Here is a 54,451-nt window from a genome sequence, read left to right as displayed (position 1 = left end):
ACGGCCTGCGGCACGCGGCCGTGTGCCGCGCGCCCAGCCACATGGAATGCCCGACATTCCGGCGCATCCTGCGCGCCGCGGGCACGGGCGCCATCGCGGCACCCGATCGCAAGGCGCCGCGCAAGCGCGCCGCTCAATCGAGCAGCAAGGAGGCCTCGTCGCGCCAGTAGGCGACCGCCGCGAGCCAGCCTTCCCAGACGCAGCCGTTGCAGCCGCGCCCGCAGCAGGTGGTGGGCTCGGGCGGCGGCGCGCGCATCGCCAGGCCGCGCGCCGCGAGCAGCGGCGCGATGCGCGCGATCAGGGCCTGGGCACTGGCGAGGTCGGTCGGCGTGGCGAGAAGGGCCGGGTCGGCGAAAGGCGAATCGGGCATGCGGTGCGGGACGGTCGAGGCGCGATTGTCGGTGCTTCAGCAGCCCTTCAGGCCGCGCGGGCGTTCGTCCGCAGAATCGCCGCGATGGTCCGCTCCGATGCCCTGCCCCGCCTGCCGCATGTCGACCTGCTGCGCGGCCTGCTGGTGGTCTTCGTGATCCTGCTGCATGCGAACCTGCGCCTGCCCTTCGGTCCGCCCGAGCTCGCGCAGGCGCTCGGGCCGCGCCTGCAGGGCCTCCTGTTCCGGAGCGGCTACTACGCGGTGATCGCGTTCTTCGTGGTGTCGGGCTACCTGATCGCGAGCGCCTCGCTGCGCCGCTGGGGCACGCTGTCGCGCGTGTCGCCAGGCGCCTTCTACCGCCTGCGCGCGGCGCGCATCCTGCCGAGCCTCGTGCTGCTGCTCGCGGTACTGAGCGTGCTGCATCTCGCGGGCAGCGCCTGGTTCGCGCTCGACACGACCAGGGTCTCGCTGCCGCGTGCGCTGCTCGCGGCGCTGGGCCTGCACCTCAACTGGCTCGAGGCGCAGGTCGGCTACCTGCCCGGCCCCTGGGGCGTGCTGTGGTCGCTCTCGGTCGAGGAGGCCTTCTACCTGGGCTTTCCGTGGCTGTGCCTGCTCGCGCGCGGCGAACGCCGCTTCGCGCTGCTGATGCTGGTGCCGATCGCGCTCGGGCCGCTGGCGCGCAGCGTGTGGAGCGACAACGAACTGTGGCAGGACCACGCCTACCTCTCGGGCATGGACGGCATCGCCTTCGGCTGCCTCGCGGCGCTGCTCGCGCACCGCGTACCCCGCGCGCCCTCGGCCACGGTGCATCGGCTGCTGCTGGCCGCGGGCGCGCTGCTGGTGGCGGGCGTGTTCTGCTTCCGGCGCGAGGTGTTCCAGCTCGGCCTCACGCGCTTCGGCCTGCAGGTCACGCTGCTCGAGCTGGGCCTCGCGCTGCTGCTGGTGGCGGCGCACTGGCGACCCTGGCGCTGGTGCGCGGGCGCGGCCGCGGCGCCGCTGCGCTGGTTCGGGCGGTACAGCTACGAGGTCTACCTGAGCCACATGTTCGTGGTGATTCCCGGTGCCTGGTGGTTCCAGCAATCGGGCCTGCCGGCGATGTGGATTCCGCTCGGCTATATCGTGCTGCTGGCCGTGTCGGGGCTGCTGGGGCAGGTGGTGGCACGAGGCTTCTCCGAGCCCTGCAACCGCTGGCTGCGCCAGGCCTGATCAGGTCGCGAGGTTCAGCTCCAGCCGCATCCGCGCGCCGCCCGTGTCGTTGCTGCCGATGGTGAGCCGCCCGCGGTGCAGATGCGCCACCTCGGCCACGAGGTGCAGCCCGAGCCCGGCGCCACGCCCGCGCGGCACCAGCCGGTGGAAGGGCTCGACCACGCGCTCGCGCTCCGACTCGGGGATGCCAGGGCCCGAGTCGAGCACCTCGATGCAGAAGGGCTCGCACAGCCGCACCTGGATGTCGCAGCCCTGCCCGCCGTGCTCGATCGCGTTCTGGATCAGGTTGGTCAGCGCGCGCTCGAGCGAGGGCGCATCGCCGCCGACCACGATCGCCTGCGGCGCATCGACCGACAGGGTGCAGCGGTTCATGATCGCGAGCGGCGCGAGGTCGGCCGCCACGCGCTCGCACAGCGCCTTCAGGTCCACCTGCTGCGCCTGCACCACCACGCCGTCGAGCCGCTGCAGGTCGAGCAGCTGCTCGGCCAGCGTGGCCAGGCGCGCCGAGGCCTGCATCAGCTTGACCTTGAGCGGATCGTTGGGCAGCCCCTCGAGGCGGATCTGCAGGATGGTGATCGGCGTGCGCAGCTCGTGCGCCGCGTCGGCCAGGAAGCGCTCCTGCCGGTCGTAGCCCTCGTTGAGGCGGTCGAAGGCACGGTTGACGGCATTCACCAGCGGGCGGATCTCGCTCGCCACGCCATCGAGCGGCAGCCGCGTGGTGCGCTCGTGCACGTCGATGCTCTCGGCATGCGCGGCGGTGGCGATCAGCCCCTTGAGGCCGCGCTTGACCACGAAGGGCGTCGCGAGGATCACGCCGAGACAGGTGACCAGCGCCATCGGCGCCACCAGGAACAGGAAGGCCACGCCGGTGCCGCGCAGCGTGCTCTTCATCGACAGCGGGCTGCCGGTCTGAACCATCATCGCGACCGGGCCGGCGCGCGTCTCGACGCGCTCGAAGCGCGCCTTCGGCTGGCCGTTGCTCGTGGCGAGGTCGATCCACACGCGGTCGATGCCGTCGAAGCGTCCGGCCAGACCGAGGTAGCGCTCGGGCACCTCGCCCTGCACGAGCTGGTGGCCCTGCGCATCGCGCACGATGAACCACAGGCCCGCGCCGGCGTTGCCGCGCAGCTGTTCGAACTCGGGCGTGGGCGCAAGCGCGAGCACGCCGTCGTCCGCGCGGACGACCGCATCGCGGATCACGCGCACCGTCTCCTCGCCGGTCTCGTCGACCACCCGCCCCAGCACCCAGGCCAGGCCGATGAAGCCGCCCATCACCAGCAGCCCCACCACCACCTGCAGCAGGATCAGGCTCCAGATCAGCTGCCAGCGCAGCGACAGCAGCTTCATGCGGCGCCCGGCGCCGCGCACAGCAGGTAGCCCACGCCGCGGATGGCGTGGATCTCGACCTGGGCGCCCGACTTGTCGAGCTTGGAGCGCAAGCGCGAGACATGGGTGTCGAGCGCGTTCGAATGGATGTCGCCCTCCTGCCCGTAGACGCGGTCGTGCAGCGACTCGCGCAGCACGGTGCGCCCGCGCTGCTCGAGCAGGGCCTCGAGCACCAGCAGCTCGCGCCGCGTGAGCAGCAGGCTCTGCGCATCGACATGCGCCTGCCGCTGCAGGTGGTCGAAGCGCAGCCGCGCCAGTGCGGTGACGGGGTTCGCGCGCAGCGCGGGACGGCGCGCGAGCGCGCGCACGCGCGCCATCAGCTCGTCCATCGAGAAGGGCTTGGCGAGGTAGTCGTCGGCGCCGCCGTCGAGGCTCAGCACGCGCTCGGAGATGTCGGCCATCGCGGTGAGCACCAGCACCGCGGCCGCGATCCCGCTGGCGCGCAGGAACTCGATCAGGCTCAGGCCGTCGCCGTCGGGCAGGCCGCGATCGAGCACGATCACCTCGTGCTGGCCCGCGAGCACCGCGTCCTGCGCCTCGCGCAGCGAGCCGGCCACGTCGACCACCGCCTGGTTCTGGCGCAGGGCCGCCGCCAGCGCCTGCGCGAGTTCGGCTTCGTCTTCGACCAGCAGGATTCTCATATCGGGCGGGAATTCTAGAGGGCGGCCCCCGTAATGTTCACGCAATGCCCTCGCCTACCCTGGCCGGTTCATCCATCCAGGGAGCCCAGGTGACACCCCTCTCGTCCCGCCTCGCCGGCACGCCATGGCACGCGGCGTTGCTGCGGCGCATCGCCACGCTCTGGGTCACCAAGATGCTCGGCACCACGCTCGGCATCTCCGGCTTCTTCGTGCTGTATTTCTGGGTCATGCACCACCCGCTCGGCCTGCCGCTCACGATGCCGCTCACGGCCATCGACCACTGGGTGCCGCTGAGCGAGGACGCGCTGCCGCTCTACGGCTCGCTGTGGCTCTACGTCGGCCTCGCGCCGGCCTTCGCGAAGGACCGCGCCGAGCTGCTGCTGCATGCGCAGGCGGCGGCGCTGATGGCGGCCATCGGGCTCGTGGTGTTCTGGCTCTTTCCGACCACCGTGCCGGCCTTCCCGGTCGACTGGGCGCAGTACCCCTCGCTGCAGTTCCTCAAGAGCACCGACGCGGGCGGCAATGCCTTTCCCTCGCTGCACGTGTCGTTCGCGGTGTTCACGGCCGTGCTGATGACGCGCCAGCTGCGCAGCGTGGACGCGCCCGGCTGGGTGCTGGCGCTCAACTGGCTGTGGGCCGCGGGGATCGTCTATTCCACGCTGGCCACGCGCCAGCACGTGCTGCTCGACGTGCTCGGCGGCACGGCGCTGGCGGGCTTCATGAGCTGGATCACCGGCCCGGCGCGGCGCCGGCTGATCCTGGTGGGCGCCTGAGGCGGCGCCCGGCCCTTCGTTACCAGAAGATCCAGAGCGCGAGGCCGCCGAAGATCGCCCACTTCACGAGGTAGTACACGCGCTTGTCCCAGGCCTTCAGGCGCTTGCCGATCACGCGGATCTGGTAGATGTACTTGAAGGCGCGGTTGATGCCGCCGGTCTTGTCGCCGGCATCGTTGGGCGAGCTGGCCGCGGCCAGCAGGTTTTTCGCGAACCAGCGGTTGACGGCGCTGGCCCAGCGGTACTTGAGCGGACGCTCGATGTCGCAGAACAGGATCACGCGGTCGTGGTCGGTGGTGTTCTCGGCATAGTGGATGTAGGTCTCGTCGAACACCACCGATTCGCCGTCGCGCCAGTGGTAGCGCTGGCCGTCGACGTCGATGTAGCAGCCCTCCACGCCCGGCGTCCACAGGCCCAGGTGGTAGCGCAGCGAACCCGCGAAGGGGTCGCGATGGCGCACCAGCCGGCTGCCGGGCGGCAGCTCGGCGAACATCGCGGCCTTGATGGTGCCGATGCCGCGCAGCAGCTCGGTCGTGCGCGGGCACAGCACCGCGGCCGAGGGATGGGCCTCGTCGTACCACTTGAGGTAGAAGCGCTTCCAGCCGCTCTTGAAGAAGGAGTTGAAGCCCACGTCGTTGAACTGGCTCGAGGCCTTGATGCTGCCGCCGTTGCGCATCGCGAGCGCCTCCTCGCGGATGACCTCCCAGTTCTCCTCGAGCACGCGCATCTCGGGGAATTCCTTGGGCGACAGGTAGGGTGTGCTCGGCACCTTCGAGAACATGTACATGAACACGTTGAGCGGCGCGAGGAAGGTCGAGTGGTCCGACAGCTGGCGGAAGAATCGGTGGCGCACCTGGCCGCGGAAGTGCACGTAGAGCGCGCTGAGCGCGAAGATGGCGAGAATGACCCACTTCATGGGGGAGTGTCCTGTTCGGGAGGGGTGCCGGAGAGCACCCGGCATTTTAAATCTTCACACTTCGGCGGGGCTGAGCGGGGTCTTGGTGCCCTCAGCCGCGCCCCTCGAGCATCGGCTGCGCCTGCCCGTCGACCGCCAGCGGCAGCCGCACCACCGCCAGCAGCCCGCGGCCGCCGGCGCCGGTCTCCAGCACCACGCTGCCGCCATGCTTGTCGACCACCGACTTGACGATCGCGAGGCCCAGCCCGCTGCCGCTCTGGGCCTGGCCCGGGCTGCGGAAGAAGCGGTCGAACACCCGCTCGCGCAGGCCCGGCGGAATGCCCGGTCCCTGGTCGGCCACGCGCAGCACCGCCTGGTCCTGCTCGCGCGCCACCTGCACCTTGACGACCGTGCGGCGCGGGCTGTACTTGATGGCGTTGTCCACCAGGTTGTCGACCATCGACACCAGGCTCTCGCGCTCGCCGAGCACCGGCACCTCGCCCTCGCAGGCCAGTTCGAGCTCGACGCCGCGCGCATGCGCCACGGCCTCGATCATCGCGAGCCGGTCCTGCACCAGCGCGTCGAGCGACAGCGCCACCGGCAGCGCGGCATCGGACACCGCGTCGCTGCGCATGAGCTGCAGCAGCTGGCCCACCAGCCGGGTCGCGCGGTCGTTGCTGCGCAGCAGGTTGGCCATCAGCTCGCGCTGCCCCGAATCGATGCTCTGCGCCTTCAGCGCCTCCACGTTCACGCGCATCGCGGCCAGCGGCGTGCGCAGCTCGTGGGCCGCGTCGGCGATCAGGCTGCGCTCGCGCGTGGTGCTGTCGCGCACCCGCTGCAGCAGCGTGTTGATGCTCTGCACCAGCGGCTGCAGCTCGCGGTGCGGCGGCCGGTACGACAGCGGCGTGAGATCGGCCGGCCCGCGCTCCGAGGTCTCGCGGCTCACGCGGCGCCAGGGCCGCAGCGCGAGCCGCACCGTGAGCCAGGCCGGCACCACCAGGAAGGGCAGGCTCACCAGCAGCGGCAGCAGGTAGTAGCCGCGGTAGGTGATGTTGACCACCAGCCGCCAGATGCCGGGCTCGGCGATCATCACGCGGGTGTCGAGCTGGGGCGAGTGCAGCGTGCGCGCGCGCCATTCGCGCCCGCCCGCGTGCACCGTCTCGATGACGTCGGGCGCGCTGTTGACGATCTCGGGCACGCTGTCGGTGGTGCGGTAGATCAGCTTGCCGCGCTGCCACACCTGCAGCATCGGCGAGGTGTCGGATTCGGCGTTGCCGTCGCTCGCGGTCTCCATCAGCGCGAGGTCGAAGGCATGCAGGGTGTCGTACTGGCGCTTCGGGTCGTCGGCCAGGTTGATGGCGATCGCCGCCACGCTCTCGTAGATCTTGCCGAAGCGCAGCAGCTCCGGGTCCTTGTAGGAATCGTAGAACAGCAGCCCGACGATCAAGGTCCACAGCGCCGCCACCACCGCCATCTGCGCCAGCACCAGCCGGCGCATCAGCGAGGGCTGGATCACCCGCCCGATGAAGCGCAGCGCGCCACGGATCATGCGCGCGGGCTGCCGGCGCGCGCCAGCGACTGGGCGTCGACCACGTAGCCGATGCCGCGCACGGTGCGGATGTAGCCCTGGCCGATCTTGCGGCGCAGGTTCGAGATGTGCACCTCGAGCGAGTTGCTGCCGATGCCCGGGCCGCCCGGCAGCACCTGTTCCTCCATCACGCGGCGCGTGACCACGCGACCGGTGCGCTTGAGCAGCAGCGCGAGCAGGTCGAACTCGCAGCGCGAGAGCTCCACCTGCTGGCCGTCGACCAGCACGCCGCGCGTGGGCTCGTGCAGCGCCAGGCCGCGCATGCGGATGGTCTCGTCGTCGAAGCCGTAGCTGCGGCGCGCGAGCGCGCGCACGCGCGACAGCAGCTCGGCCAGCGCGAAGGGCTTGACCAGGTAGTCGTCGGCGCCGTCGTCGAGGCTGCGCAGCCGGTCGTTGAGCGCGTCGCGCGCGCTGAGCACGAGCACCGGCAGGATCTGGCGCTCGCGGCGCAGGCGCAGCAGCAGTTCGATGCCGTCGCCGTCGGGCAGGCCGAGGTCGAGCAGCACCATGTCGAAGGCACCGCTGTCGAGGGTGCGGATGGCATCGTCGAGACGGCGCACCCAGACCACGTCCATGCCCTGGTTGGCGAGCGCGATGCGCACGCCGTTGCCGAGTTCGAGGTCGTCCTCCACGAGCAAAAGATTCATGACAGTCTCCGTGCGGTGCGCCGCCCGGCACCTGGGGAGCCGGAAGTATCTGCCAAGCGGCCTTCGAAGACTTCAGGATTCCTTCATGAAGGCCACAGCCGCGCTTCAGGTCGGTTGCCCACACTGCGCGCCATGCCCCGGTTCCACCCCCTCTTCTTTCCGCCGCGGCGCGCCTTCCTGCGCGCCGCGCTGGCCTGGCCCTCGGCCGTCTCGCTCTCGGGCCTCGGCGGCCTCGTCACCCTCGGCGGCTGCGGCGGCAGCAGCCATCCGGTCGCCCCGCAGGCCAGTGCGCCCGCCGGCCCGATCGTGGTGTCGGTGACCGACCGGCGCGTGAAGGTGGCGCACGATGTCTCGCTGCATGTGCGCGACTGGCAATGCGACAACTGCCGCGGCCCGGCCATCGTGCTGCTGCCGGGGCTGGGCGCCAATGCCTACGTCTTCGACGGCCTGGCCCATGCGCTCGCGCCGCGCTCGCGCGTGATCGCGGTGAGCCGCCGCGGCTACGGCCAGTCGGACAAGCCGCTGCCGGTGCGCACCGCCACCGAGCACTACGAGGTCGACACTCTGGTGGCCGACCTGCATGCGCTGCTCGACGGCCTCGGGCTCGACCGCGTGGTGCTCGCGGGCCATTCGATCGCGGGCAACGAGCTCACGCGCTTCGCGGGCCGGCATCCGCAGCGCGTGCGCGGGCTGGTCTACCTCGATGCCACCTTCGACCACACGCGCAACCCCGGCACCGGCGGCCTGCCCGTGCCAGACAACCGGCTGTTTCGCGAACCGGTGCCGAACGAGGAGGACGGCGCCTCTATGGAGGCGGCGATCGCCTATGCGCGGCGCACGGTGCGCCACTGGTCGGCGCCGCTGGAGGCCAACCTGCGCGACCAGCTCGACCCACGGCCCGACGGCAGCGTGCGCCTCAACACGCCCGCCGCCGTGGCCGACGCGATGGACACCGCCAGCCATTCCTTCTCGCCCGACTACGCGCCGGTGCGAGCGCCCGCTCTCGTCGTGACCGCCATGCCGGGGGACATCCGCGACATCTTCCCCGCGCTGCCCGAGACGCTGGACGATGCCACGCAAAAGGACGCGGCCGCCTACCTGCGCGCGATCCGCTACGTGCGCGTCGACGACGCGGCCCGCCTGATGGCGGCGCTGAAGACTCGCCACCAGCTCGTGCTCGAGGACGCCTGCCACGGCGACTTCTTCATCGAGCGCGAGGCCGAGCTGGTGCGCGCCATCGAGGCGATGCGCTGGGCCTGAGGGCCGGCCGGCGATGTCAGGCCGGCGCGCGCAGCAGCTTGATCAGCGCCGCCAGTTCCTCGCCGCCGAGCCCCGCGGCATCGGCGCGCTGAAACAGGCCGGCCGCGAAGGCCGGGAACTCGCTGTTGATGCCGCTCTCGCGCGCCGTCTGCAGGATGCGCTGCGTGGCCTCGACCGAGATCCGCATCGGGCTCTGCGAGATCTTGAAGTCGCCCGACTGGATGACCGCGCCCTCGTGCTGCAGGAAGCTCGCGAAGGTCGGCATGATGCCCGCGACGATGCGTCCGAACTCGGCCACGTCGAAGCCCTCCGACTCGGCCACGCGCGCGCCGTGCAGGAAGCCCAGCATCGTGCCGTAGATGGTCGAGAGCGTCGCGAGGTCCATGGCCGCGGCGTTGCTGATCTTCTCGCCGAGGTAGACGATGCCGCCGCCGAGCACCGCGAGCAGCGGCTCGACGGCACGGAACACCTGCTCGTCGCCCGACATCAGGATCGGCGTGTCGCCCTTGCCCATCTGCTCGGGCGCGGCCTGGATCGCGCCCTCGAGGAAGGTGGCGCCGTGGCGCTGCGCCCAGGCCTGCGCATCGCGCGCATCGCGCGGGCTGCCGGTCGTGAGCTGCACCAGCAGGCGGCCGTCCATCGCGGCCGCCCCCCCCGCGGCGCCGAGGATCGCGTCGGCCGCGCGGTAGTCGTAGACGCACATCAGCACCACGCGGCTCGCGCGCACCGCGGCGGCGGCGCTGTCGGCCAGCACCGCGCCCTGGGCGACCAGCGGCGCGGCCTTGTCGGCGCTGCGGTTCCATATCGTGACTTCGTGGCCCTGTTCGAGGTAGAGGCGCGCGATGGTGGCGCCCATCGCGCCGAGGCCGATGACGGTGATCTTCTGCTTGCTGCTCATGGGGTGTTTCCGAAAAGGATTGACGATGGCCGCATGGTAGAAATCGCACCTCCCGATGGTCAAGTACCTACGATAAAGTGCGGTACTTACCAAAATGTCAGTATTGGAGAAGGCATGGCAGCGAAGAAGCCCTACGTCTGCGGCATCGGCCCCGCGTTCGAAGTCATCGGCGGGAAATGGAAAGCGCTGATCCTCTGGGAGCTGCACCTGCAGCCGCGCCGCTTCGGCGAGCTGCGGCGCATGCTGCCGGGCATCAGCGAGAAGATGCTGATCCAGCAGCTGCGCGAGCTCGAGACCGACGGCGTGGTCGCGCGCGAGGTGTTCCACGAGGTGCCGCCGCGCGTCGAGTATTCGGAGACCAAACTGGGTGCCACGCTCAACGCGGCGCTCGGCCCGCTCGCCGATTGGGGCGACCGCTACGCCAAGCGCGTGGAGGCGGCGCGCAAGCAGTCGGAAGCGGCCAGGCAGGGCTGATGGAGATCGGATGACAACGACGCTGAACGACCCGGCGCGCCGCAACGCGCTGGCCACGATGATCGCGATGGCCCTGCCATGGGGCAGCGCGCGCGCCGACGAGGGCTGCTCGGTCCGCGCCGCCTATGCCGGCCCGCCGCGGCGCTCCGCGCCCGATGCGGTCTGGCAGCGCGACTTCGGCCGCGCGATCGACGGCGAGCTGCCCGCCGACCTGCAGAAGAGCCTCGGCGATGCGCTCGACAAAATGCTGCAGCACGTGCCGGCCGCGAGCGTGGCGGTCGCGCTCCCCGGCGAAGGCAGCTGGCGGGCAACCCGCGGCCTGGCGCGCACCGAGCCGCGCGAGCCGGTCCGGCCCGATCAGGGCTTCCAGGTCGCGAGCACCGCCAAGACGCTGACCGCCGCGATCGTGCTGCAGCTCGTGGAGGAACGCCGGCTCGCGCTCGGCGACAGCATCGAGCGCTGGTTCCCCGAGGCGCCCAACGCCGGGTTCGTCACCATCGAGCACCTGCTGCGCCACACCAGCGGCCTCGTGAGCTTCAATGCGCTGCCCGACTTCGGCACGAAGTACCGGCCACCCGCGGAGATCATCGCCATGGGCCTCGCGCAGAAACCGCAGTTCTGCCCCGGCACGAACTGGAGCTACAGCAACACCGGCTACGCGATGCTCGGCGCCATCGTCGAACGGCTCGAGGGCGCATCCTTCGAGCAGGTGCTGGCGAAGCGGCTGGTCGGCCCGCTCGCGCTCACGCACACCACGATGCGCCGACCCGGCGTCGAACTGCCCGTGGTCAGCGGCCACGCGGGCGGCCGACCGGTCGAGGCGCCCGACCAGTACGCCACGCCCTATGCCGCGGGCGCGCTGGCCTCGACCGCGGGCGACCTCGTGCGCTTCTGGCATGCGCTGCTCGGCGGCCGGGTGCTGCCGCCGGCCACGGTGCGGCGCATGTTCGGCGACATGCCCGCGATGCTCGGCCCCTACAGCGGCGGCAATGCCTCGTACGGCATGGGCGTGCAGCTCTACGACGTGCCCGACGGGCCGGGCCTGATGCTGGGCCACAGCGGCGGCATCGAGGGCTTCACGAGCGTGGTCGCCTACGTGCCGGCCGACGACCTCTACGTCGCCGTGTCCTTCAACGAGAAGAAGGTGCCGGCCGAGGCCGGCCTGTGGTCGCTGCTGCGCGCGGTGCGGGCCTGGCGCGTGCTGCGCTGACCGCCCCCGGGTTCAGGCCGCCCAGTTCGTCTGGATCTCGGTCTTCACCTCGGTCATGAGCTTGTGCACCGGGCACTTGCCCGCCACGCGCAGCAGCTCGTCGCGCTGTGCGTCGGTGAGGTTGCCGCTCACGCGCAACGTCGAGTCGAGCCGGTAGATGCCCTTGCGCTCCTCGCTGTCGTCGCGGTCGACCACGACCTCGATGTCCTCGACCGGGATGCCCTTGCGGCGCGCGTAGATCAGCACGGTGAGCGCCTTGCAGGCGGCCAGCGAGGCGTCGTAGAGGTCGTGCGGCTCGGGGCCCTCGTCGTTGCCGCCGCCAGCGGGCGAGGCATCGACCGCGATCTCGTGGTTGCGGATCTTGAGGATGTGGCGCGTGCCGGTGGTGCCGTCGCGGCGGATCGAGATGCTCATGGCGGTGTCCTTGGGGTGGAGTAGAGGTTCAGGAAAGCAGCGGCTTCACGTAGAGGATGGTCGTGAAGCCGCTGTGCCATTCGAGGTCGGGATAGCGGTCGGCCTCGCGATAGCCGAGCGCGAGGTAGAAGCCCTGGCTCGCGGTGTTGAAGGTGTCGGTCTCGAGCCGCGCGCGCTCGATGCCGTCGGCGCGCATGCCGGCTTCGGCGAAGGCCATGAGGGCGCGCGCGATGCCCTTGCGCCGATGCGCCGCGGGCACGTGCAGCGCCTGCACGAAGTCGTGCTGCCAATGGACCATGCCGACCACCTCGCCGCCGATCTCGGCGACGAAGAACTCGGGCCCCATCTCGTCGATGTAGCCCACGGGCTCGCCGCTCTCGCAGTAGCCGCGCGCGGCCTCGGGCGTGAGCTGCGGCAGCCAGGTGCTCGCGAAGGTGTCGTCGAGGATGGCCTTGACGGCGTCGAAGTCGTCGAGGCGCCAGGGGCGGATGGTGATCGGGTCTGGGGACATGGGCGCGCGATGGTAGCCGTGCCTTCAGCGGTCGGTGGCGAGCATCAGGGTTTCCTTGATCTCCTCCATGACCACGTAGCTGTGCGACTCGGCCGCCACCGGCAGCTTCTTGAGGATGTCGCCGAGCAGGTGGCGGTATTCGCTCATGCCGCTCAGGCGCGCCTTCACGAGGTAGTCGAAGCTGCCCGACACGAGGTGGCATTCGAGCACCTCGGGCATGTGCAGCAGCTCCTGCCTGACCTTGTCGAACACGTCGCCCGACTTGGCCGAGAGCTTGATCTCGACGAACACCAAGAGCGTCTTGCCCAGCGCCTCGGGCGACACGCGCGCGTGGTAGCCGCTGATGACGCCGTCGCGCTCCATGCGCTTGACGCGCTCGGCGCAGGGCGAGGCCGAGAGGCCGATGCGCTCGGCCAGTTCGGTCATGGAAATGCGGCCCTGGCGCTGCAGCAGGTCGAGGATCTTGCGGTCGATTCGGTCGAGCTCGGGCACTTTCACTCCGCGCGGCGCATAGGAAGGTTCTACACAGGGGATTCCGCTGCCGAACGCTTGAAAACAGTGGAATCCACTTCATTCTGACGCATAAATTCTCATCATTCCATTCGAATCAGCGGATACACCATGAAAGTCATCGTTCTGGGCGGCGGCGTGATCGGCACCACCACGGCCTACTACCTCGCGCGCTCGGGCGCCGACGTCACCCTGCTCGACCGGCAGGCCGGTCCGGCCGAGGAAACCAGCTTCGGCAACGCGGGCCAGGTGTCGCCCGGCTACTCCACGCCCTGGGCCGCGCCCGGCATTCCGCTGAAGGCGATCAAGTGGATGTTCCAGAAGCATGCGCCGCTGTCGATCCGCCCCGACGGCACGCTGTTCCAGCTGCGCTGGATGGCGCAGATGCTGCGCAACTGCTCGCCCGAGCGCTATGCGATCAACAAGGAACGCATGATGCGGGTGGCCGAGTACAGCCGCGGCTGCCTGCAGGCGCTGCGCGCCGAGACCGGCCTGCAGTACGAGCACCGCACCGGCGGCACCTTGCAGCTGTTCCGCACGCAGGCGCAGCTCGACGCGGTGCAGCGCGACATCGCGGTGCTCGAGGAATGCGGCGTGCCCTACGAACTGCTCGACCGCGATGCGCTGGCACGCGTCGAACCCGCGCTGGCCGGCGCGCGCGACCGCCTCGCGGGCGGCCTGCGGCTACCGAACGACGAGACCGGCGACTGCCACCTGTTCACGCGCGGCCTGGCCGAGATCGCGCGCGGCCTGGGCGTGGACTTCCGCTTCGGCCAAAGCATCGAGGCGCTCGAGACCGAGGGCGGCCGCATCAGCGGCGTGCGCACCACGGCCGGCAAGGTGCTCACGGCCGACCGCTACGTGATGGCCTTCGGCAGCTACTCGCGCGCGGCCATCGCCTCGCTGGGCCTCGACATTCCCGTCTACCCGGTCAAGGGCTATTCGCTCACGGTGCCGCTGATCGACGAATCGCTGGCGCCGCAATCGACCGTGCTCGACGAGACCTACAAGGTGGCCGTCACGCGCTTCGACAACCGCATCCGCGTGGGCGGCATGGCCGAGCTCTCGGGCTTCGACCTGCGCCTGAACCCGCAGCGCCGCGCCACGCTCGAGAAGGTGGTGAGCGACCTGTTCCCGGGCGGCGACCTGCCGCGCGCGAGCTTCTGGACCGGCCTGCGCCCGATGACGCCCGACAGCACCCCGATCGTCGGCGCCACGCGCTACCCTAACCTGTTCCTCAACACCGGCCACGGCACCCTGGGCTGGACCATGGCCTGCGGCTCGGGCAAGCTGATCTCCGACATCGTGACCGGCCAGCGGCCCGAGATCCGCACCGACGGGCTCGCGATGGACCGCTACGAGCAGGGGTCGCAGCGTATGCCTCAACCGCGCCCGGCCTCTGCGACGGCCTGAGAAAGCGGACTTCCGGACGCAGAGGACGCGAAGGTTTCGCGAAGGGCGCAAAACAATTCAATAAAAAATTGGTTTTCCTTTCGCGTCCTCTGCGAAACCTTCGCGTCCTCTGCGTCCGGCTGCCCGATCCCGTTTTTCAGGCGGCCTTCGCAACCGTCACGCCGCTGTCCATCCCCCGGTACACCTCGGCCTCGCCATGCCGCGCGAGCAGCTGCATCAGGTGCTTGCGGATCAGCATGCCCGGGCGATCCGACTCCATCGAGTACTCGACGCCGCGCCGGCGCGTGTCGACCAGCGCATCGGGATCGGTCGACTCGAGGATGTCCTTGTCCTCGCGCGTGATCTCCTCGTCGAAGGCGATCAGCATCGAGGCCGGGCAGTCGGCCTCGGTGTCGTTGCGGAACAGCCATTGGCACAGCTGCATGCGGTGGTCGTCGATCGGCGTGAAGCAGTTGATGATGATGTGGCGGATGCCGCTCGGGTACTCGATGTCGAGGCGGCGCGAGAACGGCAGGAAATAGGCATTGCGCATGTGGCGCGTGGTGATGGGATCGCTCACGCCGCTGATCGCATGGAATTTCGCGGGATTGGTCGCCTCGATGACGGTCTCCGCGTGGAAGCCCGCCTCGTTCTCCACCAGCTCGTACCGGCTCGGCTTCGGGCTCGCGGCCACGCCGAAGGTGGCGCGGTGCACGAAGCTGAAGTGCGAGTTGTCGAAGGAGTTCTCGAGCGCGCGCAGCGGACTGGTCCGCCACTCCTCGTGGAACTGGAAGATGGTGCGGTAGCCCGGATCGTCGAACTCGGGAATGGCCGGGATGTCGGCGATCGGCTCCTCGAGCGCGACCCAGGCATAGCCATGGCGCGCGGTGCAGCGGTAGGCCGTGGTGCGGTAGTCGGGCGGAATCGGCCGCTCGGGGTCGTACTGCGGGATGCGGATGACCTGGCCGCCGCGGTCGTAGGTCCAGCCGTGGTAGCCGCACTGGATCGCGCCCTGAGCGCACGCCTGGCCCGCGCCGTCGACGCACCAGCCCTTGGAGAGCTTCGCGGTGCGGTGGCAGCAGCGGTCGCGCAGCGCGGCCGGCTGGCCCTCGGCGTCGAGGAAGAGAACGATGTCCTCGCCGAGCAGCCGGAAGGGCCTGGGCCCCTGGGCCAGGTCGGCGAGCGGCATGACGGCATGCCAGAACTTGCGGAAGACGGGTTGACGGGTGACGAGCATGCGTGGGACTCCTTCTGCGTTGCATGTCCGCGCACGACCAGCGATGCGCGGGGACGAACCGAAGAGCAATTTCCCGTCGCGGCCGGCTTCGCCAGGGGGTGGGACGAAGGCCGGTGGACTGAACGCTTCTACTCTGCGCCTTGCCCGATGCAAGTTGCGCGCCCGCATTGTGTCGCGCGGGCGATCCACCGTGCGCAATGCCCGAGCGCGCCGCCTTGGCATGCGGCATGCATTCCACGCCGCCGAGAGTAGAAGCGTTCAGCGGCAGATGCACCATCGAAGTGCGCCGCCCGGAAATTGCTCTTGCAGCGCCCGCGCCATGGCCCGCCGTTCAGGCGGTCATGATGCGGTCACCAGGACATCCGATCCGAGACAAACGAAACTGCCGCCCCGCCGCGGCGAACGCACGCCCTCTTTCCACGCATGAACTTCAGCGACACCCCATCCCCCTCCTTCCCCGCCGAAACCGCGCTCGACGAACGCGACGGCCGCTACCTGCGCAAGGCCATCGTCTGGTCGCACCTCGCGCGCCGGCGCGGCAACCGGCCCTTCGGTTCCGTCATCGTCTCGGCCGCGGGCGAGGTGATCGCCGAGGCCTACAACAACACCGGCGAGACCGGCGACTGCACCGGCCATGCCGAGACCAACGCGATCCGCGCGCTCGCGGGCTGCGGCATCTCGCGCGAGGAACTGGCCGGCGCCACGCTCTATGCCTCGGGCGAGCCCTGCGTGATGTGCGCGGGCGCGATCTTCTGGTCGAACATCGGCCGCGTGGTGTTCGGCATCGACGCCGAGCGGCTGCGCGTGTTCCGCGGCGAGCGGCAGGACCAGCGCGATGCCGAGCTGTCGTGCCGCGACGTGTTCCGCGTCTCGCCGCACCCGATCGAATGCATCGGCCCGGCGCTGGTCGACGAGGCCAGCGCCGCGCACGACGGCGCCTGGAAGAGCTGACGCGGCACATAGACTCCCCGCATGCCCTGGCACGCCCGCCTCCATCTTTCCTACCGCCACGAAGCCGACCGCACCGTCGCCCGCTTCCGCCACGACGGCCCGCTGCGCATCCTGCAGAGCCTCTACCCCGAGGGCGGTGCCGTCTGCCACAACGTGCTGGTGCATCCGCCGGGCGGGCTGGTGGGCGGCGACACGCTCGAGATCGAGGTCGAGGCCGCCGCCGGCAGCCATGGCCTGGTGACCACGCCCGGCGCCTCGCGCTTCTACCGCAGCGAGGGCGAGCGCGCGGTGCAGCGCACCCGGCTGCGGCTGGCGGCCGGCGCGCGGCTCGAATGGCTGCCGCTCGAGGCCATCTGCTACAGCGGCTGCGTGGCCGAGAACCGCATCGCCATCGAGGCCGAACCCGGCGCCGAGATGGTCGGCTGGGACGTGGCGGCGCTGGGCCTGCCGCATGCGCACCAGCCCTTCGAGCGCGGCAGCCTGCTGCAGCACATCGAGGCGCCCGGCGTGTGGCTCGAGCGCGGCCGCATCGACGCGGCCGACCAGAGGCTGCTGCAAAGCCCGCTGGGCCTGGGCGGCCACCGCTGCCTGGCCTCGCTGTTCTACGTGGCGGGGACGCCGGCCGCGCGCGCCCGGCGCGAGGCACTGCTCGCGCTCGCACGCGAACGCATCGAGGCCCAGGGCCTGGCCGGCAGCGCCGGCGCCACCAGCCCGCATGCCGAGGTGGTGGTGCTGCGCGTGCTCGCGCCGGTGGTCGAACCCGCGATGCGGCTGCTGCGCCAGGTGTGGCAGGACTGGCGCGCCGAGCTCTGGTCGCTGCCGGCCGCCACGCCGCGCATCTGGTCGACCTGAAGACCCCCGCCGCGGCGGCGGCGCTAAGGCTTTCGGCTACAGTCCCGCACCTCCCGCCTCACGACCCGCCGCCAGAGTGACCCTCCGAAAATCCGCTCGCAGCCTGGTCGTGCGCCTCCTCGTGATGGGGCTGGTGATGGCGATCATCGGCACCGCCGCCAGCTACATCCAGCTCAGCCGCTTCCTGCGCGAGGACCTGACGCAGTCGGTGGCCTCGCAGCAGACCGCGCTGGCCGCCTACGTGGCGCGCGACGTCGACAACTACCTGGTGGAGCGCCTTGCCTTCCTCGAGCGGCTGGCGCAGGCCGTGCCGCCCGAGCTGCTGGCGCAGCCCACGCCGCTGCACGCCTGGCTCGCGGAGCGCGGCGCGCTGAACCCGCTGTTCCCGCTCGGCCTGGCGCTCGCCACGCCCGACGGCAGGCGGCTCGACCAGGACGGGCAGTTTTCGACCGAGGCGCTGGAATTCGCCGCCGCGCGCGCCGGCCGGCGCGCGGTGGGCCGGGCGCAGGCGACGGCGGCGCATCACGCGGCCCTGCCCATGGCCGTGCCGCTGCGCGACGGCCGTGGCGAAGTGGTGGCCGTGCTGCTCGGCACCGCCGACCTCACGGCCGACGGCCTGCTCGACCACCTGCTGGAAGGCCGCGTGGGCCAGGCCGGCGGCATCCTCGTGATCTCGCCGCGCGACCGGCTCTTCGTCGCCTCGACCGACGCGACGATGATGCTGACCCCCACGCCGCCCGACGGCGTGAACCCGCTGCACGACCGCGCAATGGCGGGCTACCGCGGCAGCGGCACGACGCGCAACGCCCGCGGCATCGACGAGATCTCGGCCATCGCCTCGGTGCCGACGGCCGGCTGGTTCGTGGTCGCGCGGCTGCCGGTGGCGGAGGCGCTCGCGCCGGTGGCGCGCATGCAGGCCTTCATCCTGCGGCAGCGCGCGCCGGCCGTGACGATGGTGCTGATCGTGATCGGCCTGATCATGGCCTGGCTGCTGCGCCCGCTGCTGCGTGCCGCCGACCAGGCCGACCGCATGACGCGCGGCGAGCTGCCGCTGGCGCCGCTGCGCGTGGTGCGCGACGACGAGATCGGCCACCTGACGCAGGCCTTCAACCGGCTGCTGGCCAAGCTGGTCGACAACCAGCAGGCGCTGGCACGGCTGGCCCACCACGACACGCTGACCGGCCTGCCCAACCGCAAGCTGCTCGACGAGCGGTTGCAGCAGGCGCTGGCCCATGCCGCGCGCCACGGGCAGCCGGTGGCGGTGCTCTACCTCGATCTCGACGGCTTCAAGCAGCTCAACGACACCCTGGGCCACGAGGCCGGCGACCTCGCGCTGCGCGAGATCGCGCGCCGGCTGCAGGCGCTGGTGCGGCAGACGGACACCGTGGCGCGCATCGGCGGCGACGAGTTCGTGCTGCTCGCCACCGGCCTCGTGGAGCCCGCGGAACAGGGCGCGCAGGTGTTGGCGCAGCGCTGCATCGCGGCGATCGCCGAGCCGCTGCAGCTGGCACGCGCGCGCACGCTGATCGGCGTGTCGGTGGGCATCGCGCTGGGCCGTGGCGGCGAGACGCCGCGCGACCTGCTCGCGGCCGCCGACCAGGCGATGTACCGCGCCAAGCAGGACGGCCACGCCGTACCCGCGGCGCGCTGAACGCGCCCGCGCCGCTCAGCCCCGGGTTCAGCCCGCCGCGTCGGTGCGCGGCAGCCGCAGGTGCTTCTTCAGGTGCTCGAACACCTGCCGCGTGACCGGGTTCACCACGTGGCTGCGCACGTAGAGGTGGTAGGCCAGGTCGGGCAGCCGCGGCATGCCGTCGCCCACGCCGAGCACGCGCAGGCCCGCGTCGAGCTGCTCCACGCCGCGCGCCGTCACGCCGAGTCCCGCGCGCAGCGCCGCCTTGATGCCGATCAGGCTCGAGGAGGTGTAGCGCGGCGTCCAGGGCACGCCGGCCGCGTCGAGCGCCTCGTGGCCGATGCGCCGGAAGATGCTGGGCCCGTCGGCCATGATCAGCGGCACCGGCTTCGCCGGGTCGTGCACGTAGCCCGCGGCGCACAGCCACACGGTCGGCGAGTTGCGCAGCACCACGCCCTCGAACTGGGTGTCGATGCGGTTCGAGATGATCATGTCGACCTCGCCGCGCTTGAGCGAGGTCATGAGGTAGGGGCTGCGCGCCACGTGGATGTCGAGCTGCAGCAGCGGCGAGGTGCGCGCCACCTCGGTCAGCAGCAGCGGCAGCATGGTCTCGGCCACGTCGTGCGGCGCGCCGATGCGCAGGTTGCCCTCGAGCTGGCCCTCGCGCAGGCTGCGCAGCGCCTCGTCGTTGAGCGCCAGCAGGTGGTGCGCATAGTTGAGCAGGCGCTGGCCGTGCTCGGTCAGCCGCTTCTGCCGGCCCTGCCTGGCGAACAGCGGATGGCCGATCTGCTCCTCGAGCCGCTGCATCTGCTGCGTGACCGCGGACTGCGTGCGGTCCAGGTGCACCGCCGCGGCGGCGAAGCTGCGATGGGTGACGACGGCGGCGAGCGTGCGCAGCAGTTCGAGGTCGAGCGTGGGCATTCATTAATTTTATTGATGTGTTTTGCGCCCGTGCTGGATTGTTCGGCGCCGCCGGGCTCACTACAGTGGCTGCACAGAAATCGGGCAGCCCCACAGGAGAAACCGCATGAGCACCGCATCCGTTCCACGCCGCGAAGCCGTCGAGACGGCCATCGCCAGCATGAAGACATCCATCGCCAACGGTGAACCGACGCGCGAGAAGCTGGCCGAGGTGCTCGAAGCGCTGCAGGGCCTGGCCGCCCGCACCGACTACTGGCAGGCCGGCGACTACCCGCCGCCCGAGCCCGGCGAGCACCAGGCGCGCTACCTGATCGCCGAGGACGCCGACCAGAGCTACGCGCTCTATCTCAACGTGATGCGCCCGGGCAAGCGCATCGTGCCGCACAACCACACGACCTGGGCCTGCATCGCCGCGGTGGAAGGCACCGAGCACAACCGCGTCTACCGGCGGCTGGACGACGGCTCGGTGCCCGGCGTGGGCCGGCTCGAGGAGACCGCGCTGGTGGTGGTCGCGCCCGGCGCCGGCATCGCGCTGATGCCCGAGGACATCCACTCGGTGGAGATCCAGGGCGAGCAGACCATCCGCCACCTGCACATGTACGGCCGCGCGCTCGAGACGCTGGACCGCCGCACCGCCTACGACCTCGCGGCCGGCACCTGCCAGACCATGGGCATCGGCGTGCAGACGCGGCGCTGAACCGGCTCCCCCGCTTTCTTCCTTTTCGCTTTCCCCATGACCTCCATCGACCCGAAGACCCTCAAGCGCTGGCTGCACGACGGCGGCGAGATCGCGCTGCTCGACGTGCGCGAGCACGGCCAGTACGGCGAGTCGCACCTGTTCCTCGGCGTGCCGCTGCCCTTCAGCCGGCTCGAGCTCGATGCGCCGCGCCTGCTGCCGCGCCGCGGCGTGCGCGTCGTGACCTATGACGGGGGCGACGAGGAGAGCCGGGGCGTCGCTCATCGCGCGGCCGAACGCCTGCGGGCGCTCGGCTACGGCGACGTGCACGTGCTCGAAGGCGGCACGCGCGCCTGGCAGGCCGCGGGCCATGTGCTGTTCGCGGGCGTGAACCTGCCCTCGAAGACCTTCGGCGAACTGGCCGAGGAGGCCTATCACACGCCGCGCATCGGCGCCGACGAACTCGCCGCCATGCTCGCGCGCCGCGACGACGTGGTGGTGCTCGACGGCCGGCCCGTGAGCGAGTTCTTCAAGATGAACATCCCGGGCGCGACCTGCTGCCCCAACGGCGAGCTCGCCTACCGCGTGCGCCGGCTCGTGCCCGATGAGCGCACGACCATCGTCGTCAACTGCGCGGGCCGCACGCGCAGCATCATCGGCGCGCAGACGCTGATCAACCTCGGCGTTCCGAACCCGGTCTATGCGCTGGAGAACGGCACGCAGGGCTGGTACCTGGCCGACCATGCGCTCGCGCACGGCGGCACCGAGCGCTATGCCGACGACAGCGGCAACAACGAGCTGCGCGGCGCCGCGCAGGCGCTGGCCGCGCGCTTCGGCGCGCCCACGGTCGACGCGCGCACGGTCCGCGACTGGGCCGGCGACGCGGGCCGCAGCCTGTTCCTGTGCGACGTGCGCACGCCCGAGGAATTCGCGGCCGGCAGCCTGCCCGGCGCGCAGCACACGCCGGGCGGGCAACTGCTGCAGGCGGCCGACCAGTACCTGGGCGTGCGCGGCGCGCGGCTGGTGCTGTTCGACAGCGACGGCGTGCGCGCGCCCACGGTCGCGAGCTGGCTGCGCCAGATGGGCCACGACGCGAGCGTGCTCGAGGGCGGGCTCGCGAGCGGGCTGGCGCTCGAGGCAGTGACCGCACCCGCGCCGAAGCCGCTCGTCACGATCGATGCGCACGCGCTGTCGGCGCGCATCGAGAGCGGCGAGGTCGCGCTGGTCGACCTGCGCCCGGGCATGGCGTTCCGCGCCGGCCACATCGCGGGCGCGCGCTGGTCGATCCGGCCGCGGCTGGCCGACGACCTGCGCGGCGAAACGCGCCAGTTGGTGCTGGTGGCCGACGATCCGGCGCTCGCCGCCTGGGCCGTCGCCTCCGAACTCGCGGACCACGCGGCGCCGCTGCTGCTCGAGGGCGGCATGGCCGCATGGCGCGCCGCCGGGCTGCCGCTCGAGGCCACGCCCGCGCTGCCCAGCGATGCCGACTGCATCGACTACCTGTTCTTCGTGCACGACCGCCACGACGGCAACAAGGAGGCCGCGCGCCGCTACCTCGCCTGGGAGACCGGCCTGGTCGCACAGCTCGACGCGCAGGAGCGCGCCGCCTTCCGATTGCCGGGCGCGCCGCACGCGTAGCCCTCGCCCCCGTTCCTCGCCAGTCCACGGACCGCGGCTTCGCGCCACGGTCCGGCCTTCGCTCGTCCTCGTTCGTTCCGTCCAGGAGTTCACCATGTCGACTGCATCCGGCCTTTCCCCGCACCGTCCGTCCCGCCTGCGCCGCGCGCGCTGGCTGCTCGCCGCGGCCTGGAGCGCCACGCTCGTGCTGCAGGGCGCGGCGGCCGACCCGCTGCCCGCGCGCAACGGCTACCCCACGCAGCCGATCCGCTTCGTCTCGCCGTTCCCGCCCGGCGGCGGCAACGACGCCACCGCGCGCCTGGTGACCACGCGCCTGGCCGAGATCACGGGCCAGCCGGCCGTGGTCGACAACCGCGGCGGCGCGGGCGGCAACATCGGCGCCAAGGCGGTGGCCGATGCCAGGGCCGACGGCTACACCGTGCTGACCTCGCAGGTCTCGATCATGGCGGTGAACCCCGCGCTGTACGCGGCGCCGGGCTTCGACCCGGTCAAGAACTTCGTGCCGATCACGCAGATCAACGCGGCGCCGCTCGCGCTGGTGGTGGAGGCGAACTCGCCGCTCAAGTCCTTCGCCGACCTGGCCGCGAAGGCCAAGGCCAGCCCCGGCAAGCTCACCTATGCCACGCCGGGCAACGGCACGCTCTCGCACCTGGTCGGCGTGGTGCTGCAGAAGGACAACGGCGTCGACATGACGCACGTGCCCTACAAGGGCGCCGGCCCCGCGCTCACCGACCTGCTCGGCGGCCAGGTCGACGTGCTCGTGACCTCCACTGCCTCGGTCGCGGGCATGGTGCAAAGCGGCAAGCTGCGCGTGCTGGCCGTGACCAGCCCGCGCCGCATCGGCGTGTTCGCGAAGGCGCCCACGCTCGAGGAACTCGGCTATGCCAATGCGCGCTTCGAGGACTGGTACGGCTTCTTCGCGCCGGCCGGCACGCCGCCCGAGCGCGTGGCCTATCTCAACGAGGCAATCGTGCGCACCCTGCACCTGCCCGAGGTGAACAGGCAGGTGACCGACGGCGGCAGCGAGGTGGTCGCGAACACACCCGAGGCCTTCGCGGCGCAGCTCAGGCAGGACATCGAACGCTGGTCGCGCATCGTGAAGCTGTCGGGCGCGCGCGCCGACTAGCATCGGCGAACGCCTCCACGACAGAGAAGAAGCCCATGCCCGCCTCGCCCACCGATCCCTCCGGCCTGTCCCTCGAAACCCGCATCGCCCACCTCGGCAAGCACCCCGCCCATGCGGGCGGCGCGCCGGTCAACCCGCCGCTGGTGCGCGCCAGCACGGTGGTGTTCGACAGCGTGGCCGCGATGCGCGACGCCCGCGCGCGGCGCGGCGAGGAGCGCGTCTTCAGCTACGGCGCGCGCGGCACGCCCACCACCTTCGCGCTCGAGGATGCGGTGAGCGAGCTCGAGGGCGGCTACCGCACGCGGCTCTTTCCCACCGGCCTCGCGGCCATCGGCATGGTGCTGCTGTCCTACCTCAAGCCGGGCGACCACGTGCTGATGTCCGACAGCGTCTACGAGCCGGCGCGCCAGCTGGTGCATTCCTTCCTCGATCCCTACGGCATCCGCTGCAGCTTCTTCGCGGCCGACGGCAGCGGCATCGAGGCGCTGTTCGAGCCCGCCACGCGGCTGGTCTACGCCGAGTGCCCGGGCTCGCTGGTCTACGAGATGTGCGACCTGCCGAAGCTGGCCGCGCTCGCGCATGCGCGCGGCGCGCTGCTGGCGGCCGACAACACCTGGGGCTCGGGCCTGCAGTACCGCCCGCTCGCGCTCGGCGCCGACATCTCGCTGATGGCCGCCACCAAGTACCTCTCGGGCCACTCCGACGTGATGATGGGCACGGTGGCGACCACGCGCGAGGCCTGGCGCGCGCTCAACGAGCGCTGCGACGCCTTCGGCATGACCGTGAGCCCCGACGACGCCTGGCTGGTGCTGCGCGGCATCCGCACGCTGTCGGCGCGGCTGCGCCTGCACGAGCAGCATGCGCTCGAGGTCGCGCGCTGGCTGCAGGCGCGACCCGAGGTCGCGACCGTGTTCTGCCCCGCGCTGCCCACGCACCCCGGGCACGATCTCTGGCGGCGCGACTGCAGCGGCACCAACGGGCTGCTGTCCTTCGAGCTGCGGCCGGAGATCGCGCCGGCCGCGGTCGAGCGGCTGGTCGACGCGCTCTCGCTGTTCGGGCGCGGCTCGTCCTGGGGCGGCTACGAGAGCCTCGTGGCCTGGGCCAACATGCGCGCGGCGCGCAGCGTGAGCGACTGGAGCGCGCGCGGCGCAGTGGTGCGGCTGCACGTCGGGCTCGAGGCGCCGGCCGACCTGGTGGCCGACCTCGGCCGCGGCTTCGCGGCCGCCGGGGCCGGCGAGGCCGGCTGAGGGCGCCGGGCCGCGTTCCCGCGCCCAGGCGGGCCGATCGGCTTTGTCAGCATCTGTTTCCTTTCCGCGGCTTCGGCGGCGCGGAACAGGGCCGCGAGAGCGCCGCCCGCACCCCGGCAGCCACCGCCGGTCACCAGGACGTGAAAAAAGCCCCTGCTCCGGGCAACAATTAGTGACCTTTTCTTAAGGCCAAAGGTTACATTCAGGCTCCAGCGCAGCGCACACCTGCCATGAACCGGATCGGCTTCTCCCCACGCACCCCTTTCCCGCCGGAAAGCACGCGCTCGCGCACGGCGAGCTTCATCCCCTGGCTGATCGCGGTCCAGCTCTTCGTGCTCGTGCCGATGCTGGCCTTCAGCGTCTACGTCACCACCCGCATGGGCGACCAGGCAGAGGCCCGCGAGCGCCAGTTGCTGCTCGACAAGGCCAACAGCACCGCCGCCGCGATGGCTCGCGAGGCCGACCGGCTGCGCGCCGACGTCCACCAGCTCGCCGCCGTGCCGCGCTCGGGCCAGCGCTTCGAGGTACAGGGCCCGGGCGAAGCCTCGCCCGCGCTCCATGCCGTCTACCGTCCCGATGGCACGCCGTGGCTGGCCGATGTACCGGCCGCGCTCGTCGGCCTGCGACCCGAGGGTTTCGGCGTGGTGCTGCGCGAACAGATCTGGCCCGAGGGCTGGGTTGCCTCGCTGGTCGACGCCAGCGGCAAGGTGGTCGCGCGCTCGCGCGACGAGGACCGCTATCTCGGCCACCACGCCACGCCCCAGCTGCGGCAGAAGATCGCCGGCGCCGACCGCAGCGTCAGCAGCACCCTCACGCTCGACGGCCTGAAGGTGCTCTCCACCATCGCGCCGGTGCCCGGCACGGCCTGGTGGGTCGCGGTCGGCGTGCCCGAGGACACCCTGACCCGCAGTGCCCGCAACCCGCTGGCCTCGCTGCTCGGCATGGGCAGCTGCCTGGTCGTGCTCGGCCTGGCGGCCTCGGCGCTGATCGCGCGCCGGCTCAACCGCGAATTCCGGCCCGCCTCGATGGACGTGCCCGATGTGGTGGTGCCCACCGCCACCGCGCGCGCGCTCACCGTGCCCGGCCCCGCGGCCGAGGCCATGCCGAAGACCGGCGTGGCCGCCGAAATGGCGCCCGCGCCCGACGACATGGCGCGCGACGACATCACCGGCCTGCCGCTGCCCGAGGTCTTCCTCGCCCAGGTGCGGCAGGCCCGCACCGTGGCCGAGAACAGCCCCGGCTTCCTTTGGTGCGCGATCAGCGTCGAGCTCGGCGGCCTCGCCGCGGCACGCGACCGCCTCGGCGAGGAAGCGGCCGAACGGCTGCTGCAGGCCTTCGTCGGCCGCATGCGCCGCTCGGTGCGGCCCGGCGACGCCTGCGGGCGCATCGACGCCGACACCTTCGTCATCGTGCTGACCGGCCCCCGCGACGGGCTGGCGCAGGCCGCAGAGCGCGTCGGCTCCTCGCTGGTGCGCGGCGCGCGGGCGCTCGGCCACGGGCTGGACTGCAAGGTCGGCTTCGCCATCGGCGACCCGGCGCGACCGGTCACGGCGGTGCTCGAGCAGGCCGCCCATGCGCGGCAGGAAGCCCGCATCGACGGCGCCAGTGCCACGCGCTGGTTCAACGTCATCGCCTGAGCCTCCCGGCCTCCTACGGCCACCGCCGTCGCCTCGTGCGATCATGCCCCGCCGCGCACGGCGGCTTTTGATCCAGGAGGTATCCGGTTTTGGTTTCGACAGGCAGGAACTGGCGCATGCGCGCCGCACCGCTCGTGGCCCTGACGATGGCGCTGGCCATCGCGGGCTGTTCCACCCCATCCCCGGGCAGCGCGCCCGTCGAGAAGAGCGATGCGCGCGGTCCCGGCAACTACGTGGTGCAGCCGGGCGACACCCTGTACCGCATCGCCTCGAAGACCGGCCGCCGGATGCAGGACATCTCGCGCTGGAACGGCATCGACGACCCGGACAAGCTCGAGGTCGGCCAGGTGCTGCGCATCGTGCCGCCGGGCGGCGCGTCGGAGCCGCCGCGCACCGCGGGCGGTGAGCGCGAACCCTCGAAGCGGCCCGTGCCGCCGGCACCGCGCGAATCGGGCCCGCCGCCCTCGCGCGTCGGCACCGGCGACTGGGCCTGGCCCGCGCCGGGCCCGGTGATCGCGGGTTTCAACGGCGGCAGCAACAAGGGCGTCGACATCGCCGGCAAGCTCGGCGAGCCGGTGGTCGCCGCGGCCAGGGGCGTGGTCACGGTCAGCGAGACCCTGCGCGGCTACGGCAACGTGCTCATGATCGACCACGGCGGCTCGCGCATGTCGGTCTACACCCACCTGCGCAGCGCCCTGGTGAAGAAGGGCCAGACCGTGCAGAAGGGCCAGCAGATCGCCGAGATGGGCAATACCGACGCCGACCGGGTCAAGCTGCATTTCGAGGTCCGCGTGGGCGGGCGCGCGGTCGATCCGCGTTCATTCCTGGCCGACGGACGATAAATTCCGCCGCCGGAATAGGGTGGCGGGCTCGAATTGGGATTGCCGGTCGCGCACCGGACTTGGGCATCCGGGTATTCCAGTGCGAGTTCTTTGCGGTCGTCCAATTGCAGCCTCGACGGCCGGCGCCGAATCCCGCGCGATGCGGTGAAGTCGAATTCATTCACCGACCGGCACGGAAGCCTGCCAGCCCGAATCCCCAATTCCCAAAAAGGAATCCGGGATTCCGCTTCCCGATCAGATAAAGTCGGCGGGCCGGATTCGATGCCGGCACGGATTGGCGATGGGCCAAACCGGATGCCTTTTTTGTAGACCACCTGTCTGCGACTCGTCCTGATTTCGATCTTGCGACAATTGCTGACAACGAAAAATGCGTTCGCGGCCTAATCTCGCCAGCTCTCCTCTCCTCACTCAAATACAAAGCATCTCCATGGCCAAGACATTCCAACAGGTCCAGAAGCAAATCGAACAACTCCAGAAAGAAGCCGATCAGCTTCGCAAGAAGGAAGCCGACGGCGTCCTCGAGCGCATCCGCGAAGCCATCGAGGTGTATGGCTTCACGGCCGCCGAATTGGGTTTCGGCCGCTCGCCCGGCCGTCCCGCCGCCACGGCGAAACCCGCCGCGCGCCAGGGCCGCAAGGGTCGCAAGGCCGCCGGCAATGCGCCCAAGTTCAGGGACGACCAGGGCAATGTGTGGAGCGGCCGCGGTCCGCGTCCCGGCTGGTTCAAGGCCGCGCTCGAAGCCGGCAAGTCGCCCGACGAACTGCTCGCGAAATAAGGCGACGGACTTCGAGAGGCGCCGCTACCACCGGTGCGCCATCCCGAAACCCGCCTTTGGCGCTTTCGAATTGCACATGCGGCCCTCGAGGCCGCATGTCTTTTTGGGGCGGCCGAATTGCGCCGCCGGGCTATCGCCCCAGGGGCCGCAATCCCTCCACCAGCAGCACCACCGCATCCGCGCCGGCCTTGCGGTCGCGCGCAATCGCCGCATAGCCGGGATCGTTCTGGAATGCGCGCGCGGCCTCCTTGTCAGCGAATTGCATCACCACCACCTTGTCGCGCTGCCATCCGCCTTCGAGGATTTCGGGCGCTTCGTCGGCCACGAGCAATTGCGCGTCGAAGCGCGCGAACACGGCCGGGAATGCGCGTTGATAACGCCGGTAGGCCTCGAGGTCTTTGAAGGCGAGTTGCGCAATGATGTAGGCGGGCATCTTCGGAATGTCTCCTGTGTCGCTTCGGTCTTTGATGGGCGATGCGGCGACGATCGGATCCATTCGCGGTCGCCGGCCGCATCGCCTCCAGTATCCATTCGCGAAAAGCCGAAACGCGCGTCCCATTGCGTGCATCGGCAATAGGCCGAAAGGCGGACCACCGAGCGAAGAGTCCCGGCAGCGGGGAAGCGCTATGAAATGGCGCGCGGCGTCGCCGACGGCAGTTCGCCGAACAGCGCCTTGTAGCGCTGCGAGAAATGGCTCAATTGATGGAACCCCTGCGCCTCGGCCGCCTGCGACACGCTGCATTGCGCGGCCGAGGTGGCCAGCAGGCGGCCGCGCACCGCATTGAGCCGCAGGCTGCGCAGGTAATGCACCGGCGTCGTGTCGGCCATCTGCCGGAAGCCGTTCTGCAGGCTGCGCCGGCTGGTGCGCAGGCGCCGGCACAGCGCCTCGATGTCGGGCGGCGCGGCGCCGCTGGCGGCCACGATGCGATGGCACTCCGAGACGATGAAGCTCGCCGAGCTGCCCGCCACGCCCGGTGGGGCACCGGCCGCCCCCTCGAGCACGGCATGCAATGCCTCGAAGGCGATGCACGCAGCGGCTTCCTCGTGCGCGGTATCGCCGCCCTGCACCAGCCCCAGCAAGGCGTGCCGCAAGCGCGCCACGGCTTCGGCCGGCGCGCGCAGCACCGGCTGCGACAGCAGGCGCAGCGCCTGCGGCGGCAAGGGCCGCGCATCAAGCAGGCGGCGGAACTGCTCGGCCTCGAAGGTCACGGCCAGCAGTTCCATGTCGCGCGGACGCTGCAAGGTGAAGTCCTCGCCGGCGCGCAGCAGGAACAGGCTGTGGTCCTCGAGCGCGCGGCCCTGCACGCGCGGAATGCCCGCGCCCTGGCCATTGCCGACCGCGAAGCACAGCCGTCCCGCCGGCAGGCAGCCCTGCTGCACGACGCGCTCGCTCATCCACTTGCGGAACACGTGCACCCCGCCCGACACGGCTTCGGCCAGCGTGCTGCGCATCACGCCCTGCGACAGCTGCAGGTAGCGCTGCTGCCACTCGGGCGCGGAAGCACCATGCAGGTGGAAGTCGTCGTACAGGTCGAGGGTGATGGCCATGCGTCGGCAAGGGGCGGTGGGACGCCAGCGTACGCCGGCCCGCGCATTTTGCCGATTTGGGTTAACGAGCGTTCGGCCTCCCGCCGCACACTGCCGGCCTCTTCACACAGGGCAGCCCCATGACCGAGGAACAGACCCAACAAGCCCTTCTGGGCGACTGGACCAGCATCGCGACCGAAGTCCGGCCCAGCGCCGCGAAGAATGCCGACGGCACGCTCAAGCCCTTCTACCTGAAGCGCGCCTTCAAGGCCCTGCCCGACGACCGCTTCGAGCTCGCCATCGTCAACTCGGCCGACCCGAACGGCGCCGTGCCGCTCGCGCGCGTCCTCATCAAGGGCCACATGCTGTGGCGCGGCGCGCACCCGATCGCGGCCGGCGCGCAGAAGGTGGACTTCGTGGCCGACGAGGCCTACGAGGTCACGCCGCTGATCCAGGGCTTCGCCGACCTGCTGAACCAGGTGGCGAGCCAGGGCTATGCGAAGTGGGAGCTCAACGGCACGCAGAGCGTGTTCGGCAAGAGCTTCGCGCCCTTCGGCCTGGCGGCGGGCCGCCATTTCATGGAGTACGACCTCGTCCACCTGCGCGGCGACATGCTGTTCTGGGGCGCGCGCCACATCGACGGCCGCGGCTTCGACACCGAGCAGAACCGGCCGACCAACCTGCAGATCCCGCTGGTGCGCCCCTGATCAGCGCGCGAGCGTGGCCTCGATGAAGGCCACGGCGCGCGCCAGTCCCTGCTCGGCGCGCATGCGCTCGCCGAGTTCGCGCGCCCGCGAGCGCACCGCCTCGTCGTCGGTCCAGGCGATACCGCGCGCCAGGTCCTGCGCCGTGAGCCGCGTGCCGGCCACCGCCGCGGGCGCCACACCGGCACGCGCGAGCTGGTGGGCCCAGAAGAACTGGTCGCCCGCGAACGGCACCACCACCGAGGGCACGCCGGCACGCGCCGCCGAATGCGCGGTGCCCGAGCCGCCGTGGTGCACCACCGCCGCCATGCGCGCGAACAGCCAGTCGTGCGGCACGTCGCCCACCACGTGGAAGTTGGCCGGCAGCCCGTGCATCGCCATGCCGCTCCAGCCCGGGTTGAACACCGTGCGCCGGCCCGCCATCGCCTCGACCAGCATCGCGCGCATGCGCACCGCATCGAAGCCCGTCATGCTGCCGAAGCCCAGGTAGACCGGCGCCTCGCCCGCGTCCAGAAAAGCCTGCAGCGCCGCGGGCACCTGCCAAGCGCTGGCGGGCGGCATCCACTGCCCGAAGGCCACCGCGTTGCCGGGCCAGTCGGCAGGGCGCGGCAGCAGGCTCGGCGAGAAGCCGTAGAGCATCGCGTGCCCGTCCCACATCTTGCCGCGTGCCGGCAGGCCGCAGACCTCGGCGCGCGCCGCATTGATCGCCGGGCGGAAGGCGCGCCACAGCATCGCGTTGACGAAGCGATGGCTGGTGCGGTGCAGCCAGCGCGGCACCTTCGCGGGCGGCACGAAGGGCGTGGCGAAATCGCGCGTGGGCGTGAGCGGGAACATGCCCGCGCCGATCACCGGCACGCGCAGCGCGTCGCCGGCCGAGAGCCCGACGAAGGCCGCGAGCCCCGCCGACACGATGGCATCGCAATCGCGTGCCGCCTCGACGGTCTGCCGCAGCCAGGCCGCGGCATTGGCGTTGGCGATGGCCGCGAGCGCCTTCGCGGCCGCGCCCGGGTTGTGGCTCTGCGCGACCACGTTGGCGATCGCGCCGCTCGCGCCCAGCGCGCCCTGAATGTCGCCGGCGAGCGCCTGCGAACGCACGCCCAGGCGCTGCGCGGCGCCGAGCGTGGAGGCATCGGCCAGCAGCAAGGTCGAATGGCCGGCCGCGTCGAGCGCATGGCACAGCGCGGCTAGGGGACGCGCATCGCCCTCGGTGCCGTAGGTGACGACCGCGATCCTCATGCGCGCTTCCTCCTCGCGGCCTTGGCACCGGCGCGCGTGCCCTCGACGAAGACCTCGACGATCGCCGCGAACTCCTCGCCCAGTTCCAGGCCCGGCAGCGTGAGCCAGCGCATCAGCGCGCCGAAGTACAGGTGGTGCAGCAGTTGCGCGAGATGATCGGGCGCGAGGTCGGCGCGCAGGCTGCCCTCCTGCTGCGCATCGCGGATCAGCAGCGCGAACAGCCCGATCAGGTCGCGCGGCCGGCCCTCGGGATCGCCACCGCCGTCGATCTCGGACTCGATGTTGAGGAAGCGAAAGCGGAAGTAGTCGAGCAGGTAGGCGCGATGGCGCTGCGACCATGCGGCCGAAGCCTCGAGCAGCCGCGCGAGCCGCGCCTCGAAACCGCCGGGCGCGCCGACCAGTTCGGCCAGCCGCGCGGTATCGGCCGCGAGCTCCAGGTGGATCCAGTGCGCGAGCACTGCCTCCTTGGTCGCGAAATGGTTGTAGAGCGTGCCCTTGGCCACGTCGGCCCGCAGCGCGATCTGCTCCATCGTGGTGGCGTCGTAGCCCTGGGCCTCGAACAGTTGCATAGCGGTGGTCGCCACGTGGTCGAGCGTCTGGACGCGCCGCCGTTCGCGGCGGCCGGGGATCTCCGGGACTGGCAAGGCGAAACCTTCAAAGTTGAACGTCGTCCAAGTTTATACGACATCCAAAATCGAACGGCATTCAATTCCCGTCGAAACGAGGCGGCTGCGTGGCCGCCCTCCCCTCACCAGGCGTAGCCCGCCTGCACCCGCGTCGCGATGTGGCTGCCGCTGCCGCCGCTGGTGGCGGTGGACACGCCGAGCCCGAGGTTGAGGTTCTCGCTCACCTGGTAGCCGAAGGCGAAGCCGATCGCCGATGCGCCCGCGTAGTTGCCCACGGCCGCGCCCATCCACTTCTTGCCGGCGGCGAGCGCCGGCATCGCCGGCATCGCGAGCGAGGCCGCCACGCCGCGCGCGGCGAAGGCATTGGACTGCTGCACCGCGCCGCTCACGGCCTGCTGCAGCTGGTTGACGTTGACCGCGTCGGTGCCCAGCAGGCCCGGCGCCACGTTGGCGATCGCGCGCAGCTGGCCGGTGGCCGCGTTGCCCACCGACACCGTGTTGTCGCGATCGGCGACCGAGCCCTGGCCAAGTGCCACCGAGTTGCTGCCCGAGGCCAGCGTGTTGGCGCCGAGCGCGACCGCGTTGTTGCCCGTCGCCACCGCGTTGTTGCCGACCGCGGTGGTGGGGTCGGCCAGCGCCCGCGCGCCCGCGCCGATCGCCACCGAACCCTTGTGCTCGGCGCGCGCACCGTTGCCGATGGCGGTCGTGTCTTCGCCGATCGCCTGCGCGTTCGTGCCCATCGAGGTGCTGCCGGCGCCGCTGGACACCGAGCCGCTGCCGCAGGCCACCGCGCCCGAGGCGTTCATCGAGCACACGCCGCTGGCCAGCGCCTGGTTCATCAGCGCCTGCAGCGCCGTGACCTGCTGCACCGTGAAGTTGTTCGCCGAGCTGACCGCGCTCTGCTGCGCCTGCTGCACCTGGCCCACATTGGCCGCGTCGGTCGCGTTCTGCCCCGCCGCGACGTTGGCGATGGTGGTGCCCGCGCCGCCATTGGCATTGAGCTGCAGCGAGGTGCCGCCCGCGCCGTACTGCGCCGAGTTCTGCGCCAGGCCCAGTGCCGAATTGGCGGTGCCCTGCGCGGCCGTCGCGGTGCCCTGTGCCGCGTTGGCGGTGGTCTGCGCGGTGGCGGCCGCGCCCTGGGCGGCCGTGGCGGTCGTCTGCGCGGCATTGGCCGTGGTCTGTGCCGCGGCGGCGGCGGCCTGCGCGGCCGTGCCCGTGGCCTGCGCGGCGGCAGCGGCCGTCTGTGCTGCCGTGGCCGTGCCTTGCGCCGTATTCGCCGCTGTCGACGCAGCATTGGCCGTGGTCTGCGCGGCAGCGGCCGCCGTCTGCGCTGCCGTGGCCGTGCCCTGCGCCGTGGTCGCCGCCGTCGATGCGGCATTGGCCGTGGTTTGCGCGGCAGCGGCCGCCGTCTGCGCTGCCGTGGCCGTGCCTTGCGCCGTGCCCGCCGCCGTCGACGCGGCATCCGCCGTGGTCTGCGCGGCGGCAGCGGCCGTCTGCGCCGCCGTCGCGGTGCCCTGCGCGGCGCTGGCCGCCGCCGACGCACTGTTCGCCGTCTGCTGCACGCCGTGGAGCTGGCTGCCGTTGACCGCATCGGTGCTGGTGGCCGTCACCGCGCCCGCGCTCACGTTGACCAGCCCGCGCGTCTGGCCGGCCGATCCGAACGAGACCGTGTTGGCATCGGTCGCGACCGAGTTCGCGCCGATCGCCACGCTGCCGTTCGCGCCGCTCGCCACCTGGCTGCCGCTGCCCAGCGCCACGCTGCCCGCGGCCTGGGCCGAGGCACCGGCCGATCCATTGCCCGCGCCGCCGATCGCGGTACTCGCGGCGCCCGATGCGACCGCGCCCGAGCGCGTGCCGTCGGCGCTGCCGAGTGCGATCGCGCCCGTGGCGGAGGCCTGCGCGCCATTGCCGCCCGATGGCGCGGTACCGCCGCAGCACCCTTCGGCACCATTGCCCCCCGCACCCAATGCGATCGCCCCGCTGCCGGCTGCCGTGGCGCCGCCACCGCCCGCGCCACCGTGGCCCCCGGCCACGCCCAGGCCGCCGTTGCCGCCGCCGCCGATGGCCATGGCGCCTTGACCGCCCGTTGCCGTGGCACCGCTACCGCCTGTGCCACCGGTTCCCCCTGAATTGGCCTCGCCACCATGGCCGCCGCCGCCAATGGCCATGGTTCCTTGGCCGCCAGCCGCCGAGGCTCCTCTGCCGCCCGCGCCACCGGTTCCCCCTGCGGACTCGCCGCCGTTGCCGCCGCCGCCTATGGCCGTGGCGCCCTGGTCACCAGCCAAGGCCCCTTGGCCGCCCGCTCCACCGGCTCCCCCGGCGGCCTGGCCGCCATTGCCGCCGCCGCCCACGGCCGTGGCGCCGCCCCCGGTCACGCTCGCGCCCGAACCGCCCACGCCACCTGTTCCGCCAGCGAAGGCATCGCCGCCACGCCCGCCCGCGCCCATCGCGGAGCCGCCGGCGGCGGTCGTGCTCGCGCCCGAGCCACCGGAGCCGCCCGTGCCGGTCGAATTCGCATTGCCGCCGCTCCCTCCCGCGCCGATCGCGGAGCCTCCCGCGACGGTGGTGCTCGCGCCCGAACCGCCAGCGCCGCCGGTCGCGCCCGAACTCGCATTGCCGCCGTTGCCGCCCCCGCCGATCGCCGTTGCACCGCCGGCGGCCTGCGCCGCCGCCCCGCCGCCGCCGCCCGAGCCGCCCGAATCGCTGGTGCCGCCATTGCCGACACCGCCGCCGCTGAAGCCCGCGGCAAAGCTGCCGCCAGCCATGAGCAGCGCCGCGAGCGGCACCGCGCGCAGCAGGCGCCGCATGGAGGATGGGCCACTCGGAATGGAGCGAGGAATGGTGCGCACGGCGCGAAGGGGTGCTTGCATGGTGTCTCTGACGCGTTGAAAAAAACGCAACGGAGTGTGTCCTCACGGTCCTCGTGCAGCCATCCCCGAAAACAAGTAAATCGCTCCTAGAATCGGCGCCGGCGTCTTCCACGCCTCCCGTCCGCGGAAAGGGCTGCGCCCAGGTTTCATCCCCCATCGCATGCCCATGCGACTCCCGGCCAGACAGCGGACACGGCCGACACTGGAGTTCGTATGTCCAACGCCCCTCGCGACACCCATCGCGCCTCGGCCCGCAGCGGCCACATCAACCTCGAGCAGCAGCGCAAGCGCGCCAAGGAATTGCTCGCGCGGCTCACCGATGGCAGCGCCGCCGCGCCACCGTCCCTTCTCTCGCGCCGGAGCGCTTCGGCACCACGGCTGGCCGACGCCCAATGGCTGATCGCGCGCGAACTCGGCTTCGCGAGCTGGCCCAGGCTCAAGGCCCATGTCGACGCGGTCGACTTCGCCGCGGCGCATCCGGGCTTCGTGGCCGACGACGAGGCCGGCACCCGGCACTTGCGTTGCGGCAACGACATCGCCCACACCCTGCAACTGGCCGGCTTCCGCGGCGCCTTCCACATGTTCGCGGACCCGCTGTGCATGGGCCCGGTGCCCGAGCAGCCCGAAGCCGCCTTCATCGAGACGCGCAGCGCCTTCGTCGCCCGGACCTTCGGCCTGCCGCCCGACGACGCACGCGGCCGCATGCGCGGCGAATACGAAGCGCTCGCGCGCCTGCCCGATGCCGGCCGCGCCGTGCTCTGGTGCGAGGCCGATGCCTACGACCAGCTGTTCCTGATCGCCGTGCTCGCGCGGCTCGAGCGCCTGCCCGCGAAGCTCGAGCTGATCGAGATCGATCGCGTGCCCGGCGTCGACCGCTTCATCGGCATCGGCCAGCTCGCACCCGCCGTGCTGGCCTGGCTGTGGCCGCGCCGCAGGCCCATCGATGCGCCCGCGCTCGAACTCGCGCGCAACGCATGGCGTGCCTACCGCGCGTCCTCGCCCGAAGCCTGGGCCGACATCGCGCACGGCGAGACGCCCGCCCTGCCCTTCCTCGCGCCCGCGTTGCGGCGGCAGTTGCAGGAGCTGCCCTCGCTGCGCGACGGCCTCTCGCTGACCGAGCGCCTGGTGCTCCAGACCATCGACGAGCACGACCGACCCGCGTTCGGCCAGGTCTATGCCGAACTCAACGAGCATCGCGAGCCGCTGCCCTTTCTCGGCGACCTGATGTTCCATGCGCTCGTGCGCCCCTTGATCGACGCAGCCGAGCCGCTGATCGTGGAATCCGAGGCACAGCGCGACTGGCCCCGGCGCCCGCTCGAACTCACGACACTGGGCCGGCGCGTGCTCGCGGGCGAGAGGTACTGGATCGACCATGCGAGCCACGAACGCTGGATCGGCGGCGTGCACATCGAGCCCCGCCAGGCGCACTGGGCGATCGACGATGCACTGCGCCCCGTGTGGCGCGGCGAGCCTCGCTGAGTCCGCGGCGCGCGAGGTGCTTTGCTACCCTGCGCGCTTCATCTCACCCGAGCGCCCCATGACCACGATCTCCGCCCGCCAGGCCGTGATGGCCGACCTCGATGCGCTGGCCGCGCTGTTCGACCAGTACCGCCAGTTCCAGGGCCAGCCCGGCGACCTGCCCGCCGCACGCGCCTTCCTGCGCGAGCGCCTCGACCATGGCGAATCGGTGGTCTTCCTCTGCCACGACGGCACCGTGCCCGTCGGCTTCGCGCAGCTCTACCCGATCTTCTCGTCGGTCTCGCTCACGCGCGTGTTCATCCTTAACGACCTGTTCGTCGCCGCGGCCGGGCGCCGCAAGGGCGTCGCCTCGCGCCTGCTCGCGGCTGTCGAGTCGTATGCATGGTCACTGGGTGCCGCGCGCATCTCGCTGAACGTCGCACGCGAGAACGTGTCGGCGCAGCAGCTCTATGAACGGCAAGGCTGGGAACAGGACGGCAAGTACTTCATGTACCACCGCTTTCCTGCAGCTTCGTAGTGCCGCGCCAGGGCGGCGATGCAGAGGTCCAGTCCAGTTGCAAGGCCCGGTGCCCTCACCCTAACCCTCTCCCAGAGGGAGAGGGAACAAGAGGCCGAGCGAAGCGATGGCCCGATCCACCCCCTCTGGCTGCGCCGAGGAGCGCAGCGTTTCGCGGATAAGGGCTCGCAGCTGTTTGAGCGAAGCGAGTTCTGCGAGACCCCGCGAAACGCGAGCACCGCAGGTTGCCCGTAGCGAAGCGGAGGGACGCAGACAGCGGGGTCGCCTTCTCTTTGGTTACTTTCTCTTGGCGAGACAAGAGAAAGTGACTCGCCCGCCGGGGCGAGACCCGGCCTGCAATCTCAAACCCCCTTCAACCCCTCCACCATCAACGGCAACAAGACTTCCGAAGCCCCTCTCAGCACGACACGCGCCCTGTCGTCCAGATGCGCAATAGGCTCCATGTTCAACGTGATCAACGCAGCCCCATGCGCCATCGCAGCCACAGGCAAATCCGCCGCCGGATAAACCACAGCCGTACTCCCAACCAGCACGAACAGATCGCAGTCCACCGAAGCCTCCTGCGCATCCATCAACACCCCCGGATTCAGCATCTCCCCAAACATCACCACATCGGGCCGCGCATGCCCCCCACACCGCAGGCAGCGATGAAAGGGCCAGGGCCCATGCCGATTGCCGCACCGATCGCACCGCCAGCGCCGCAGATTCCCATGCAGCTCCAGCACGTCCATGCATCCCGCCTGCGTCAGCAGCCCATCGACGTTCTGCGTGATCAGCCGCGTAGCCGGCCGCAAGCGCTGCAGCGCAGCCAGCGCCCGATGCCCCGCATTCGGCGCCGCCTCCTCGATCACGGCCAGACGCTGCCCCCAGAACTTCGTGAAGCCTGCGGGATCGCGCGCCAGGTCCTCCGCATGCGAGAACTGGATCGCGTTCTGCTGCATCCACAGCCCATCGGCGTCCCGGTAGGTCGGGATGCCCGAGGCGCGGGACAGCCCCGCGCCGGAAAAAACGACGACGCGCCGGCTCGCGTTCAGCAGGCCGATCGCCGTCTCCAACTCTTCTTGCATGAATGAAAAAACGCTTCCTTCGGAAGCGTGGTGATCGTCAGCGGACCATTCTCGCCCAGCTCAACAGCAGCGCCCCTTGCCCGCGCCGTAGCGCGCCTCGAGCCGCTCGCGGAAGAAGGCCTCGTAGCTCATCGGCGGCCGGTCGGGATGCGTGGCCGCCATGTGGCTCAGGTAGACGTCGTAGTCGGGCAACCCGACCATCAGCCGCAGCGACTGCCGGATCGAGCGCGCGATGTAGCGCCCGGTGTCCGCGAGGCCGCGGCCCGCGGCGGACGCTTCATCGACCTGCATCTCGCGCTCCGGCCTCAGTGCGCGCCGCGCGCCGCGACCGCGCCGCCCATCGGCTCGAACGGCGTCTCGTGCGCGGTCGGCCGGTTGGCCGCGCGCGCCGCGATGCAGGCCTTGATGCTGTAGACCAGCACGCTGAGCACCACGAACATGAAGAGCGCGCACAGCGCGGCATCGAGCCGGTCGTTGAAGACGATGCGCTCCATCGCCGCCGTGGTCTTGGCCGGTGCCACCAGCACGCCGTTGGCCAGGCCCTCGCTGTACTTGGCCGCATGCGACAGGAAGCCGATCTTCGGATCGCTCGAGAAGATCTTCTGCCAGCCCGCGGTCAGCGTGCAGGCCAAAAGCCACGCGGCCGGCGCCGCCGCCACCCAGGCATAGCGCTCGCGCTTCATGCGGAACAGCACCACCACGCCGAGCAGCAGCGCCACCGCGGCCAGCATCTGGTTCGAGATGCCGAACAGCGGCCACAGCGTGTTGATGCCGCCCAGCGGATCGACCACGCCCTGGTAGAGGAAGTAGCCCCAGGCCGCCACGCACAGCGCGGTCGCGACCAGGTTGGCCGGCAGCGAGTCGGTGCGTTTGAGCGCGGGCACGAAGCTGCCCAGCAGGTCCTGCAGCATGAAGCGGCCCGCGCGCGTGCCGGCATCGACCGCCGTGAGGATGAAGAGCGCCTCGAACAGGATCGCGAAGTGGTACCAGAAGGCCATCATGGCCTGGCCGCCGATCACCTGGTGCAGGATGTGCGCCATGCCGACCGCGAGCGTGGGCGCGCCGCCGGCGCGGCCCAGGATGGTGGTCTCGCCCACGTCCTTGGCGGTCTGCAGCAGCATCTCGGGCGTGACCACGAAGCCCCAGCCCGAGATGGTCTGCGCCGCCTGCTGCACCGTGGTGCCGATCAGGGCACCGGGGCTGTTCATCGCGAAGTAGATGCCGGGCTCGATGCACGAGGCCGCCACCAGCGCCATCACGGCGACGAAGGACTCGGCCAGCATGCCGCCGTAGCCGATGAAGCGCGCATGGCGCTCGTTGTCGAGCATCTTGGGCGTGGTGCCCGAGGAGATCAGCGCATGGAAGCCCGACACCGCGCCGCAGGCGATGGTGATGAACAGGAACGGGAACAGGTTGCCCGACCACACCGGGCCGTTGCCCTGCGCGAACTGCGTCACCGCGGGCATCTGCAGCGTGGGCGCCACGACCACGATGCCGATCGCCAGCGCGATGATGGTGCCGATCTTCAGGAAGGTCGACAGGTAGTCGCGCGGCGCGAGCAGCAGCCACACCGGCAGGCTCGCGGCGACGAAGCCGTAGCCCACGAGCATCCAGGTCAGCGCCTTGCCGTCGAAGGTGAAGGCCGGGCCCCAGACCGGGTCCTGGCTCACCCACTGGCCACCGAAGATCGCGAGCATCAGCAGCACGAAGCCGATGATCGACACCTCGCCGATGCGGCCCGGGCGGATGTAGCGCAGGTAGAGGCCCATGAAGACGGCGACCGGAATCGTCGCCGCCACCGTGAAGGTGCCCCACGGCGATTCGGCCAGCGCCTTCACCACGATCAGCGCCAGCACCGCGAGGATGATGATCATGATCATGAAGGTGCCGAACAGCGCGATCATGCCGGGCACCACGCCCATCTCCTGCTTGACCAGGTCGCCGAGCGAGCGGCCGTCGCGGCGCGTGGAGATGAACAGCACGATGAAGTCCTGCACCGCGCCCGCGAACACCACGCCCGCGAGCACCCACAGCAATCCGGGCAGGTAGCCCATCTGCGCCGCCAGCACCGGCCCCACCAGCGGGCCCGCGCCCGCGATGGCCGCGAAGTGGTGGCCGAACAGCACGTTCTTGTCGGTCGGCACGTAGTCCAGGCCGTCGTTGTGGCGGTGCGCCGGCGTCTTGCGGTTGCCGTCCAGGCCCAGCACCTTGTCGGCGATGAACAGGCTGTAGTAGCGGTAGGCGATCAGGTAGGTGCAGATCGCGGCGGCGACCACCCAGATCGCGTTGATCGTTTCCCCCCGGCTCAGGGCCACGGTGCCCAGCGCGAACGCGCCGAACACCGCGATGACGAGCCACACCAGGTGGCGGCGGATGCTCTGCATGCTTTGTCTCCTCGGATTTGTCGAACCCCGGGAGTCTTGCCGGACACGCGCGCGCTGCCATCCGTCGCACCGCGCAGGCGGGGCGCGTGGCTTTGCGTAATGGAAAACCCGAGGGCCTACCCGGGCCGGCGCACCTGCACCGGCTGGCGCGACCAGTAGATGCCGTCGAGCCGGTCGAGCCGGACCTCGCCGCCGGTCGAGGGTGCGTGCACGAAGCGGTTGGCGCCGACGTAGATGCCGGCATGCGTGGGCGTGCCCGCGCCGAAGATCACGAGGTCGCCGGTGCGCATCTCCGCGGTGGGCACGCTCTGGCCGAACGAGGCCATGCGCGCCACGGTGCGCGGCGCGGCCTGCCCCACGCTCTCGCGGTAGACATAGCCGATCAGGCCGCTGCAGTCGAAGCCGCCGGCGGGCGTGTTGCCGCCGTAGCGGTACGGCGTGCCGACCAGGCCGAGCGCGTGGATCGCGATGCTGTTCGACTGCTCGTCGCTCAGCGGCGAGCTGCGCACGGTCGGGGTCGAGGGCGAGGAGGGCGAAGTGGGCCGGCTCGCGCAGCCCGCGGCCAGGATCGCCACCGCGCAGGCCCCGGCGGCAAGGAAGCGATGCAGTTGCTTCGGGATGCGGTGGCCGGGGTGGTGCGCGCGTGCGTCTGGCATGTCGAGGGCGGGTCTTGTGGACGTGCGCGCACTCTAGCGCGAATGCGCGCGCGCCAAAAGCAAACCCTCCGCGCTCCACGCGCATCGGATGCGCGGGCCCGCGGAGGGCTGGGGGTGGGGCGCGCGCGCGGCGCGCCGCGGGGCACGGGATCAGGCCTGCGGTGCCGCGCCGTTCACCACGTCCTTCAGCGCCTTGCCGGCGGTGAACTTGGGGGCCTTGCTGGCCTTGATGGTCAGGGGTTCGCCGGTCGACGGGTTGCGGCCCGTGCGCTCGGGACGGCTGGTCACCGCGAAGGTGCCGAAGCCGATCAGTTGCACCGTGTCGCCGCCGGCGAGCGCGCGCGAGAGGTTGTCGAGGGCGGCGTCGAGGGCGCGCGCGGCGTCGGCCTTGCTCAGGCTGGTGTCGTTGGCGATGGCGGCAATGAGGTCGGTCTTGTTCAAAACGAGTGATTCCTTGTGGATTGAGATGACGGTTCGGTGACGCCCCCGCGCGGCGAAGCGGCGGGGGCGCACCGGCTCGAATTTAACGGGCGCTACGCCGGCCTCCGGCCGGCACGCACGCGAAAGCGAGGCAACGTGAACGATGCACGGGTCCGGAGCGATCCATCCCCGCGCGGCGAGGCTGCGGTTCTACCTCATGCGGGCGCGGGTTGTGCGGTCGGCGCGACGCCGGCGCTCATTCGTTTACGTCCGTTTCGTTCGGAAACTCCGAAGCTCGCGCCAAGTGCGTGCCAACGGGAACTTTTGCGGCGCATTCAGCGCCGCTCGAACTCCCTCGCATGCTCCACCGCATACTTGATCAGCTCGGCCTGCCCCTCGATCCCGAGCCGCCGCTTGATGCTCTGGCGGTGCGCCTCGACCGTGCGCACGCTCAGGCCGAGGTCGCGCGCGATCTGCTTGCTCGATTCGCCGCGGCCCAGCGCCGCGAGGATCTCGCTCTCGCGCGGCGTGAGCAGCGGGCGCGGGGTCTGGTTGCGGAACAGCTTCCTCGACACGGCCGGGCTCAGGAAGGTACCGCCCGCGGACACGGCCTCGATGGCCGCGACGATCTCAGACGCGGGCGCGTCCTTCAGCACATAGCCGTGCGCGCCGGCCTGCAGCGCGCGCTGCACGTACTCGGGGTTGTCGTACATGCTGAGCATCACGACGTGCGGCGCGGGCTCGCGCTCGAGCAGCAGCGCGGCCAGCTCGATGCCGTTCATGTCCTTCATGCCGATGTCGACCAGCAGCAGGTCGGGCCGCACGCTGTCCATCTGCGCGAGCGCCTCGGCCGCGCTGCCGGCCTCGCCCGCGATCTCCAGCCCGGGCAGCGCGCCGAGCCGCGCGCGCAGGCCGTCGCGCACCAGCGGATGGTCGTCCACCAGGAAGATGCGGATCGGAGCCGGGGTGCGGGCCTTGGCGGTCGTCATCGTCGGGGAGTTCGTCAGGTGGAGGGGGAAAGGGGTGGCACGGCCCGCGCGGCCGCGGCGGGCACGATCGCGACGATGCGCGTGCGCCCGCTGCCCGAGCGCACCACGAGCTGCCCGCCGATCGAGGCCACTCGCTCGCGCATGTTGCGCAGGCCGATGCCGCGCCGCGGATCGAGCTGCACGGCATCGACGTCGAAGCCGATGCCGTCGTCGCCGACCTCGAGCCGCACCTCGCGCTCGCCGAAGGCCAGCGCGATGTGCACCTCGTGCGCGAGCGCATGCTTGCGCACGTTGGTCAGCGCCTCCTGCGTGGTGCGGAACAGCGCGGTCTTCACTTCCTGCGAGAGTTCGAAGGGCTCGCCCTCGACCATCAGCGAGGCGGCGGTCGTCCCCTGGCCCTCCTCGCCGAATTCGTCGACCAGCCGCTCGAGCGCGGCCGGCAGGCCCAGCGTGTCGAGCAGCGCGGGACGCAGCCGGTGCGAGATGCGGCGCACCTCGGTCAGCGAATCGTTGAGCCGCTGCAGCGCCTTGCCCAGCGCGGGCGGCGCGGGATGCCGCGCGCGGTCGAGCGCATCGACGGCCGACTCGATCAGCAGTTTGGCCGACACCAGGGTCTGGCTGGTGCCGTCGTGCAGCTCGCGCGCGAGATGGCCGCGCTCCTCCTCCTGCGACTGCACCACGCGGCGCGCGAGCAGGCGCAGCTTGGCCTCGGCCACGCGGTGCTCGCTGAGGTTGAGCAGCAGGCCGCCGGCGCTGACCACGCCCAGGCACAGCGCGGCGATGCCGGCGATCCACAGCAGGGTGGTCGTGACGTTGGCGCTGATCTGGCGGTCGAGCGACTGCATGGTGGCTTCCATGTCGTCGAGGTACAGGCCGGTGCCCACCATCCAGTTCCAGCGCGGCAGCGCGACCACGTAGCCGAGCTTGGGCGCGCGCTGCGTGCTCGAGGGCTTGCGCCATTCGTACTCGACGTAGCCGCCGCCCTCCTTCGCGCGCGCGATCAGGTCCTGGATCGTGAAGCGGCCCTTCGAGTCCTTGAGCCCCCAGAGGTCCTGGCCCACGAGGTCGGGCTGGCGCGAATGCATCAGCGAGCGGCCCTGCAGGTCGTAGACGAAGAAGTAGCCGTCGTCGCCGTAGTCGAGCGCGGCCAGCCGGCGCAGTGCCTCGGCGCGCGTGGCCTCGTCGTCCTGGCCCGCGTCGTACAGCGGCTTGACGATGCTGATCGCGAGGTCGACGTAGCTGCGCAGCTCGTTGCGCCGCTGGGTCATGTAGCTCTGCTCGATCAGCGCGCGCTCGCGTTGCGCGAGGTCGTGCTCCTGGTGCCGCACGGCGAGCGCGACCAGCACCAGCGCCACCAGCAGCGGTGCGACGGCCAGGGCCACGATCTTGGTGCGCAGGTTCATGTCGGGCGCGAAGACTACCACCGCCCCGCCGGCAGGCGCGCAGGGCCCGGGCCTGGCTCAGTGCGGCGAGGTCGGCCGGCCCGAGGCCACCCAGGCATCGAGCCCGCCGGTCAGCGGCAGCGCGCGCCGCGCGCCACGTGCCAGCAGCACGCGCGCGGCCTGCGCGGCCGACACCTCGTTGGGGCAGTTGCAGTACAGCACCACGTCGCGCCCGGCCGCGGCCGACAGGTCGAGGCCGCGCTGCTGCAGCGCCTTGAGCGTGTACGACAGCGCACCCGGGATGCGGCGCGGATCGACCTGCCGGCCGGCCGCGCCGCGCACGTCGATCACCAGCGGCGGCTCGTCGCCCGCGAGCATCTCGTGCAGCTCGTCGACCGAGATGCGCGGCATGCCGGTCAGGCGCATGAAGGCGCGGCGGCGCCACCAGCGCACCACCAGGAACACGACCAGCAGCGCGCCCAGGGCCATGGTGGCGATGCCGCCGGCCTGCGCCATCACCGCGAGCACGTCCTGGATCTGGTTGCGAAAGCCCCAGCCCAGGCCGAGGAACAGGCCGGTCCAGATCAGCGCGGCGCCGATGTCGAAGCCGATGAAGCGCGGCACCGACATGCCGAGCGCGCCCGCCATCGGCGGCGCCACCACCGACACGCCCGGCACGAACTTGGCGGCCACCAGCGACAGGCCGCCCCAGTCGCCGATCAGCGCTTCGCCGCGGCGCACGCAGGAGTCGGGCGCCAGCGAGATCCGGCACAAGAGGCGCATGAAGCGGTAGCCGAAGCGCCGCCCGGCATAGAACCACGCGCCGTCGCCCAGCAGGTTGGCCGCCACCGCCGCGAGCACCACGCCGGCCAGCGAGATGTCGCCGGCCGCGAGCAGCGCGCCGGTGACCACCAGCACCGCGGCCGCCGGCACCGGCAGGCCCAGGCGGGCGGCGAAGCTGGCGGCGAACACCACCAGGATCGCGTTCTGCACCAGCAGCGACATCAGCTGTGCCATGGCAACGGCTCCGTGATGGCGAAAGAGGGTGCGGACGTGGTCATGGGCGGCATGGATTCTGCGGCATGGCGCAAGGGCCTGTCGCCGGGAGGCCATTGGCCATGCGGGTTGCGGCGCGTTCCGGGGGTCATGGCCGGCCCCCGCGCGACGGGTTCAGGCCGCCGGCCGGGCGACGCTGAATTCGAAGGTATTCACGCCGTCCGCGCTGGCCGCGGCGACCTGCCCGCCATGCATGCTGGCCACGGCCCGCACGATCGCCAGCCCGAGCCCGTGGCCATGGTGCTCGCCGCCGTCGTTGCGCGCGGCATCGACGCGGTAGAAACGGTCGAACAGGTGCTGCAGGTGCGCCTCGGCGATGGGCGCGCCGGGATTCGACACGCCGATCCAGGTTGCCGCGGGCGTCTCGCGCAGCCGCACCGCGATGCGCGCGCCCGGCGGCGAATGCTCGATCGCGTTCTGCAGCAGGTTCGACATGGCGCGGCGGAACAGCGCGGTCTCGAGCTGGGCCTGCGCCAGCACGTCGCCCTCGATCTCGACTTGCACGCCGCTCTCCTCGAGCACGAACTCGAAGAACTCGATGGTCTTGCGCACCTCCTGCGCCACCGGCGTCAGCACCAGGCCGGTGGCGACCTCGCCGCGGTCGGCGCGCGCGAGGAACAGCATGTCGTTGACGATCGAGCGCAGCCGCTCCAGGTCCTCGAGGTTGGCCTGCAGCACCTCCTCGAACTGCGGCGCGCTGCGCTGGCGCGAGAGCGCGACCTGGGTGCTGCCGATCAGATTGGCCAGCGGCGTGCGCAGCTCGTGCGCCACGTCGGCATTGAAGGCCTCGAGCTGGCCGTAGGCCTCCTCGAGCCGCGCGAGCGCGCCGTTGAAGGCCTCGGCCAGCCCCGACAGCTCGACCGGCAGCGCGCCCGAGCGCAGCCGCTGCGAGCGCATCTTGGGCCGCAGCGCCTGCGCCTCGCGCGAGAGCTGGTCGAGCGGGCGCAGGCCGACGCGCGCGATCCAGTAGCCGGCGGCCGCCACCACCAGCACCGCGCCCAGGCCCAGCGACACCAGCGCCGTGAGGAAGGTGCGGCGCGTGCGCGCATAGGGCTCGGTGTTCTTGCCCACGATCAGCCGCACGGCCGGGCGCTGCTCGAACGGCGGGATGTGGGCCGACAGCGTGCGGTAGGGCTTCTCCTCGCCGGGCAGCAGCAGGCTGCGGCCGGTCTCGCGCGTGAGGGCGTCGATCTCGGCCATGCCCTTGCCGTACTGGAAGCGCGGGTCGTCGCTGAGCACCCAGAAGCGGGTGCTGCCGTCCTCGGGCGTGAGCGCGTCCATGCGCGCCTGCACGCGCGGCCAGCGCTCGGGCGTGCCGATGGCCTGGATCCAGAACTGCAGGCTCTTGACCGTGGTGTCGAGCTCCTCGTACTGGTGGCGCTCGAGCTCGCGCAGCAGCACGCCCTGCAGCGCCGCGCCGATCAACGCGAAGGTGGCGAGCGCCGCCGCCGCGAACATCAGCACCAGCCGCGCGGCGATCGAGCGCTTCATGGCGTGGCGCCGTCCTCGCGCAGCTCCATCACGTAGCCCATGCCGCGGATGGTGTGCAGCAGCTTGGGCGAGAAAGGCACGTCGATCTTGTCGCGCAGCCGCTTGATCGCGACCTCGACCACGTTGGTGTTGCTGTCGAAGTTCATGTCCCACACCAGCTCGGCGATCGCGGTCTTCGAGAGGATCTCGCCCTGGCGCCGCGCCAGCACCGCGAGCAGCGCGAACTCCTTGGCCGTGAGGTCGATGCGGGTGGCGCCGCGGAAGGCCTTGCGCGCGAGCAGGTCGATCTGCAGGTCGGCGATGCGCAACTGCATCGGCTCCTGCTTGCGGCCGCGCCGGTTCAGCGCCTGCAGCCGCGCCAGCAGCTCGAGGAACGAGAAGGGCTTGACCAGGTAGTCGTCGGCGCCCTCGTGCAGCCCCTTGACGCGGTCCTCCACGCGGTCGCGCGCGGTCAGCATGATCACCGGCGTCTGCTTCACGGCGCGCAGCCCGCGCAGCACCGAGAAGCCGTCCTGGCCCGGCAGCATCACGTCGAGCACGATCACGTCGTAGTCGTGGGTGAGCGCCAGGTGCTGGCCGTCGATGCCGTTGTGCGCCATGTCGACCGCGCAGCCCTGCTCCGTCAGCCCCTTCGAGAGGTAGTCGGCGGTTCTCAACTCGTCTTCGACGATCAGGATCTTCATGGCGTGGCGTGGTCTCCGGTGCTCAATGCGCCTGCGCCTGCGAGGGTGCCTGCCCGGCCTTGGCCGCCTTGCGTGCCATGCGCGCTTCCTTGCGGCGCAGGTACCAGTAGTGGGCGCGGTCGAGGTAGAGGTAGACCACCGGCGTGGTGAACAGCGTGAGCGCCTGCGAGAGTACCAGCCCGCCGACCATGGCGTAGCCCAGCGGCCGGCGCAGCTCGGAGCCCGAGCCGTGGCCCAGCATCAGCGGCAGGCCCGAGAGCAGCGCGCACATGGTGGTCATCATGATCGGGCGGAAGCGCAGCAGGCAGGCCTGGTAGATCGCCTCGTGCGGTTTCATGCCCTGCTCGCGCTCGGCCTTGAGCGCGAAGTCGATCATCATGATCCCGTTCTTCTTGACGATGCCGATCAGCAGGATGATGCCGATCAGCGCGATCACGCTGAGGTCGTAGCCGCCCGCCATCAGGATCAGCAGCGCCCCCACGCCGGCCGAGGGCAGGGTCGAGAGGATCGTCAGCGGATGGATGTAGCTCTCGTAGAGCAGGCCCAGCACGATGTAGACCGCCACCAGCGCCGCTGCGATCAGGTAGGGCTGCGAGGCCAGCGAATCCTGGAAGGCCTGGGCCGTGCCCTGGAAGGCGCCGGTCAGCGACTGCGGCATGCCCATCTCGGACTGCGCGGCCTTGATCGCGTCGACCGCCTGGCCCAGCGAGGCGCCGGGCGCGAGGTTGAACGAGATCGTCACGGCCGGGAACTGGCCCTGGTGGCTGATCGAGAGGTAGGCGGTCTTGCTGGTGTCGACCTTCACGAAGGTCGACAGCGGCACCTGCTGGCCGGTGGCCGGTGCGCTCAGGTAGAGCTTGTCGAACAGCGCCGGATCCTGCTGCAGCGCGGGCGTCACCTCGAGCACCACGTGGTAGCTGTTGAGCTGCGTGAAGTACTGCGCCACCTGGCGCTGGCCGATGGCGTCGTACAGCGTGGCGTCGATCGCGGCCGGCGAGATGCCGAAGCTCGATGCGCGGTCGCGGTCGATGGTCAGCACGGCCGAGGCGGCGGCGTTCTGCTGGTCGGTCGCGAGGTCGGTCACCTCGGGCACCTGGCGCAGCTTGGCCAAAAGGCGCGGCGCCCAGGTGTTGAGCTCGTCGAGGTTCGAGTCGGTCAGCGTGTACTGGTACTGCGTGCGCGAGGAGCGCCCGCCCACGCGGATGTCCTGCCCGGCCTGCAGGAACAGGTTCACGCCCTGCACCTTCGCGAGCTGCGGGCGCAGCCGCGCGATGATCTCGTCGGCGTTGGCGGTGCGGCCCTCGTCCTTGGGCTTGAGGCTGATGAAGAAGTTGCCGGTGTTGTAGGTCGACGAACTGCCGTTCATGCCGAAGCCGGTCACGTCGGGGTCCTTGCGCACCACGTCGGCCAGCTCGAGCATGCGCGCGTTCATCGAGGCGAAGGAGGCATCCTGCGCCGACTCGGCGAAGCCCGAGATGAAGCCCGTGTCCTGCTGCGGGAAGAAGCCCTTCGGGATCACCACGAACAGCGCGCCCGTGGCCACCACGGTGGCGATGAACACCATCAAGGTGATGAACTGGTGGTCGAGCACCACGTGCAGCCCGCGCTTGTAGCCGTCGAGCATGGCGTCGAAGCCGCGTTCGCACAGCAGGTACAGCCGCCCGTGGCGCCGCGCATGCTCGTTCTTGAGGAAGCGCGAGCACAGCATCGGCGTGAGCGTGAGCGAGATCACCACGCTCACCACGATGGTCAGGGTGACGGTGACGGCGAACTCGCGGAACAGCCGCCCGACGATGCCGCCCATCAGCAGCAGCGGGATGAACACCGCGATCAGCGAGACCGAGATCGAGACGATGGTGAAGCCGATCTCGCCCGCGCCCTTGTAGGCGGCCTCCAGCGGCGCCATGCCCTCCTCGACGTAGCGGTAGATGTTCTCGAGCATCACGATGGCGTCGTCGACCACGAAGCCGACCGCGATGGTCAGCGCCATCAGCGAGAGGTTGTCGAGGCTGTAGCCCAGCAGGTACATCATGGCCACGGTGCCGAGGATCGCGAGCGGCACCGTCACGCTCGGGATCAGCGTGGCCGCCACGTTGCGCAGGAACACGAAGATCACGGCCACCACCAGCACGATGGTCAGGAGCAGCGTGAACTCCACGTCCTTGACCGAGGCGCGGATGGTCTGGGTGCGGTCGATGATGGCGTTGACGTCCACCGTCGGCGGGATCGAGGCCTTGAGCCGCGGCAGCGCGGCATTGATGCGGTCCACCGTCTCGATCACGTTGGCCCCGGGCTGCTTGGTGATGGCCAGCACGATCGAGCGGCCGTTCTGCACCGTGCTGCCCGCGGGCGCGGCGGCGCCGGCATAGGCCCAGCCCGCGATCTTCGCGTTCTCGGGACCGTCGACCGCCACGCCGAGGTCGCGCACGCGGATCGGCGCGCCGTTGCGGTAGGCCAGCACCACGTCGTTCCAGGGCTGGGCCTTGAGCAGCTGGTCGTTGGTGTAGACGGTGAAGCTCTGGTTCGGCCCGTCGATCGTGCCCTTGGGCGCGTTCACGGTGGCCGAGGACAGCACGGTGCGCACGTCCTCCAGGCTCAGGCCCAGCGCCGCGAGCTTGGCCGGGTCGACCTGGATGCGCACGGCCGGCTTCTGCGCGCCGCCGATGTTGACCAGGCCCACGCCCGAGATCTGCGAGATCTGCTGCGCGAGGATGTTGTCGGCGTAGTCGTTGACCTCGGTCAGCGGCAGCGTCTTGGACTGCACCGACAGGATCAGGATCGGCGAGTCGGCCGGATTCACCTTGCGGAAGGTCGGCGGGCTCGGCAGGTTGGCCGGCAGCTGGCCGGTGGAGGCGTTGATGGCCGCCTGCACGTCGAGCGCGGCGGCGTCGATGCTGCGGTCGAGGTCGAACTGCAGCGTGATCTGGGTGCTGCCCAGGCCGCTGGTCGAGGTCATCTGCGTCAGCCCCGCGATCAGCGAGAACTGGCGCTCCAGCGGCTGCGCCACGTTCGAGGCCATGGTCTCGGGACTGGCGCCCGGCAGGTTGGCCGAGACCTGGATGGTCGGGAAGTCGACCTGCGGCAGCGGCGCCACCGGCAGCAGCGGAAACACCGCGGCGCCGACCAGCAGGATGGCCAGCGCGAGCAGCGTGGTGCCGATCGGGCGCTTGATGAAGGCGGCGGAAATGCTCAATTGCGCACCCCGCTCGCGTTGTTGCCGCCGGCCGCGGCGGCCGTCGGCGCGGCCTTGGCCGCGGTCCTGTTCTCGGCCACCGTGGCGCCTGGCCGCAGCTTGTACTGGCCGTCGACCACCACGCGCTGGCCGGCGGCCACGCCCTGGTCGAGCACGGCCGTGCCGTCGGCGATCTGCACCACGTGCACCGGCACCGAGCTGGCCTTGTTCTCGGCATCGACGGCCCAGACGTAGGTGCCGTCCTGGCTGCGCTGCACCGCGGCGGCCGGCACGGTCAGCGCGCCGGCGCGGCGGTCGAGCTGCAGCCGCACGTTGACGTACTGGCCGGGCCACATGGTGTGCTGCGGATTGGCGAAGCTGCCCTTGAGCTGCACCGTGCCGTTGGTGGTGTCGATCTGGTTGTTGAGCAGGATCAGCTTGCCCGTGCCCAGCTGCTGCGTGCCGGCGCGGTCGTAGGCCACCACCGCGAGCGGCGCGGCGCCCTTCTGTTGCAGCCGGTTGATGTCCTGCACCGCGTCCTCGGGCAGCGTGAACTGCACCGCGATCGGGTCGATCTGGTTGATGACCACCAGCCCGCCGGTGTCGGCCGCATGGACGATGTTGCCGGGGTCGACCAGCCGCGCGCCCACGCGGCCGTCGATCGGCGCGTCGATGCGCGTGAAGCTCAGCTGCACCTGGGCGTACTGCACCTGCGCGGCATCGGTCTGCACCGTGGCCTCGAGCTGGCCGACCAGCGCCTTCTGGGTGTCGAGCTGCTGCTTCGTGGCCGCGTCTTGCGCGATCAGCGTGGTGTAGCGCGCGAGGTCGGCGCGCGCATTCCCGAGCTGCGCCTGGTCGCGCGCCTGGGTGGCGCGGGCCTGCGCGAGCTGGGCCTGCAGGGTGCGCGGATCGAGCTGCGCGAGCATCTGGCCGGCCTTCACGTCCTGGCCCTCGACGAAGCCGACCTTGTCGAGCTGGCCGTCGATGCGCGCCTTGACGGTGACGGTGGCCATCGAGGCCACGGTGCCGATGCCGCTGCGGTAGACCTGCACGTCCTGCGCCCGCACCGGCGCGGTGGTCACCAGCACCGGCGGCACCTTGGCCTCGGGCGTGGCGGCCGAGGCCTTGCGGCCCAGGGTCCAGGCGCCGCCGCCGAGCACGGCGACGAGGGCGGCGACGGCGAACCAGGCGGCGCTGCGTCGCGCGCGGGGAACGGCGTCGTCGCTGGCGGGGCCGGTGTGGGAAGGGGCTGGATTCGTCATGGCATCAGGTTCCGGAAGTCGTTGCGGCGGCGGTGGTGGCGGCATCGGCGGCATCGGCATGCCAGCCGCCCCCGGTGGCCGCGATCAGCGCCACGCTGGCGGCGAGCTGGCGCGCCAGCAGTTGCGCGGCCGTGCGCTGGTTGGTCAGCGAGAGCTGCTGCGCGGTCACCACGCTCAGGTAGGTGGCGGTGCCGGCGCGGTACTGGGCCAGCGCGAGGCGCTCGGCTGTCTGCGCGGCCTGCACGGCCTGCGCCTGCAACTGCGATTCGTGGTCGAGCACGCGCAGGGTGGCGAGGTTGTCCTCGACCTGCTGGAAGCCGCCGAGCACGGTCTGCTTGTAGAGCGCGACCGAGGCGTCGTAGGCGGCCACGGCCTGCTCGCTGTGGGCCTTGCGCAGGCCGCCGTCGAACACGGTCTGCGCGAGCACCGCGCCCAGCGACCAGACGCGGCTCGGCGTGTCGAACAGCGAAGCCAGCCTGCCGGCGCTGAAGCCGCCGCTCGCGCTCAGCACGATCTGCGGGAAGTAGGCGGCCTTGGCCACGCCGATCTGCGCATTGGCGGCCTGCACGCGGCGCTCGGCCGCGGCGATGTCGGGGCGGCGCTCGAGCAGTTCCGAGGGCAGGCCCGCGGGCGCGAGCGGCAGCCGGACGCCGAGCGTGCCGGCATTGGCGAGCGCGGGGTTCTCGCTGGCCGGCAGCGCGGCCAGCGAGAAGCGTGCCGGCGCCTGGCCCGTCAGCACCGCGATCGCATGCTCGAGCTGGGCGCGCTGCGCCTCGAGATCCACGCCCTGCGCCTGCGCGGTGCGCAGCTGGCTCTCGGCCAGTGCCACGTCGGAGCGCAGCACGGTGCCGGCCGCGTACTGGTGCTGCGTGAGCTCGAGCGCGCGCGCATAGGCGGCGGTGGTGGTGGCGTAGAGCGCGCGCTGCAGGTCGATGGCGCGCAGCTGCAGGTAGTCCTGCGCCAGCGTGGTCTGGATGCTCAGGCGCGCGCCCGCGAGGTCGTCGGCGCTGGCCTGCGTGCTGGCGTCGCCGGCCTCGACCGAGCGGCGCACCGCGCCCCAGACGTCGGGCTCCCAGCTCGCGGCGAGGCCCAAGGTGTCGGTGGTGCGGCGCTCGATGCTGCCGGTGCTGTTGGTCTGCGCGCGGTTGGCGCCGGCGTTCAGGCCGAGGGTGGGATAGAAGCCGGCGCGCGCGGCCGAGGCCAGCGCGCGCGCCTCGCGGTACTGGGCCTCGGCCTGGCGGATGTTCTGGTTGGCGGCATTGGCCTGCACCACCAGCGCGTTGAGCGTGGTGTCGCCGAAGGCTTCCCACCAGGGGTGCGAGGGATCGATGGCCCGCGGCGTGGCGGTCTTCCACGGGCCGTCTTCCTTGTAGGCCGCGGGCAGTTCCATCGCCGGCCGCACGTAGTCGGGGCCGACCGCGCAGCCCGCGAGCAGCAGCGCGGCCAGCGCGGCCGCGGCGGGCGCGCGCAGGGCGCGGCGCGGAAGATCGGAGAAGGGGGGAGCGGCGAAGCGAGCCATGGTGCGGCCACTCTAGGACCCGCCTTCCAACCGCTCGCTGTCGACTTCCTGACAAAGCTGTCAGTTGGCGCGCGCTAAGAAATCTTTACCGCCGCCGCGTCGGCTTCGGGACCGCCCGCGGCATTGAAGAAGCCGAAGTCTTCAACAACGCATTGACAGGAGCGACCCATGAAATTCGCAGCGATAGCCGCAGCCCTTGCCGCGGCGGCCAGTCTCGGTGCCTGCGTGGTGGCACCGGTGGGGCCGGTGCACGGCGCGGCCGTGTATGCCGCGCCGATCGAACCGCCGGTGGGCGTGGCCATCGTCGGCCCGACCTACGTCTCGCCCGGCCCCGGCTGGGGCTGGCGCTACCACCCGCACTACGGCTGGGGCTGGTACAACCCGCACGCGGGCTGGCACCGCGGCTGGCGCTGAGGCGCAAGGCGGCGTCGGCCGCGTTCAGCGCGGCGCGTCGCCCTTGCGGTACTCGGCCGTCAGCTCGTCGAGCTTCTGCTTGAGCGCCGGGTCGAGCTGGTACTCGGCCGCCGCGAGCGTCGCGTCGAGCTGCTCGGGCCGGCTCGCGCCGAGCAGCGGCGCGGTGATCAGCGGGTTCGCCATCACCCAGGCCACGGCCAGCGTCGCGAGCGGCACGCCCGCCTCGTCGGCCAGCGCATGCAGCTGCGTCACGGTGTTGAAGCTGCGCTCGTTCCAGTAGCGGTCCTGGTACATGTTGCCGGCCGTGCCGAGCGTGAAGCGCGTGTTCGCCTCGGGGCTGGCGCCGGGCTTGTACTTGCCGGTGAGCAGGCCGCCGGCCAGCGGGTTGTAGGGGATCACGCCCAGCCCTTCCTCGCTCGCGAGCGGCAGCAGCTCACGCTCGATCTCGCGGAACAGCAGGCTGTAGCGCGGCTGCACCGAGACGAAGCGCGTGAGCCGCAGCAGGTCGGCCTTGCCGAGCGCGCGCGCGAGCCGGTAGGCCAGGAAGTTCGACACGCCCACATAGCGCGCGCGGCCCGACTTCACGATGGTGTCGAGCGCCTCGATGCTCTCCTCGAGCGGCGTCTCGCGGTCGTCCATGTGCAGCTGATAGAGATCGACGTGATCGGTCTTCAGCCGCTTGAGCGAGAGGTCGATGGCATCGAGCAGGTGCTTGCGCGAGGCGCCCTGGTCCCAGGGATTGGGACCGACCTTGTTGACCGCCTTGGTCGCGACCACGAAGCGCCGGCGGCCCGCGGGGCCCTGCTTCTCGAGCCAGTTGCCGATGATCTCCTCGGTGCGGCCCGTGGTCTCGACCGTGCCGCCCAGCGGGTAGACGTCGGCGGTGTCGAGGAAGTTGATGCCGCCCTCGGCGGCCTTGTCGAGGATGCGGTGCGACACGGCCTCGTCGGTCTGCAGGCCGAAGGTCATGGTGCCGAGCGCGAGCCGCGAGACGGTCAGGCCGGTGCGGCCCAGGCGGGTGGTGGGAATGCTCATGGTGGATGGTTCCTGTGAAACGGCCGAACCGCGCAGGCGCGCGTGGCTGCACGACCATCATAGGCAGGCCGCCCGAGGCCTGCACGTCAGGGTGCAATCACCGTGACGCGTGCCGTCATGTAGGGATGCACCGAGCAGGCATAGTCGTAGACACCGGGCTTGTCGAAGGTCTGCGTGAAGCCCTGGCCCGGCAGCATCAGGTCCATGCCCGCGGGGCCGTTCTTGAACACCACGCCATGGGGCGCGCCGTCGTCG

At 71.2% G+C, this 54,451-nt stretch carries 53 protein-coding genes (2 of these 53 only partly in view); 21 read left to right on the top strand and 32 right to left on the bottom strand.

Annotation, left to right across the window (positions count from 1 at the left end; translation table 11 throughout):
• Positions 1–170 carry the end of a helix-turn-helix domain-containing protein gene (locus tag ACEN9J_RS27685; protein ID WP_057591567.1) on the top strand. 301 nt of this gene lie to the left of the window's left edge, so 170 of the gene's 471 nt are visible here — the last part of the coding sequence; the start codon falls outside the window, past its left edge; its stop codon occupies positions 168–170.
• Here ACEN9J_RS27685 and ACEN9J_RS27680 read toward each other — a convergent pair.
• Entirely contained in the window at positions 134–370 is a 237-nt protein-coding gene (locus ACEN9J_RS27680; RefSeq protein ID WP_057591568.1) for an oxidoreductase-like domain-containing protein, read from the bottom strand. The two genes, ACEN9J_RS27685 and ACEN9J_RS27680, sit on opposite strands and share 37 nt — an antisense overlap.
• An 84-nt stretch (positions 371–454) precedes the next feature.
• On the opposite strand from ACEN9J_RS27680, the gene ACEN9J_RS27675 reads away from it, so the two are divergent.
• Positions 455–1,576 carry an acyltransferase family protein gene (locus ACEN9J_RS27675; protein WP_413762598.1) on the top strand — a complete coding sequence of 374 codons (1,122 nt, stop codon included), beginning with the start codon at positions 455–457 and terminating at the stop codon, positions 1,574–1,576.
• Here ACEN9J_RS27675 and ACEN9J_RS27670 read toward each other — a convergent pair whose 3' ends face one another.
• On the bottom strand, positions 1,577–2,923 hold the full coding sequence (locus tag ACEN9J_RS27670) for a sensor histidine kinase (RefSeq protein ID WP_413762597.1): 1,347 nt from the start codon (positions 2,921–2,923) through the stop codon (positions 1,577–1,579).
• Positions 2,920–3,603 carry a response regulator transcription factor gene (locus ACEN9J_RS27665; protein ID WP_057591570.1) on the bottom strand — a complete coding sequence of 228 codons (684 nt, stop codon included), beginning with the start codon at positions 3,601–3,603 and terminating at the stop codon, positions 2,920–2,922. Before ACEN9J_RS27665 ends, ACEN9J_RS27670 begins: the two co-directional genes overlap by 4 nt.
• Before the next feature lie 89 nt (positions 3,604–3,692).
• Here ACEN9J_RS27665 and ACEN9J_RS27660 point away from each other — a divergent pair, with 89 nt between their 5' ends.
• Positions 3,693–4,376 carry a phosphatase PAP2 family protein gene (locus ACEN9J_RS27660; RefSeq protein ID WP_261210757.1) on the top strand — a complete coding sequence of 228 codons (684 nt, stop codon included), beginning with the start codon at positions 3,693–3,695 and terminating at the stop codon, positions 4,374–4,376.
• A gap of 19 nt (positions 4,377–4,395) precedes the next feature.
• On the opposite strand, the gene lpxO is transcribed toward ACEN9J_RS27660, so the two are convergent.
• The 3 genes from lpxO to ACEN9J_RS27645 form a co-directional block, all read right to left on the bottom strand.
• Positions 4,396–5,292, bottom strand: coding sequence for a lipid A hydroxylase LpxO (gene lpxO, locus ACEN9J_RS27655; protein WP_057591571.1), 897 nt, complete (start codon positions 5,290–5,292; stop codon positions 4,396–4,398).
• A 91-nt stretch (positions 5,293–5,383) separates the two neighbouring features.
• On the bottom strand, positions 5,384–6,820 hold the full coding sequence (locus ACEN9J_RS27650) for a sensor histidine kinase (protein ID WP_057591572.1): 1,437 nt from the start codon (positions 6,818–6,820) through the stop codon (positions 5,384–5,386).
• The gene (locus ACEN9J_RS27645) at positions 6,817–7,506 is read right to left on the bottom strand and encodes a response regulator (protein ID WP_057591573.1); all 690 of its coding nucleotides are present in this window, start codon (positions 7,504–7,506) and stop codon (positions 6,817–6,819) included. The genes ACEN9J_RS27650 and ACEN9J_RS27645 overlap by 4 nt, the downstream gene beginning before the upstream one ends.
• 132 nt (positions 7,507–7,638) lie before the next feature.
• Between ACEN9J_RS27645 and ACEN9J_RS27640 the strand changes: the two genes are divergently transcribed.
• Entirely contained in the window at positions 7,639–8,766 is a 1,128-nt protein-coding gene (locus tag ACEN9J_RS27640; protein WP_413762596.1) for an alpha/beta fold hydrolase, read from the top strand.
• Positions 8,767–8,782: 16 nt separating this feature from the next.
• Here the strand turns inward: ACEN9J_RS27640 and ACEN9J_RS27635 are convergent, their stop codons facing one another.
• The gene (locus ACEN9J_RS27635) at positions 8,783–9,664 is read right to left on the bottom strand and encodes an NAD(P)-dependent oxidoreductase (protein WP_413762594.1); all 882 of its coding nucleotides are present in this window, start codon (positions 9,662–9,664) and stop codon (positions 8,783–8,785) included.
• A gap of 114 nt (positions 9,665–9,778) precedes the next feature.
• On the opposite strand from ACEN9J_RS27635, the gene ACEN9J_RS27630 reads away from it, so the two are divergent.
• Both ACEN9J_RS27630 and ACEN9J_RS27625 read left to right on the top strand, forming a co-directional pair.
• Positions 9,779–10,138, top strand: a complete 360-nt coding sequence (locus ACEN9J_RS27630; RefSeq protein WP_057591576.1) for a winged helix-turn-helix transcriptional regulator — start codon at positions 9,779–9,781, stop codon at positions 10,136–10,138.
• Positions 10,139–10,148: 10 nt separating this feature from the next.
• Positions 10,149–11,348 (top strand): serine hydrolase domain-containing protein, encoded by a 1,200-nt coding sequence (locus ACEN9J_RS27625; RefSeq protein WP_413762593.1) that lies wholly within the window; start codon positions 10,149–10,151, stop codon positions 11,346–11,348.
• Positions 11,349–11,360: 12 nt separating this feature from the next.
• Here ACEN9J_RS27625 and ACEN9J_RS27620 read toward each other — a convergent pair whose 3' ends face one another.
• The 3 genes from ACEN9J_RS27620 to ACEN9J_RS27610 are packed head-to-tail and all read right to left on the bottom strand — an operon-like array spanning position 11,361 to position 12,765.
• Positions 11,361–11,762, bottom strand: coding sequence for an OsmC family protein (locus ACEN9J_RS27620; protein ID WP_057591578.1), 402 nt, complete (start codon positions 11,760–11,762; stop codon positions 11,361–11,363).
• Positions 11,763–11,790: 28 nt separating this feature from the next.
• Entirely contained in the window at positions 11,791–12,273 is a 483-nt protein-coding gene (locus tag ACEN9J_RS27615) for an N-acetyltransferase family protein (RefSeq protein WP_413762591.1), read from the bottom strand.
• A 24-nt stretch (positions 12,274–12,297) separates the two neighbouring features.
• Positions 12,298–12,765 (bottom strand): winged helix-turn-helix transcriptional regulator, encoded by a 468-nt coding sequence (locus ACEN9J_RS27610; protein WP_057591580.1) that lies wholly within the window; start codon positions 12,763–12,765, stop codon positions 12,298–12,300.
• Positions 12,766–12,894: 129 nt separating this feature from the next.
• On the opposite strand from ACEN9J_RS27610, the gene ACEN9J_RS27605 reads away from it, so the two are divergent.
• Positions 12,895–14,196, top strand: a complete 1,302-nt coding sequence (locus ACEN9J_RS27605; protein ID WP_413762590.1) for a D-amino acid dehydrogenase — start codon at positions 12,895–12,897, stop codon at positions 14,194–14,196.
• A 136-nt stretch (positions 14,197–14,332) separates the two neighbouring features.
• Here the strand turns inward: ACEN9J_RS27605 and ACEN9J_RS27600 are convergent, their stop codons facing one another.
• Complete coding sequence (locus tag ACEN9J_RS27600; RefSeq protein WP_413762589.1) at positions 14,333–15,412, bottom strand: Rieske 2Fe-2S domain-containing protein; 1,080 nt, start codon at positions 15,410–15,412, stop codon at positions 14,333–14,335.
• A gap of 423 nt (positions 15,413–15,835) precedes the next feature.
• Here ACEN9J_RS27600 and ACEN9J_RS27595 point away from each other — a divergent pair, with 423 nt between their 5' ends.
• The 3 genes from ACEN9J_RS27595 (at position 15,836) to ACEN9J_RS27585 (ending at position 18,866) form a co-directional block, all read left to right on the top strand.
• On the top strand, positions 15,836–16,363 hold the full coding sequence (locus tag ACEN9J_RS27595; RefSeq protein WP_413762588.1) for a nucleoside deaminase: 528 nt from the start codon (positions 15,836–15,838) through the stop codon (positions 16,361–16,363).
• A gap of 21 nt (positions 16,364–16,384) precedes the next feature.
• Positions 16,385–17,215, top strand: a complete 831-nt coding sequence (locus ACEN9J_RS27590; protein WP_413762587.1) for an urease accessory protein UreD — start codon at positions 16,385–16,387, stop codon at positions 17,213–17,215.
• A 76-nt stretch (positions 17,216–17,291) separates the two neighbouring features.
• Positions 17,292–18,866, top strand: a complete 1,575-nt coding sequence (locus ACEN9J_RS27585; RefSeq protein ID WP_413762586.1) for a diguanylate cyclase domain-containing protein — start codon at positions 17,292–17,294, stop codon at positions 18,864–18,866.
• A 27-nt stretch (positions 18,867–18,893) separates the two neighbouring features.
• Here ACEN9J_RS27585 and ACEN9J_RS27580 read toward each other — a convergent pair whose 3' ends face one another.
• Positions 18,894–19,766, bottom strand: a complete 873-nt coding sequence (locus tag ACEN9J_RS27580; protein WP_261210749.1) for a LysR substrate-binding domain-containing protein — start codon at positions 19,764–19,766, stop codon at positions 18,894–18,896.
• Between the two features lie 106 nt (positions 19,767–19,872).
• Between ACEN9J_RS27580 and ACEN9J_RS27575 the strand changes: the two genes are divergently transcribed.
• The 7 genes from ACEN9J_RS27575 (at position 19,873) to ACEN9J_RS27545 (ending at position 27,707) form a co-directional block, all read left to right on the top strand.
• A complete protein-coding gene (locus ACEN9J_RS27575; RefSeq protein WP_057591587.1) occupies positions 19,873–20,463 on the top strand; it encodes a cysteine dioxygenase family protein in 591 nt (196 codons plus the stop codon).
• A 36-nt stretch (positions 20,464–20,499) separates the two neighbouring features.
• A complete protein-coding gene (locus tag ACEN9J_RS27570; protein ID WP_413762585.1) occupies positions 20,500–22,080 on the top strand; it encodes a rhodanese-like domain-containing protein in 1,581 nt (526 codons plus the stop codon).
• A gap of 94 nt (positions 22,081–22,174) precedes the next feature.
• On the top strand, positions 22,175–23,206 hold the full coding sequence (locus ACEN9J_RS27565) for a Bug family tripartite tricarboxylate transporter substrate binding protein (protein ID WP_057591589.1): 1,032 nt from the start codon (positions 22,175–22,177) through the stop codon (positions 23,204–23,206).
• Positions 23,207–23,241: 35 nt separating this feature from the next.
• On the top strand, positions 23,242–24,453 hold the full coding sequence (metC, locus tag ACEN9J_RS27560; RefSeq protein WP_057591590.1) for a cystathionine beta-lyase: 1,212 nt from the start codon (positions 23,242–23,244) through the stop codon (positions 24,451–24,453).
• A gap of 230 nt (positions 24,454–24,683) precedes the next feature.
• Positions 24,684–26,090, top strand: coding sequence for a diguanylate cyclase domain-containing protein (locus ACEN9J_RS27555; protein ID WP_413762584.1), 1,407 nt, complete (start codon positions 24,684–24,686; stop codon positions 26,088–26,090).
• Positions 26,091–26,206: 116 nt separating this feature from the next.
• Positions 26,207–26,932: a peptidoglycan DD-metalloendopeptidase family protein gene (locus ACEN9J_RS27550; protein WP_261210743.1), complete on the top strand. Its 726-nt coding sequence runs from the start codon at positions 26,207–26,209 to the stop codon at positions 26,930–26,932.
• A 427-nt stretch (positions 26,933–27,359) separates the two neighbouring features.
• Positions 27,360–27,707, top strand: coding sequence for an H-NS family nucleoid-associated regulatory protein (locus ACEN9J_RS27545; protein WP_057591593.1), 348 nt, complete (start codon positions 27,360–27,362; stop codon positions 27,705–27,707).
• Positions 27,708–27,837: 130 nt separating this feature from the next.
• On the opposite strand, the gene ACEN9J_RS27540 is transcribed toward ACEN9J_RS27545, so the two are convergent.
• Both ACEN9J_RS27540 and ACEN9J_RS27535 read right to left on the bottom strand, forming a co-directional pair.
• Positions 27,838–28,203: a DUF1330 domain-containing protein gene (locus tag ACEN9J_RS27540; RefSeq protein ID WP_216087353.1), complete on the bottom strand. Its 366-nt coding sequence runs from the start codon at positions 28,201–28,203 to the stop codon at positions 27,838–27,840.
• 128 nt (positions 28,204–28,331) lie between these two features.
• Entirely contained in the window at positions 28,332–29,255 is a 924-nt protein-coding gene (locus ACEN9J_RS27535; RefSeq protein ID WP_413762583.1) for a helix-turn-helix domain-containing protein, read from the bottom strand.
• A 119-nt stretch (positions 29,256–29,374) separates the two neighbouring features.
• Between ACEN9J_RS27535 and ACEN9J_RS27530 the strand changes: the two genes are divergently transcribed.
• Positions 29,375–29,941, top strand: coding sequence for a hypothetical protein (locus ACEN9J_RS27530; protein ID WP_413762582.1), 567 nt, complete (start codon positions 29,375–29,377; stop codon positions 29,939–29,941).
• On the opposite strand, the gene ACEN9J_RS27525 is transcribed toward ACEN9J_RS27530, so the two are convergent.
• The 3 genes from ACEN9J_RS27525 to ACEN9J_RS27515 form a co-directional block, all read right to left on the bottom strand.
• A complete protein-coding gene (locus ACEN9J_RS27525; protein ID WP_413762581.1) occupies positions 29,942–31,174 on the bottom strand; it encodes a glycosyltransferase in 1,233 nt (410 codons plus the stop codon).
• On the bottom strand, positions 31,171–31,818 hold the full coding sequence (locus tag ACEN9J_RS27520) for a TetR/AcrR family transcriptional regulator (RefSeq protein WP_413762580.1): 648 nt from the start codon (positions 31,816–31,818) through the stop codon (positions 31,171–31,173). The genes ACEN9J_RS27525 and ACEN9J_RS27520 overlap by 4 nt, the downstream gene beginning before the upstream one ends.
• Before the next feature lie 104 nt (positions 31,819–31,922).
• Entirely contained in the window at positions 31,923–34,670 is a 2,748-nt protein-coding gene (locus tag ACEN9J_RS27515; protein WP_413762579.1) for a YadA family autotransporter adhesin, read from the bottom strand.
• A gap of 213 nt (positions 34,671–34,883) precedes the next feature.
• Here ACEN9J_RS27515 and ACEN9J_RS27510 point away from each other — a divergent pair, with 213 nt between their 5' ends.
• A complete protein-coding gene (locus tag ACEN9J_RS27510) occupies positions 34,884–36,149 on the top strand; it encodes a DUF1835 domain-containing protein (RefSeq protein WP_413762578.1) in 1,266 nt (421 codons plus the stop codon).
• A 58-nt stretch (positions 36,150–36,207) separates the two neighbouring features.
• On the top strand, positions 36,208–36,666 hold the full coding sequence (locus ACEN9J_RS27505; protein WP_413762577.1) for an N-acetyltransferase family protein: 459 nt from the start codon (positions 36,208–36,210) through the stop codon (positions 36,664–36,666).
• A 341-nt stretch (positions 36,667–37,007) separates the two neighbouring features.
• On the opposite strand, the gene ACEN9J_RS27500 is transcribed toward ACEN9J_RS27505, so the two are convergent.
• From ACEN9J_RS27500 to ACEN9J_RS27440, 13 genes are all read right to left on the bottom strand, one after another.
• Positions 37,008–37,733 carry an SIR2 family NAD-dependent protein deacylase gene (locus tag ACEN9J_RS27500; protein ID WP_413762576.1) on the bottom strand — a complete coding sequence of 242 codons (726 nt, stop codon included), beginning with the start codon at positions 37,731–37,733 and terminating at the stop codon, positions 37,008–37,010.
• 60 nt (positions 37,734–37,793) lie between these two features.
• Positions 37,794–38,024, bottom strand: a complete 231-nt coding sequence (locus tag ACEN9J_RS27495) for a YbdD/YjiX family protein (RefSeq protein WP_413762575.1) — start codon at positions 38,022–38,024, stop codon at positions 37,794–37,796.
• A gap of 14 nt (positions 38,025–38,038) precedes the next feature.
• A complete protein-coding gene (locus ACEN9J_RS27490; RefSeq protein WP_057597218.1) occupies positions 38,039–40,117 on the bottom strand; it encodes a carbon starvation CstA family protein in 2,079 nt (692 codons plus the stop codon).
• A gap of 116 nt (positions 40,118–40,233) precedes the next feature.
• Positions 40,234–40,773, bottom strand: coding sequence for a C40 family peptidase (locus tag ACEN9J_RS27485; RefSeq protein ID WP_296728331.1), 540 nt, complete (start codon positions 40,771–40,773; stop codon positions 40,234–40,236).
• 150 nt (positions 40,774–40,923) lie between these two features.
• The gene (locus tag ACEN9J_RS27480) at positions 40,924–41,214 is read right to left on the bottom strand and encodes an HU family DNA-binding protein (RefSeq protein WP_057597217.1); all 291 of its coding nucleotides are present in this window, start codon (positions 41,212–41,214) and stop codon (positions 40,924–40,926) included.
• Between the two features lie 314 nt (positions 41,215–41,528).
• Complete coding sequence (locus ACEN9J_RS27475; protein WP_057597216.1) at positions 41,529–42,182, bottom strand: response regulator; 654 nt, start codon at positions 42,180–42,182, stop codon at positions 41,529–41,531.
• Positions 42,183–42,196: 14 nt separating this feature from the next.
• The gene (locus ACEN9J_RS27470; RefSeq protein WP_413762574.1) at positions 42,197–43,585 is read right to left on the bottom strand and encodes a cache domain-containing protein; all 1,389 of its coding nucleotides are present in this window, start codon (positions 43,583–43,585) and stop codon (positions 42,197–42,199) included.
• 57 nt (positions 43,586–43,642) lie between these two features.
• Positions 43,643–44,581 carry a VTT domain-containing protein gene (locus tag ACEN9J_RS27465; protein ID WP_413762573.1) on the bottom strand — a complete coding sequence of 313 codons (939 nt, stop codon included), beginning with the start codon at positions 44,579–44,581 and terminating at the stop codon, positions 43,643–43,645.
• Positions 44,582–44,734: 153 nt separating this feature from the next.
• Complete coding sequence (locus tag ACEN9J_RS27460; RefSeq protein WP_057597213.1) at positions 44,735–46,111, bottom strand: heavy metal sensor histidine kinase; 1,377 nt, start codon at positions 46,109–46,111, stop codon at positions 44,735–44,737.
• Positions 46,108–46,794 carry a heavy metal response regulator transcription factor gene (locus tag ACEN9J_RS27455; RefSeq protein ID WP_057597212.1) on the bottom strand — a complete coding sequence of 229 codons (687 nt, stop codon included), beginning with the start codon at positions 46,792–46,794 and terminating at the stop codon, positions 46,108–46,110. The genes ACEN9J_RS27460 and ACEN9J_RS27455 overlap by 4 nt, the downstream gene beginning before the upstream one ends.
• A gap of 22 nt (positions 46,795–46,816) precedes the next feature.
• The gene (locus ACEN9J_RS27450; protein ID WP_413762572.1) at positions 46,817–49,987 is read right to left on the bottom strand and encodes an efflux RND transporter permease subunit; all 3,171 of its coding nucleotides are present in this window, start codon (positions 49,985–49,987) and stop codon (positions 46,817–46,819) included.
• The gene (locus tag ACEN9J_RS27445) at positions 49,984–51,228 is read right to left on the bottom strand and encodes an efflux RND transporter periplasmic adaptor subunit (RefSeq protein WP_413762571.1); all 1,245 of its coding nucleotides are present in this window, start codon (positions 51,226–51,228) and stop codon (positions 49,984–49,986) included. The genes ACEN9J_RS27450 and ACEN9J_RS27445 overlap by 4 nt, the downstream gene beginning before the upstream one ends.
• A gap of 4 nt (positions 51,229–51,232) precedes the next feature.
• Positions 51,233–52,747 (bottom strand): efflux transporter outer membrane subunit, encoded by a 1,515-nt coding sequence (locus ACEN9J_RS27440; RefSeq protein ID WP_413762570.1) that lies wholly within the window; start codon positions 52,745–52,747, stop codon positions 51,233–51,235.
• Between the two features lie 168 nt (positions 52,748–52,915).
• Here ACEN9J_RS27440 and ACEN9J_RS27435 point away from each other — a divergent pair, with 168 nt between their 5' ends.
• Positions 52,916–53,161 (top strand): hypothetical protein, encoded by a 246-nt coding sequence (locus ACEN9J_RS27435; RefSeq protein WP_413762569.1) that lies wholly within the window; start codon positions 52,916–52,918, stop codon positions 53,159–53,161.
• A 24-nt stretch (positions 53,162–53,185) separates the two neighbouring features.
• Here ACEN9J_RS27435 and ACEN9J_RS27430 read toward each other — a convergent pair whose 3' ends face one another.
• Both ACEN9J_RS27430 and ACEN9J_RS27425 read right to left on the bottom strand, forming a co-directional pair.
• Positions 53,186–54,196 (bottom strand): aldo/keto reductase, encoded by a 1,011-nt coding sequence (locus ACEN9J_RS27430; RefSeq protein ID WP_057594399.1) that lies wholly within the window; start codon positions 54,194–54,196, stop codon positions 53,186–53,188.
• 86 nt (positions 54,197–54,282) lie between these two features.
• On the bottom strand, positions 54,283–54,451 hold the final stretch of the coding sequence (locus tag ACEN9J_RS27425; protein WP_413762568.1) for a plastocyanin/azurin family copper-binding protein. It continues 1,070 nt past the right edge of the window; 169 of the gene's 1,239 nt are visible here — the last part of the coding sequence; the start codon falls outside the window, past its right edge — the gene reads right to left on this strand; the stop codon is at positions 54,283–54,285.

This window comes from Variovorax sp. Varisp41, from assembly GCF_047325085.1.
GTDB lineage: Bacteria > Pseudomonadota > Gammaproteobacteria > Burkholderiales > Burkholderiaceae_C > Variovorax.
The sequence above is the reverse complement of the archived record's forward strand: the minus strand, read 5'-3'. Positions and strand labels throughout refer to the sequence as shown.

Excerpts from the sequence above, each read along its gene's own strand:
- ACEN9J_RS27680 (WP_057591568.1), bottom strand. The coding sequence starts at position 370 with ATGCCCGATTCGCCTTTCGCCGACCCGGCCCTTCTCGCCACGCCGACC.
- ACEN9J_RS27675 (WP_413762598.1), top strand. The coding sequence starts at position 455 with ATGGTCCGCTCCGATGCCCTGCCCCGCCTGCCGCATGTCGACCTGCTG.
- ACEN9J_RS27670 (WP_413762597.1), bottom strand. The coding sequence starts at position 2,923 with ATGAAGCTGCTGTCGCTGCGCTGGCAGCTGATCTGGAGCCTGATCCTG.
- ACEN9J_RS27665 (WP_057591570.1), bottom strand. The coding sequence starts at position 3,603 with ATGAGAATCCTGCTGGTCGAAGACGAAGCCGAACTCGCGCAGGCGCTG.
- lpxO (WP_057591571.1), bottom strand. The coding sequence starts at position 5,292 with ATGAAGTGGGTCATTCTCGCCATCTTCGCGCTCAGCGCGCTCTACGTG.
- ACEN9J_RS27650 (WP_057591572.1), bottom strand. The coding sequence starts at position 6,820 with ATGATCCGTGGCGCGCTGCGCTTCATCGGGCGGGTGATCCAGCCCTCG.
- ACEN9J_RS27645 (WP_057591573.1), bottom strand. The coding sequence starts at position 7,506 with ATGAATCTTTTGCTCGTGGAGGACGACCTCGAACTCGGCAACGGCGTG.
- ACEN9J_RS27640 (WP_413762596.1), top strand. The coding sequence starts at position 7,639 with ATGCCCCGGTTCCACCCCCTCTTCTTTCCGCCGCGGCGCGCCTTCCTG.
- ACEN9J_RS27635 (WP_413762594.1), bottom strand. The coding sequence starts at position 9,664 with ATGAGCAGCAAGCAGAAGATCACCGTCATCGGCCTCGGCGCGATGGGC.
- ACEN9J_RS27630 (WP_057591576.1), top strand. The coding sequence starts at position 9,779 with ATGGCAGCGAAGAAGCCCTACGTCTGCGGCATCGGCCCCGCGTTCGAA.
- ACEN9J_RS27625 (WP_413762593.1), top strand. The coding sequence starts at position 10,149 with ATGACAACGACGCTGAACGACCCGGCGCGCCGCAACGCGCTGGCCACG.
- ACEN9J_RS27620 (WP_057591578.1), bottom strand. The coding sequence starts at position 11,762 with ATGAGCATCTCGATCCGCCGCGACGGCACCACCGGCACGCGCCACATC.
- ACEN9J_RS27615 (WP_413762591.1), bottom strand. The coding sequence starts at position 12,273 with ATGTCCCCAGACCCGATCACCATCCGCCCCTGGCGCCTCGACGACTTC.
- ACEN9J_RS27605 (WP_413762590.1), top strand. The coding sequence starts at position 12,895 with ATGAAAGTCATCGTTCTGGGCGGCGGCGTGATCGGCACCACCACGGCC.
- ACEN9J_RS27600 (WP_413762589.1), bottom strand. The coding sequence starts at position 15,412 with ATGCTCGTCACCCGTCAACCCGTCTTCCGCAAGTTCTGGCATGCCGTC.
- ACEN9J_RS27595 (WP_413762588.1), top strand. The coding sequence starts at position 15,836 with ATGAACTTCAGCGACACCCCATCCCCCTCCTTCCCCGCCGAAACCGCG.
- ACEN9J_RS27590 (WP_413762587.1), top strand. The coding sequence starts at position 16,385 with ATGCCCTGGCACGCCCGCCTCCATCTTTCCTACCGCCACGAAGCCGAC.
- ACEN9J_RS27580 (WP_261210749.1), bottom strand. The coding sequence starts at position 19,766 with ATGCCCACGCTCGACCTCGAACTGCTGCGCACGCTCGCCGCCGTCGTC.
- ACEN9J_RS27575 (WP_057591587.1), top strand. The coding sequence starts at position 19,873 with ATGAGCACCGCATCCGTTCCACGCCGCGAAGCCGTCGAGACGGCCATC.
- ACEN9J_RS27570 (WP_413762585.1), top strand. The coding sequence starts at position 20,500 with ATGACCTCCATCGACCCGAAGACCCTCAAGCGCTGGCTGCACGACGGC.
- ACEN9J_RS27565 (WP_057591589.1), top strand. The coding sequence starts at position 22,175 with ATGTCGACTGCATCCGGCCTTTCCCCGCACCGTCCGTCCCGCCTGCGC.
- metC (WP_057591590.1), top strand. The coding sequence starts at position 23,242 with ATGCCCGCCTCGCCCACCGATCCCTCCGGCCTGTCCCTCGAAACCCGC.
- ACEN9J_RS27555 (WP_413762584.1), top strand. The coding sequence starts at position 24,684 with ATGAACCGGATCGGCTTCTCCCCACGCACCCCTTTCCCGCCGGAAAGC.
- ACEN9J_RS27550 (WP_261210743.1), top strand. The coding sequence starts at position 26,207 with ATGCGCGCCGCACCGCTCGTGGCCCTGACGATGGCGCTGGCCATCGCG.
- ACEN9J_RS27545 (WP_057591593.1), top strand. The coding sequence starts at position 27,360 with ATGGCCAAGACATTCCAACAGGTCCAGAAGCAAATCGAACAACTCCAG.
- ACEN9J_RS27540 (WP_216087353.1), bottom strand. The coding sequence starts at position 28,203 with ATGGATCCGATCGTCGCCGCATCGCCCATCAAAGACCGAAGCGACACA.
- ACEN9J_RS27535 (WP_413762583.1), bottom strand. The coding sequence starts at position 29,255 with ATGGCCATCACCCTCGACCTGTACGACGACTTCCACCTGCATGGTGCT.
- ACEN9J_RS27530 (WP_413762582.1), top strand. The coding sequence starts at position 29,375 with ATGACCGAGGAACAGACCCAACAAGCCCTTCTGGGCGACTGGACCAGC.
- ACEN9J_RS27525 (WP_413762581.1), bottom strand. The coding sequence starts at position 31,174 with ATGAGGATCGCGGTCGTCACCTACGGCACCGAGGGCGATGCGCGTCCC.
- ACEN9J_RS27515 (WP_413762579.1), bottom strand. The coding sequence starts at position 34,670 with ATGCAAGCACCCCTTCGCGCCGTGCGCACCATTCCTCGCTCCATTCCG.
- ACEN9J_RS27510 (WP_413762578.1), top strand. The coding sequence starts at position 34,884 with ATGTCCAACGCCCCTCGCGACACCCATCGCGCCTCGGCCCGCAGCGGC.
- ACEN9J_RS27505 (WP_413762577.1), top strand. The coding sequence starts at position 36,208 with ATGACCACGATCTCCGCCCGCCAGGCCGTGATGGCCGACCTCGATGCG.
- ACEN9J_RS27500 (WP_413762576.1), bottom strand. The coding sequence starts at position 37,733 with ATGCAAGAAGAGTTGGAGACGGCGATCGGCCTGCTGAACGCGAGCCGG.
- ACEN9J_RS27495 (WP_413762575.1), bottom strand. The coding sequence starts at position 38,024 with ATGCAGGTCGATGAAGCGTCCGCCGCGGGCCGCGGCCTCGCGGACACC.
- ACEN9J_RS27490 (WP_057597218.1), bottom strand. The coding sequence starts at position 40,117 with ATGCAGAGCATCCGCCGCCACCTGGTGTGGCTCGTCATCGCGGTGTTC.
- ACEN9J_RS27485 (WP_296728331.1), bottom strand. The coding sequence starts at position 40,773 with ATGCCAGACGCACGCGCGCACCACCCCGGCCACCGCATCCCGAAGCAA.
- ACEN9J_RS27475 (WP_057597216.1), bottom strand. The coding sequence starts at position 42,182 with ATGACGACCGCCAAGGCCCGCACCCCGGCTCCGATCCGCATCTTCCTG.
- ACEN9J_RS27470 (WP_413762574.1), bottom strand. The coding sequence starts at position 43,585 with ATGAACCTGCGCACCAAGATCGTGGCCCTGGCCGTCGCACCGCTGCTG.
- ACEN9J_RS27465 (WP_413762573.1), bottom strand. The coding sequence starts at position 44,581 with ATGGCACAGCTGATGTCGCTGCTGGTGCAGAACGCGATCCTGGTGGTG.
- ACEN9J_RS27460 (WP_057597213.1), bottom strand. The coding sequence starts at position 46,111 with ATGAAGCGCTCGATCGCCGCGCGGCTGGTGCTGATGTTCGCGGCGGCG.
- ACEN9J_RS27455 (WP_057597212.1), bottom strand. The coding sequence starts at position 46,794 with ATGAAGATCCTGATCGTCGAAGACGAGTTGAGAACCGCCGACTACCTC.
- ACEN9J_RS27445 (WP_413762571.1), bottom strand. The coding sequence starts at position 51,228 with ATGACGAATCCAGCCCCTTCCCACACCGGCCCCGCCAGCGACGACGCC.
- ACEN9J_RS27440 (WP_413762570.1), bottom strand. The coding sequence starts at position 52,747 with ATGGCTCGCTTCGCCGCTCCCCCCTTCTCCGATCTTCCGCGCCGCGCC.
- ACEN9J_RS27435 (WP_413762569.1), top strand. The coding sequence starts at position 52,916 with ATGAAATTCGCAGCGATAGCCGCAGCCCTTGCCGCGGCGGCCAGTCTC.
- ACEN9J_RS27430 (WP_057594399.1), bottom strand. The coding sequence starts at position 54,196 with ATGAGCATTCCCACCACCCGCCTGGGCCGCACCGGCCTGACCGTCTCG.